This window comes from Actinomycetospora callitridis (assembly GCF_028737265.1).
Taxonomy (GTDB): domain Bacteria; phylum Actinomycetota; class Actinomycetes; order Mycobacteriales; family Pseudonocardiaceae; genus Actinomycetospora; species Actinomycetospora callitridis.
Window position 1 is genome coordinate 336,889 of the sequence record NZ_JAQZAK010000002.1, and the last position, 56,277, is coordinate 393,165.

The 56,277-nt window shown below is 75.2% G+C and carries 54 protein-coding genes (2 of these 54 cut by a window edge); 28 read left to right on the top strand and 26 right to left on the bottom strand.

The features are described 5' to 3' along the window. Positions 1 to 546, top strand: partial view of a DUF4185 domain-containing protein gene (locus PH191_RS07605; protein WP_274194013.1) — the 3' portion only. 480 nt of this gene lie to the left of the window's left edge; 546 of the gene's 1,026 nt are visible here — the last part of the coding sequence; the start codon falls outside the window, past its left edge; it ends in the stop codon at positions 544 to 546. A 15-nt stretch (positions 547 to 561) separates the two neighbouring features. Here PH191_RS07605 and PH191_RS07610 read toward each other — a convergent pair whose 3' ends face one another. Together PH191_RS07610 and PH191_RS07615 are read right to left on the bottom strand one after the other, a co-directional pair. Next, positions 562 to 1,284, bottom strand: a complete 723-nt coding sequence (locus PH191_RS07610; RefSeq protein ID WP_274194014.1) for a class F sortase — start codon at positions 1,282 to 1,284, stop codon at positions 562 to 564. Between the two features lie 195 nt (positions 1,285 to 1,479). Continuing rightward, the gene (locus PH191_RS07615; RefSeq protein WP_274194015.1) at positions 1,480 to 1,977 is read right to left on the bottom strand and encodes a hypothetical protein; all 498 of its coding nucleotides are present in this window, start codon (positions 1,975 to 1,977) and stop codon (positions 1,480 to 1,482) included. Positions 1,978 to 2,157: 180 nt separating this feature from the next. Here PH191_RS07615 and PH191_RS07620 point away from each other — a divergent pair, with 180 nt between their 5' ends. From PH191_RS07620 to PH191_RS07670, 11 genes are all read left to right on the top strand, one after another. Beyond that, positions 2,158 to 3,288, top strand: coding sequence for a DUF5685 family protein (locus PH191_RS07620; protein ID WP_274194016.1), 1,131 nt, complete (start codon positions 2,158 to 2,160; stop codon positions 3,286 to 3,288). A gap of 190 nt (positions 3,289 to 3,478) precedes the next feature. Beyond that, positions 3,479 to 5,389 (top strand): Stk1 family PASTA domain-containing Ser/Thr kinase, encoded by a 1,911-nt coding sequence (gene pknB / locus PH191_RS07625; protein WP_274194017.1) that lies wholly within the window; start codon positions 3,479 to 3,481, stop codon positions 5,387 to 5,389. A gap of 124 nt (positions 5,390 to 5,513) precedes the next feature. Further along, complete coding sequence (locus PH191_RS07630; RefSeq protein WP_274194018.1) at positions 5,514 to 5,816, top strand: hypothetical protein; 303 nt, start codon at positions 5,514 to 5,516, stop codon at positions 5,814 to 5,816. Between the two features lie 191 nt (positions 5,817 to 6,007). Next, on the top strand, positions 6,008 to 8,674 hold the full coding sequence (locus PH191_RS07635) for an ATP-binding cassette domain-containing protein (RefSeq protein WP_274194019.1): 2,667 nt from the start codon (positions 6,008 to 6,010) through the stop codon (positions 8,672 to 8,674). Further along, positions 8,671 to 10,335: a serine/threonine-protein kinase gene (locus PH191_RS07640; RefSeq protein ID WP_274194020.1), complete on the top strand. Its 1,665-nt coding sequence runs from the start codon at positions 8,671 to 8,673 to the stop codon at positions 10,333 to 10,335. Before PH191_RS07635 ends, PH191_RS07640 begins: the two co-directional genes overlap by 4 nt. Positions 10,336 to 10,512: 177 nt before the next feature. Continuing rightward, complete coding sequence (locus tag PH191_RS07645) at positions 10,513 to 12,441, top strand: serine/threonine-protein kinase (protein ID WP_274194021.1); 1,929 nt, start codon at positions 10,513 to 10,515, stop codon at positions 12,439 to 12,441. A 60-nt stretch (positions 12,442 to 12,501) separates the two neighbouring features. After that, positions 12,502 to 14,466: a hypothetical protein gene (locus PH191_RS07650; protein WP_274194022.1), complete on the top strand. Its 1,965-nt coding sequence runs from the start codon at positions 12,502 to 12,504 to the stop codon at positions 14,464 to 14,466. Between the two features lie 244 nt (positions 14,467 to 14,710). Continuing rightward, positions 14,711 to 15,238, top strand: coding sequence for a hypothetical protein (locus PH191_RS07655; RefSeq protein WP_274194023.1), 528 nt, complete (start codon positions 14,711 to 14,713; stop codon positions 15,236 to 15,238). Positions 15,239 to 15,291: 53 nt separating this feature from the next. Then, a complete protein-coding gene (locus PH191_RS07660) occupies positions 15,292 to 15,555 on the top strand; it encodes an FHA domain-containing protein (protein ID WP_274194024.1) in 264 nt (87 codons plus the stop codon). Between the two features lie 66 nt (positions 15,556 to 15,621). Beyond that, positions 15,622 to 15,921 (top strand): hypothetical protein, encoded by a 300-nt coding sequence (locus tag PH191_RS07665; protein WP_274194025.1) that lies wholly within the window; start codon positions 15,622 to 15,624, stop codon positions 15,919 to 15,921. Between the two features lie 191 nt (positions 15,922 to 16,112). After that, entirely contained in the window at positions 16,113 to 16,409 is a 297-nt protein-coding gene (locus PH191_RS07670) for a hypothetical protein (RefSeq protein ID WP_274194026.1), read from the top strand. Between the two features lie 160 nt (positions 16,410 to 16,569). On the opposite strand, the gene PH191_RS07675 is transcribed toward PH191_RS07670, so the two are convergent. Both PH191_RS07675 and PH191_RS07680 read right to left on the bottom strand, forming a co-directional pair. Continuing rightward, complete coding sequence (locus PH191_RS07675) at positions 16,570 to 16,704, bottom strand: hypothetical protein (RefSeq protein WP_274194027.1); 135 nt, start codon at positions 16,702 to 16,704, stop codon at positions 16,570 to 16,572. Between the two features lie 291 nt (positions 16,705 to 16,995). Next, a complete protein-coding gene (locus tag PH191_RS07680; RefSeq protein ID WP_274194028.1) occupies positions 16,996 to 18,429 on the bottom strand; it encodes an HNH endonuclease signature motif containing protein in 1,434 nt (477 codons plus the stop codon). 235 nt (positions 18,430 to 18,664) lie between these two features. Here PH191_RS07680 and PH191_RS07685 point away from each other — a divergent pair, with 235 nt between their 5' ends. Further along, on the top strand, positions 18,665 to 19,315 hold the full coding sequence (locus tag PH191_RS07685; RefSeq protein WP_274194029.1) for a DUF4190 domain-containing protein: 651 nt from the start codon (positions 18,665 to 18,667) through the stop codon (positions 19,313 to 19,315). A 12-nt stretch (positions 19,316 to 19,327) separates the two neighbouring features. Continuing rightward, positions 19,328 to 19,912 carry an ASCH domain-containing protein gene (locus PH191_RS07690; RefSeq protein WP_274194030.1) on the top strand — a complete coding sequence of 195 codons (585 nt, stop codon included), beginning with the start codon at positions 19,328 to 19,330 and terminating at the stop codon, positions 19,910 to 19,912. On the opposite strand, the gene PH191_RS07695 is transcribed toward PH191_RS07690, so the two are convergent. Next, on the bottom strand, positions 19,909 to 21,108 hold the full coding sequence (locus tag PH191_RS07695; protein ID WP_274194031.1) for an erythromycin esterase family protein: 1,200 nt from the start codon (positions 21,106 to 21,108) through the stop codon (positions 19,909 to 19,911). The two genes, PH191_RS07690 and PH191_RS07695, sit on opposite strands and share 4 nt — an antisense overlap. Before the next feature lie 236 nt (positions 21,109 to 21,344). Between PH191_RS07695 and PH191_RS07700 the strand changes: the two genes are divergently transcribed. Continuing rightward, entirely contained in the window at positions 21,345 to 22,544 is a 1,200-nt protein-coding gene (locus tag PH191_RS07700) for an acyl-CoA dehydrogenase family protein (RefSeq protein WP_274194032.1), read from the top strand. Then, positions 22,541 to 23,641 carry an acyl-CoA dehydrogenase family protein gene (locus tag PH191_RS07705; protein WP_274194033.1) on the top strand — a complete coding sequence of 367 codons (1,101 nt, stop codon included), beginning with the start codon at positions 22,541 to 22,543 and terminating at the stop codon, positions 23,639 to 23,641. The genes PH191_RS07700 and PH191_RS07705 overlap by 4 nt, the downstream gene beginning before the upstream one ends. Positions 23,642 to 23,648: 7 nt before the next feature. Here PH191_RS07705 and PH191_RS07710 read toward each other — a convergent pair whose 3' ends face one another. Further along, positions 23,649 to 23,999: a tautomerase family protein gene (locus PH191_RS07710; RefSeq protein WP_274194034.1), complete on the bottom strand. Its 351-nt coding sequence runs from the start codon at positions 23,997 to 23,999 to the stop codon at positions 23,649 to 23,651. A 164-nt stretch (positions 24,000 to 24,163) separates the two neighbouring features. Between PH191_RS07710 and PH191_RS07715 the strand changes: the two genes are divergently transcribed. From PH191_RS07715 to PH191_RS07725, 3 genes are all read left to right on the top strand, one after another. Beyond that, positions 24,164 to 26,392, top strand: a complete 2,229-nt coding sequence (locus PH191_RS07715; RefSeq protein ID WP_274194035.1) for an FUSC family protein — start codon at positions 24,164 to 24,166, stop codon at positions 26,390 to 26,392. 20 nt (positions 26,393 to 26,412) lie between these two features. Further along, the gene (locus PH191_RS07720; protein WP_274194036.1) at positions 26,413 to 27,465 is read left to right on the top strand and encodes an MBL fold metallo-hydrolase; all 1,053 of its coding nucleotides are present in this window, start codon (positions 26,413 to 26,415) and stop codon (positions 27,463 to 27,465) included. 68 nt (positions 27,466 to 27,533) lie between these two features. Further along, positions 27,534 to 27,749, top strand: a complete 216-nt coding sequence (locus PH191_RS07725) for a dodecin family protein (RefSeq protein ID WP_274194037.1) — start codon at positions 27,534 to 27,536, stop codon at positions 27,747 to 27,749. A gap of 166 nt (positions 27,750 to 27,915) precedes the next feature. Here the strand turns inward: PH191_RS07725 and PH191_RS07730 are convergent, their stop codons facing one another. Then, positions 27,916 to 29,115: an erythromycin esterase family protein gene (locus PH191_RS07730; protein WP_274194038.1), complete on the bottom strand. Its 1,200-nt coding sequence runs from the start codon at positions 29,113 to 29,115 to the stop codon at positions 27,916 to 27,918. A 184-nt stretch (positions 29,116 to 29,299) separates the two neighbouring features. Between PH191_RS07730 and PH191_RS07735 the strand changes: the two genes are divergently transcribed. Continuing rightward, positions 29,300 to 29,548 (top strand): hypothetical protein, encoded by a 249-nt coding sequence (locus PH191_RS07735; protein ID WP_274194039.1) that lies wholly within the window; start codon positions 29,300 to 29,302, stop codon positions 29,546 to 29,548. Between the two features lie 95 nt (positions 29,549 to 29,643). Continuing rightward, positions 29,644 to 30,909, top strand: coding sequence for a glycoside hydrolase family 88 protein (locus PH191_RS07740; protein WP_274194040.1), 1,266 nt, complete (start codon positions 29,644 to 29,646; stop codon positions 30,907 to 30,909). Here the strand turns inward: PH191_RS07740 and PH191_RS07745 are convergent. From PH191_RS07745 to PH191_RS07790, 10 genes are all read right to left on the bottom strand, one after another. Next, entirely contained in the window at positions 30,906 to 31,691 is a 786-nt protein-coding gene (locus PH191_RS07745; protein WP_274194041.1) for an SDR family NAD(P)-dependent oxidoreductase, read from the bottom strand. The genes PH191_RS07740 and PH191_RS07745 overlap by 4 nt on opposite strands. A 96-nt stretch (positions 31,692 to 31,787) precedes the next feature. Next, the gene (locus PH191_RS07750; RefSeq protein ID WP_274194042.1) at positions 31,788 to 33,638 is read right to left on the bottom strand and encodes a GAF domain-containing protein; all 1,851 of its coding nucleotides are present in this window, start codon (positions 33,636 to 33,638) and stop codon (positions 31,788 to 31,790) included. A gap of 93 nt (positions 33,639 to 33,731) precedes the next feature. Then, the gene (locus PH191_RS07755) at positions 33,732 to 34,817 is read right to left on the bottom strand and encodes an LLM class flavin-dependent oxidoreductase (protein ID WP_274194043.1); all 1,086 of its coding nucleotides are present in this window, start codon (positions 34,815 to 34,817) and stop codon (positions 33,732 to 33,734) included. Between the two features lie 32 nt (positions 34,818 to 34,849). Continuing rightward, positions 34,850 to 35,272, bottom strand: a complete 423-nt coding sequence (locus PH191_RS07760; RefSeq protein WP_274194044.1) for a nuclear transport factor 2 family protein — start codon at positions 35,270 to 35,272, stop codon at positions 34,850 to 34,852. Between the two features lie 77 nt (positions 35,273 to 35,349). After that, the gene (locus tag PH191_RS07765; RefSeq protein WP_274194045.1) at positions 35,350 to 36,072 is read right to left on the bottom strand and encodes an SDR family NAD(P)-dependent oxidoreductase; all 723 of its coding nucleotides are present in this window, start codon (positions 36,070 to 36,072) and stop codon (positions 35,350 to 35,352) included. Continuing rightward, positions 36,069 to 36,890, bottom strand: coding sequence for an alpha/beta fold hydrolase (locus PH191_RS07770; RefSeq protein WP_274194046.1), 822 nt, complete (start codon positions 36,888 to 36,890; stop codon positions 36,069 to 36,071). The genes PH191_RS07765 and PH191_RS07770 overlap by 4 nt, the downstream gene beginning before the upstream one ends. Before the next feature lie 36 nt (positions 36,891 to 36,926). Then, on the bottom strand, positions 36,927 to 38,540 hold the full coding sequence (locus PH191_RS07775; protein ID WP_274194047.1) for a long-chain-fatty-acid--CoA ligase: 1,614 nt from the start codon (positions 38,538 to 38,540) through the stop codon (positions 36,927 to 36,929). Continuing rightward, a complete protein-coding gene (locus PH191_RS07780; RefSeq protein WP_274194048.1) occupies positions 38,537 to 39,565 on the bottom strand; it encodes an LLM class flavin-dependent oxidoreductase in 1,029 nt (342 codons plus the stop codon). The genes PH191_RS07775 and PH191_RS07780 overlap by 4 nt, the downstream gene beginning before the upstream one ends. A gap of 67 nt (positions 39,566 to 39,632) precedes the next feature. Further along, the gene (locus tag PH191_RS07785) at positions 39,633 to 40,655 is read right to left on the bottom strand and encodes a phosphotransferase family protein (protein WP_274194049.1); all 1,023 of its coding nucleotides are present in this window, start codon (positions 40,653 to 40,655) and stop codon (positions 39,633 to 39,635) included. Beyond that, positions 40,652 to 41,935 (bottom strand): acyl-CoA dehydrogenase family protein, encoded by a 1,284-nt coding sequence (locus PH191_RS07790; protein ID WP_274194050.1) that lies wholly within the window; start codon positions 41,933 to 41,935, stop codon positions 40,652 to 40,654. Before PH191_RS07790 ends, PH191_RS07785 begins: the two co-directional genes overlap by 4 nt. Positions 41,936 to 42,131: 196 nt before the next feature. On the opposite strand from PH191_RS07790, the gene PH191_RS07795 reads away from it, so the two are divergent. The 3 genes from PH191_RS07795 to PH191_RS07805 are packed head-to-tail and all read left to right on the top strand — an operon-like array spanning position 42,132 to position 45,018. Next, a complete protein-coding gene (locus PH191_RS07795; protein ID WP_274194051.1) occupies positions 42,132 to 43,139 on the top strand; it encodes an alpha/beta fold hydrolase in 1,008 nt (335 codons plus the stop codon). Positions 43,140 to 43,171: 32 nt separating this feature from the next. Further along, entirely contained in the window at positions 43,172 to 43,621 is a 450-nt protein-coding gene (locus tag PH191_RS07800) for a MarR family winged helix-turn-helix transcriptional regulator (RefSeq protein WP_274194052.1), read from the top strand. Next, positions 43,621 to 45,018, top strand: a complete 1,398-nt coding sequence (locus tag PH191_RS07805; protein ID WP_274194053.1) for an MFS transporter — start codon at positions 43,621 to 43,623, stop codon at positions 45,016 to 45,018. The genes PH191_RS07800 and PH191_RS07805 overlap by 1 nt, the downstream gene beginning before the upstream one ends. Positions 45,019 to 45,034: 16 nt before the next feature. Here the strand turns inward: PH191_RS07805 and PH191_RS07810 are convergent, their stop codons facing one another. Then, complete coding sequence (locus tag PH191_RS07810) at positions 45,035 to 46,297, bottom strand: hypothetical protein (RefSeq protein ID WP_274194054.1); 1,263 nt, start codon at positions 46,295 to 46,297, stop codon at positions 45,035 to 45,037. Positions 46,298 to 46,473: 176 nt separating this feature from the next. Beyond that, positions 46,474 to 47,031, bottom strand: a complete 558-nt coding sequence (locus PH191_RS07815) for a bifunctional nuclease family protein (RefSeq protein WP_274194055.1) — start codon at positions 47,029 to 47,031, stop codon at positions 46,474 to 46,476. Between the two features lie 83 nt (positions 47,032 to 47,114). Here PH191_RS07815 and PH191_RS07820 point away from each other — a divergent pair, with 83 nt between their 5' ends. From PH191_RS07820 to PH191_RS07830, 3 genes are read left to right on the top strand one after another with little or no spacing between them, the layout of a single operon-like run. Continuing rightward, entirely contained in the window at positions 47,115 to 47,645 is a 531-nt protein-coding gene (locus PH191_RS07820; RefSeq protein WP_274194056.1) for a 2Fe-2S iron-sulfur cluster-binding protein, read from the top strand. Next, positions 47,642 to 48,664, top strand: coding sequence for an FAD binding domain-containing protein (locus PH191_RS07825; protein WP_274194057.1), 1,023 nt, complete (start codon positions 47,642 to 47,644; stop codon positions 48,662 to 48,664). Before PH191_RS07820 ends, PH191_RS07825 begins: the two co-directional genes overlap by 4 nt. Positions 48,665 to 48,681: 17 nt before the next feature. Further along, on the top strand, positions 48,682 to 50,763 hold the full coding sequence (locus tag PH191_RS07830) for a xanthine dehydrogenase family protein molybdopterin-binding subunit (RefSeq protein ID WP_274194688.1): 2,082 nt from the start codon (positions 48,682 to 48,684) through the stop codon (positions 50,761 to 50,763). 160 nt (positions 50,764 to 50,923) lie between these two features. Here PH191_RS07830 and PH191_RS07835 read toward each other — a convergent pair whose 3' ends face one another. Then, positions 50,924 to 51,382: a hypothetical protein gene (locus PH191_RS07835; RefSeq protein ID WP_274194058.1), complete on the bottom strand. Its 459-nt coding sequence runs from the start codon at positions 51,380 to 51,382 to the stop codon at positions 50,924 to 50,926. 95 nt (positions 51,383 to 51,477) lie between these two features. On the opposite strand from PH191_RS07835, the gene PH191_RS07840 reads away from it, so the two are divergent. Beyond that, positions 51,478 to 52,278, top strand: coding sequence for a class I SAM-dependent methyltransferase (locus tag PH191_RS07840; RefSeq protein WP_274194059.1), 801 nt, complete (start codon positions 51,478 to 51,480; stop codon positions 52,276 to 52,278). On the opposite strand, the gene PH191_RS07845 is transcribed toward PH191_RS07840, so the two are convergent. The 6 genes from PH191_RS07845 to PH191_RS07870 all read right to left on the bottom strand — a co-directional run. Continuing rightward, a complete protein-coding gene (locus tag PH191_RS07845; RefSeq protein WP_274194060.1) occupies positions 52,245 to 53,093 on the bottom strand; it encodes an oxidoreductase in 849 nt (282 codons plus the stop codon). The two genes, PH191_RS07840 and PH191_RS07845, sit on opposite strands and share 34 nt — an antisense overlap. Before the next feature lie 55 nt (positions 53,094 to 53,148). Beyond that, positions 53,149 to 53,496: a hypothetical protein gene (locus tag PH191_RS07850; RefSeq protein ID WP_274194061.1), complete on the bottom strand. Its 348-nt coding sequence runs from the start codon at positions 53,494 to 53,496 to the stop codon at positions 53,149 to 53,151. A 34-nt stretch (positions 53,497 to 53,530) separates the two neighbouring features. Next, a complete protein-coding gene (locus tag PH191_RS07855) occupies positions 53,531 to 54,052 on the bottom strand; it encodes a hypothetical protein (protein ID WP_274194062.1) in 522 nt (173 codons plus the stop codon). 63 nt (positions 54,053 to 54,115) lie between these two features. After that, a complete protein-coding gene (locus tag PH191_RS07860) occupies positions 54,116 to 54,286 on the bottom strand; it encodes a hypothetical protein (protein WP_274194063.1) in 171 nt (56 codons plus the stop codon). A gap of 47 nt (positions 54,287 to 54,333) precedes the next feature. Beyond that, positions 54,334 to 55,584 carry a formamidase gene (gene fmdA / locus PH191_RS07865; protein ID WP_274194064.1) on the bottom strand — a complete coding sequence of 417 codons (1,251 nt, stop codon included), beginning with the start codon at positions 55,582 to 55,584 and terminating at the stop codon, positions 54,334 to 54,336. 61 nt (positions 55,585 to 55,645) lie between these two features. Beyond that, positions 55,646 to 56,277: the 3' portion of a substrate-binding domain-containing protein gene (locus PH191_RS07870; protein ID WP_274194065.1), read on the bottom strand. 436 nt of this gene lie beyond the right edge of the window; the window shows 632 of its 1,068 coding nt (coding positions 437-1,068); the start codon falls outside the window, past its right edge; its stop codon occupies positions 55,646 to 55,648.

The window sequence follows — 56,277 nt, forward strand, 5'->3', positions numbered from 1 at the left end:
TCCTGGCCGGGCGGACACCTCGGCGGGCACTTCCAGATGCTCACCTGGGAGCTCGGCCCCGACGGCTACGTCTACGCGCTGACGACGGGGTTCCAGCGGGACAAGGGCCTGCTGCTGCACCGCGTCCCCGCCGACCACCTGCTCGACGCCGCCGCGTGGGAGGGCTGGGGGTTCGCGGACGGCGCGTGGGCCTGGGGGAACGCGCCGACGCCCGTGCTCCCCGGGGCGTTCGGTGAGCTCTCGCTGCGCCGCGTCGGGGACACGTGGTGGCTGAGCGCGTTCGACGCCGGGAACTACCGCATCGACCTCATCCCGATGCCCGGTGGACCGACGACCGACCTCACCACCGCCGAGCGCCTCACGGTCGTCTCGGGCTGCGGCTGGGGCGAGGAGGACCACGGCTGCGGTCGCGTGGCCCAGCTCTACGGCGGCTACATCCTGCCCGGGTCGACGCCCGACGAGATGCACCTCGTGGTCAGCCAGTGGCACACGAACGAGAACTGGCCGTACCGGGCGATGCACTTCCGCGCCCGTCTCGCCGTCTGATCAGGACACTCCCGTTCAGGACACTCCGCGCGCGAAGACCACGGTGTTGTCGCGGTACGAGCCCGCGCCGGAGTCGAAGCTGCCGCCGCAGGTGATCAGCCGCAGCTCCGGGCCGGCGGTCGGGCCGTAGACGCGGTCGGTGGGGAACGCGTCCTTCGGGTAGACGGCCACCTCGGTGACCTCGAACGTCACCGTCACACCGTCGGCGCGCACCACCTCGGCGCGCTCGCCCGGTCGCAGGCGCCCGAGCTCGAAGAACACCGAGGGACCGGCCTCCGCCGAGTCCACGTGCCCGATGATCACCGACGGTCCCTGCCGGCCCGGGGTGACCGAGTAGCGGAACCAGGCGGCGTGGTCGTAGCCGGGCGTGCCCTCGGCGGGCACCTCCATCGTGCGGTCCGGGTTCAGCCCGACCTGGTCGACCGGCGCGTCCACCCGGATCGCCGGGATCCGCAACGTGGCCGGGGGCGACGACGTCGCGATCGGCCCCGCCTCGGCGGCGCGGTCGGGAGGGGGCGGCGGACCGGCGGCCGCGGTCGAGGGCGCCGGCGACGGGGCGGGCGGCGCGCCGGTCTGGTCCACGAGCGCGTACCCCAGCAGCGCCACGCCCAGCACCGCGAGCACCACCGCGCCGGCAAGGAGTGCACGACGGACGGGGTCGGGGCGGACGGGGGTGGGGGGCCCGCCGGCGTCCGCGGTCTCGGGGTCGGGGTCGGCGTCGTCCTGCTCGGTGCTCACCGCCCGCCCCCCTGCCGCTCGACCACTGCTCGAACCCTGCCCGCGACCGCCGCGAGGGGCACGTTGCGCATGATCGACAGGTCTGCGCGCCGGCCGAACGTGCCCCTCGCGAGGACACGGTGCCCCGGCGGACGACGACCCCGCACACGCGCGGCGTGCGGGGTCGTCGACTCCTGCCTCGGTCCCGGTCTCGTCTCAGTCCTCGCGGCGGCGCCGGGCGGCGGTCGCGCCCAGCGCGCCGGCACCTGCCAGCGCGAGCGCGCCGACGCCGATCAGGCCGGCGTGCTCGACGTCCGAGGTCGAGCCGCCCCCGGTGGCGACACCACCGGACGGGGTCTGGCTGGCACCCCCACCCGAGCCCGAGCCGCCCGAGCTCGCGCCACCCGCGCCACCGGCACCGCCCTCGCTCCCGGAGCCGTCCGAGGCCGACCCGCCGGGCGCGCCGGTGCCCCCGGCACCGCCACCCCCGGGCTGGGTGCCCGCCTCGCCGCCGGCCCCGGGCTGGCCCGGCGCGGCGGCACCGGGCTGCCCCGGAGCCGGCTGACCCGCGGCGTTGCTCGGCTGTCCCTGGCCGGGCGCCGGCGGCGGTCCCTGCGGCTCGGGCGCCTGCGAGCAGCCCGTCAGGACGCCGAGTCCGACGGCGGCCGCCAGCGCCGGCCCCGCGAGCCGACGTGCCCTGTTGCTCGAGATCACGCGTTCTCCCCGATCGTCGTCTGCACACCCGCCCATCAGGACGTGGCGCGGTCTCCGCCACCGTTCCCTGGCGTCCCAGCGGTGACACGCGATCGGCGGAGGACATTGCGGCGAACGGCCCCCTCTCGGGCGGCGGACGGCCGTCGTGATCGACATCGTCGATCGCACTACCGTTCCCGCGTGCTCGGCATCGTGCGGCCCTGCCGTCACCACCTCTCCCCCGCGCTGCACCGTCGCTGGGCGGCGCACCTGTGCGGCACCTGCCTCGCCCTGCGCGACGGTCACGGCCAGCTCGCGCGGGCCGCGACCAACGTCGACGCCCTGCTCGTCTCGGTGCTCACCTCGGCGCAGGGCCCGGCCACCGGCTCCACCGGCGACCGCCTCGCCGGCCCCTGCCCCGCCCGCGGGATGCGCACCGCCACCGTGGCCGCCGGCGACGGCGCCCGGCTGGCGGCGAACGCCGCGCTGCTGCTGGCGGCCGGCCACGTCGCCGACCACGCCGACGACCGCCAGGGCGCCTTCCGGCACGCGCCGGTCGCAGCGGTGGGCCGCCGGCTGGCCGACCGCTGGAGCGAGCGGGCGCGCGCCACCGCACCGGCGGGCTTCGACCCGGCGGCGCTGCTCGCGGTCCCGGCGCGCCAGCACGCGATCGAGCACGGCGGGACGGCGACGCTCGAGGAGGCCACGGCCCCGACGGCCGACGCCGTGTCGGCGGCGTTCGCGCACACCGCGGTCCTGGCCGGGCGGCCGGGCAACGCGGCGCCGCTGGCCGTCACGGGCGCCGCCTTCGGTCGCCTCGCCCACCTCCTCGACGCGCTGGACGACCTCGACGACGACCGCCGCGCCGGCCGCTGGAACCCCGTCGACGCCACCGGGGCCGGCGTCGAGGCGACCCGCGGACTCGCCCGCGCCGAGGTCGCGACCCTCGCCGCGACCCTGCCCACCGTCGAGCTCGCGGGGCCCGAGCTCGATGCGCGCCTCGCCCACCGCCTCCTGGTCCACGAGACCGAGCGGGCGTGGCAGCGCACGCACGCCCGAACGGAGCAGCCGCCCACCGACCAGCCCCCGCACCCTGGCGACGGGGCGCGGGGACGCCCGCCCCGTGGCGTCCTCGCGGGCTGCGTGGCGGCCGCCGGGCTCTGCTGCACCGGCCAGCTCTGCTGCGCCGACGAGTTCCAGGGTCCGTGGAGCGGCCGGCCGCGCAGCAACCCCTGCGCGAACTGCTGCGACTGCACCGAGTGCAGCTGCGACTGCTGTGACTGCTGCGGCTCCGACGGCTGCTGTTGCGACGGTTGCGGCTGCGGCCACTGAGGGCACAGGACCCGACGAACGGGCGAACTCGCGCGCCGAAGGGGCGACCCGCCGTTCCCCACCCGGTCCCGACACGTTGGACCCGACCGGGTGATGCTGGCGCGGATCGCGGCGGCCCGCCGTCGCGACCCCGTCGTCGCGGCGGGGCCACGAGGCCAGCAGCGGGTGACGGAGCGGAGGCACGGAGCGCATGTCGCAGGCGACGGTGGTGGCCGGCCGCTACCAGCTCGGCCCGACCCTGGGCCGCGGTGGCATGGCCGACGTGCACTCGGGCCTCGACGTGCGCCTGGGGCGCGAGGTCGCGATCAAGGTGCTGCGCTCCGACCTCGCGCGCGATCCGTCGTTCCGGCTGCGGTTCGAGCGCGAGGCGCAGAACGTGGCCGGGCTCAACCACCCCGGGATCGTCGCGGTCTACGACACCGGCGAGGTGCCCGGCGAGCAGGTCGGGCTGCCGTACATCGTCATGGAGTACGTCAGCGGGTCGACGCTGCGTGACCTGCTGCGCGCCCACGGCCCGATGCCGCCCGAGCACGCCTGCGCCGTGATGGCGGACGTGTGCGCGGCGCTGGGCTACAGCCACGAGCACGGCGTCGTCCACCGCGACGTCAAGCCGGCGAACATCATGATCACGCCGGGCGACGTCGTGAAGGTGATGGACTTCGGGATCGCCCGGGCCCTCACCGAGACCGGGCCAGGCCTCACCGGCGACATGGTCATCGGCACCGCCCAGTACCTCTCGCCCGAGCAGGGGCTCGGGCAGGACGTGGACGCCCGCGCCGACGTGTACGCCGCGGGATGCGTGCTCTTCGAGCTGCTCACCGGAGAGCCGCCCTTCAGCGCCGACAGCCCGGTCGCGATCGTCTACCAGCACGTCCGCGAGGACCCGCCGATGCTGGCGACGCTCGCACCGCCCGGCGTGGTGATCGACCCCTCGCTCGAGGCGGTCGTCCGGCAGGCGATGGCCAAGAACCCGGACAACCGCTACGCCACCGCCGCCGAGATGCGGACCGACCTGCTGCGCGTGCTGGCCGGCGAGCGCCCGGACGCGCCCGCCGTCCTCGCCGAGTACGACCGCGTCACCGGCCCCGAGGACCCCACCGACCCCGGGCGTCGCGGTGCGGCCGCCGAGACCACCGGCGAGATGAGCCTGACGCAGGAGGTCACGCGCGGGAGCCGGCGGCGCGGCGCCGTCGAGCTCGACCACGGACCCCGCACCGGAGCCCACGCGGCGGCGCGGCCCAGCGGCTCGCGACGGCGGCTCGGGGCGGCGGTGATCGGCCTCGTGGCGCTGCTCGTGCTCGGCGTCGTCTGGGTCGCGAGCCCGTCGGACAGCGAGGTGCCGCGCCTGGTGGGCCTCTCGCGCGACGAGGCCGTGCGCGCGCTCGCCGACGCCGGGCTCTCCCCGATCGTCGTGCCCACGGCGTCGCCGCCCGAGCAGGTCGACCGGGTGATCGGCGCGTCCCCGGACGTCGGGGTGCGCGTCGAGGAGGAGTCGGCCGTGACCCTGCGCATCGGGCGCGGGCCGGGGCTGGTCCAGGTCCCGCTGCTCGTGGGCCGCAGCCCCGAGGCCGCCCGCGTCGCCGCCGAGGCCGCGGGCCTCGTGCTCACCCCGGTGCCGCGCCAGCGCGAGACCTCCGACCCCACGGAGATCGGCCAGGTCGTCGGCCAGGACCCGGTGCCCGGCTCGCTGCGCCCCGCCGGCGGCGCGATCGAGCTGATCGTGGGTCAACGCCGGGCCACCCTGCAGGTGCCCGACCTCGCGGGCCGCTCCCGCCAGTCGGCGGAGTCGACGCTCGAGGGCATCGGCCTCGAGGTCTCGTTCCGCGAGGTCGACGGCGGCGCGGCGGGCACGGTGGCGGGCACCGTCGTCGGGATGCGCCCGAGCGCCGGCACGGCGGTGCCACGGGGCAGCACGGTCACCGTCGACGTCGCGCGGGGCTCGGGCTCGGCGCCGACCTCCGAGGCGCCGTCCGGGGACACGGGCAGCGGATCGGACGGTTCGGAGACCGGTGACTCGGGCGGGGCCACGGACGGCGGCGACGGCGCCGGGGACGGCACGAGCGGCTCCGAGGGCGACGACGGGTTCTTCGACCTGTTCTGAGCGGTGACCCGCCGGCGGTGTACTCCGTCCGTGATCCACCGGACGGCGCATCAAGAACGGCCGTGTGGCGCTCGATGACCAGGGTGACAGTACGTCGGCCGTTCACCCAGGGACGTGATCCACGATGTTCCGCCGCTCCTCGAGCACCGCCACCACCAGCTCCTCCGTCGCCGGGTCCCACCGTCGCCGCGCCGTCCGGCGGGCCCGTCAGCGCGAGGTCATCGACGACGCCGCGCTGCGCGCGCGCCTGGACCGGATGAACCGGCGGCTCGCCGAGGTCAGCTCCGTGCAGGTCACTGCGCGTGCCCAGGGGATCGACAACGACGCCGCCCGCCGCGACCCGCTGACGCGCCCGTTCTCCGCCCCCGTGGACGGTCCCGTGCCCCCGCGCCGGGTCGACACCGCGGAGATGGCACGCCCCGCCTGAGGGGCGCCCGGCCCGACTCACCCCGCATTCATCACACCGAGTGATACTGCGGCGCGATTATCGCGAACCCCCTGGCAGACCCTCTGCTCGCGAACACACACTGTCACCGTCTCGGCCACACCACTGCGCCGGGAAGGTGACAGTGGCGTGTGAGGGGCCGGGTCTCGGGCCGGCCCGCGAGGAGGTCGGCCGTGCACCCCGTGGAACCCGTGCCCCGGCCCGCGGGGGGACGGCGACCCGCCCGCGGCCGGCCGCTCACGGCTCCGCAGCTCGAGCTCACACACGGTGACCGCCGGCTGGTGGTCCCGCCGGGCCGGCCGGTCACGATCGGCCGCGACGAGGCGGCCGGGTTCCAGGTGGTGCACCCCCTCGTCTCCCGCATCCACGTCGAGCTGCGGCCGCTGCCGACGGGGTGGGAGCTGATCGACCGCAGCCGCAACGGGGTGTTCGTCGCCGGCGAGCGTCTGCAGCAGTTGCGGCTCTCGCCCGGGGCGACGCCGAGGCTCACGCTCGCGCTCGGGCACGGCGGGCCCGAGGTGCAGGTCGCGCTCCGGGCGGTCGGCGCCGACCCCGGCGCCCCGCCGGTGCCGATGGCCGCGCCCCTCGTCCCGCCCGCGGCCCGCCCCGCCGGGCCCGACTCCCGTCCGGTCCCCGCCCCGCCCGGCTCCCCGCACCGCCCCCGGCACGACCCGCTCGCCGGCCCGTCCCCCGACGACGTCGGTGCCGACGGGCCGAGCCGTCAGGGGCGCCTCTCCGCGGTGCACCGGCTGCCGCCGGCCGCTCCCTTCGCTGCTCCGTCCGCCGCTCCGTCCCCCTCCCCCGAGCCGGCGCCCACCGCGCGCATCTCCACCGCGGCACCAGGAACCCCCGCCACCCGCATCCGGATCGGCCGCGAGACCGACAACGACGTCGTCGTCAGCGACCTCCTGGTCTCGCGCCACCACGCCGAGCTCCGCGCCGACGGCGCGGGCGGCTGGGAGCTGATCGACCTCGACAGCCCCAACGGCACCTACGTCGACGGCCGGCGCATCCACCGCGTGCCGCTGCGCCCCGGGATGCTCGTGGGCATCGGGCACGCGCTGTTCCACCTCGACGACGCCGAGGGCGGGGTGCTCGTCGAGCGCGAGGACGCCGGCGCGATCGCGTTCCGCGCCGAGGACCTCGTGGTCCGCACCCCGAAGGGCCGGACGCTGCTCGACCGGGTCGGGTTCGCGCTCGAGGAGAAGAGCCTGCTCGCCGTCGTCGGCCCGTCCGGGGCCGGGAAGTCGACGCTGCTGCGCGCGCTCACCGGGTTCCGGCCCGCCGACGAGGGCACCGTCACCTACGCCGACCGCGACCTCTACGCCGACTACGACGAGCTGCGCCAGCGCATCGGGCTCGTACCGCAGGACGACATCCTGCACCCGCAGCTCACGGTGCGACGCGCGCTGGCCTACGCCGCGCGGCTGCGCTTCCCGTCGGACACCACGGAGGCCGAGCGCGACCACCGCATCGACGAGGTGATCGGCGAGCTCGGGCTCACCGGCCAGGCCGAGCAACGCATCGACTCCCTCTCCGGCGGCCAGCGCAAGCGCACCTCGGTCGCCCTCGAGCTGCTCACCCGACCGTCGCTGCTCTTCCTCGACGAACCCACCTCCGGCCTCGACCCGGGGCTGGACAAGTCCGTCATGCGCACCCTGCGCGGCCTCGCCGACGACGGCCGCACCGTCGTCGTCGTCACCCACAACGTCGCCCACCTCGACGTCTGCGACCGCCTGCTGCTCCTCGCCCCCGGCGGGACCGTCGCCTACTTCGGACCGCCCCAGGAGGCCCTCGCCTACTTCGGCGTGCACGACTTCGCCGACCTCTTCCTGCTCCTCGAGCGGGAGTCCGGCGCCGACTGGGGCGAGCGGTTCCGCCACTCGGCCGTGGCCGAGCGCTACATCGGCACGCCCCCGCCGACGCGGGCGCCCGGCCCGTACGGCGTCCCGACCCCGGCCCCCACCACGGCCCCGGCCGCACCGCCGCGACAGCAGTCGGCGCTCGCGCAGTTCGGCGTCCTCGCCCGGCGCTACCTGGCCGTGATCGGCGCCGACCGCCAGTACACGATCTTCATGGTGGCCCTGCCGCTGCTGCTGGCGGCGCTGTCGCACGCCCTGCCCGTCGACACCGGCCTATCGCTGGCCGAGCAGCTGCGCGGCGTCCCGGGTGCGCCGCAGAGCCTGCTCATGGTGTTCGTCGTCGGCGCCGCCCTGATGGGGTCGGCGGCGTCGATCCGCGAGCTGGTCAAGGAACGCGAGATCTACCGCCGCGAGCGCGCGATCGGGCTCTCGCGCGGCGCGTACCTGCTCTCCAAGGTCGTCGTGCTCGGCGTGATCACCGGCCTGCAGGGCCTGGTGCTCGGGGTGCTCGGCACGCTGGGCCGGCCGGGTCCCGACGAGGCCGTCCTCCTCGGCGACCCGCGCGTGGAGATCCTCGTCGCGATCGCCGCCACCACGATCGCCAGCATGGCCGTCGGGCTCGCCGTGTCTGCCTGGATCGACAACGCCGACCGCGGCATGCCGCTGCTGGTGCTGCTCGCGATGCTGCAGTTCATCCTGTCCAGCGCGCTGCTGCAGATCCAGGACAGCCCGGTGCTCGCCCAGCTGTCGTGGCTCGTGCCCGCCCGCTGGGGCTTCGCGCTCGGCGCCTCGACCATCGGCGTACGCAGCGGCCCCGGCGTCCCGCCGCCCTACACCGAGGCCGAGCCCCTGTGGGACCACGACGCCGCCACATGGCTGTTCGACCTGGGCGCCCTGGCCGGCGTCACCGTGCTGTTCGTCGTCGTCACCGCACTGCTGCTGCGCCGCCTCGACCCGCGCGCCCGGAGGGTCGGATGAGCATCACCCTGCCGCCGCGGCAGCACGCCACCGACGTCGAGTGCTTCGGCCCGTACCGGCTCGAGGAGCGCCTCGGCGGCGGGGGCACGGGTGAGGTGTTCCGCGCCCACGACACGGTCCGCGAGCGCACCGTCGCCCTCAAGCGCCTGCGCCCCGACCTCTCCGAGGACGAGGGGTACGCCGAGCACGTTCGCCGGGCCACCCGCGTGGCCGCCCGGCTCGCGTCGCCGCACGTGATCCCGATCCACGACGTCGGGACGATCGACGGCGTGCTGTTCGTCGACATGGCGCTGGTGGCGGGGGCCGACCTCGCCCATGAGATCGCCGAGCACGGCCCGCTCGGGACGGCACGCGCCGCCGCAGTGGTGCGCCGGGTGGCGGACGCGCTGGACGACGCGCACGCCGACGGCCTCGTGCACGGCGCCGTCACGGCGTCGAACGTCCTGCTCTCGCACCACTGCGGGCGCGAGGTCGTCCACCTCACCGACTTCGGCGTCGCCGGCCCCGGCGGCACCCGCGCCGACGACGTCCACGCGCTCGGCTGCCTGCTCGTCGAGGCCCTCACCGGGCGCCCGGCCTTCCCCGACGACGACCCGTGGACCACGGCGGGGCGCCGGTACGACGAGCCGCCGCGGGTCACCGACCGGCGTCGGGGGCTCCCGGCCCCGGTGGACGCGGTGGTCGCCCGCGCGCTGGCCCCGTCGCCCGCGGACCGCTACGCCTCGGCCGGTGAGCTGGCCGACGCTGCGCACACCGCGCTCACCGGCTCCCGGACCGCGGGCGGCCGCCTCGACCCCGGCCGCGGGACCACCGGCCCCACCACCGGACCCCCGACCGGTGGGCCGACGGGCGGTGGGCCGACGGGCGGTGGGCCGACGGGCGGTGGGCCGACGGGCGGTGGGCCGACGGGCGGTGGGCCGACGGGCGGCACGCCGGCCGTGCGCTACGTCCCGGCACCGGCGGGAGCGCCGGCCTGGCCCCTCACCACGGTGCCCGCCCCGCGCGGGGCCACCGCGCCGGCGCGGGCCCCCGAGCTCGCCGGGCCCCCGACGGGCCCCGCCGCTCCCGCGCCGCGACCTCCGGCCCCGCGACGCTCCCGCCGGCCGTGGTGGATCGCGCTCGGCGCCGTGCTGCTCGTGCTCGTCGCGCTGCTCGCGTCGTGGGCCCTGCTCGCCGGCAGCAGCACGGCACCGGCGCCCGCGCCGCCCGTCGAGGCCCCCGTGACGAGCCGGCTCGCCGCCGCGTTCCCGGACGTCGCAGCCCCCGGCGGTCACTGCGCGTCCTACCCGGCCGGCGAGGGCGAGTACGTGACGTCCACCGGCGCGCGGGCCCTGTCGGTGATCCGCTGTGACTACGGCGCGGCCGTGCCGGGCGGGTACGTCTACTACACGGAGTGGCCGACCACGACCGACGCCCGGCGGTGGCAGGCGGACCAGGCGAGCCGGGGTCCGGCGCTCGACGGCGTCTCGCAGTGGCACGACGGCGCCGGTGCGCCGCAGGGGCCGGTGCACACCCACGCCTCGCCCGACGGCACCGTCTACGCCACCGCGGCGTACGCCGAACGGCCCTACAGCTTCGACGTCGTCACCCGATCGCTGGAGGGAGCGCACCGCATGCTCCCCGCGATGCGCCTCCTGCCCGCCGCGCAGGTCCCGGCCTGAGGAGCCCCTCGTCCGGGGCAATGCCCTCGCCGACGGGCTGCCGTTCTCACGTCGAGTAAGGAAACTCTGCGAAAAGTGTGAGCCCACTGGCCCAGTCCGAGGCGATCGCACATACTCTCGGTGACTTTCATCCGGGGGGAAGGTCTTCCCGGATTCCCCGACGCAGGAGAGCGCCCCATGAGCACCGAGGCCCCGGGCCACTCGCCCTCGCCGTCCGCCGGCGACCCGGTGGAGATGTTCGGGCCCTACCGTCTCGAGGAGCGCATCGGGCGCGGCGGGATGGGCGAGGTGTACCGCGCGTTCGACACGTCCCGCCAGCGCACCGTCGCCGTCAAGCGGCTGCACGGCGGGCTCGCCGACGACGGCGACTACCAGGAGCGCTTCCGGCGCGAGTCGCGCACCGCCGCGCGCCTCTCGTCGCCGCACGTCATCCCGATCCACGACTTCGGCACCATCGACGGCCGCCTCTACATCGACATGCGGCTCGTCTCCGGCCTCGACCTGGCCGACGAGATCGAGCGCCACGGCCGGCTCGACCCGCGTCGTGCGGCGGAGATCGTCCGCCAGACCGCCGATGCCCTCGACGCCGCGCACGACGACGGCCTCATCCACCGCGACGTCAAGCCGTCCAACGTGCTGATCACCCAGCACCGCGGCCGCGACTTCGTCTACCTCGTCGACTTCGGCATCGTCCGCGCGATGGGCGGCGACACCAAGAGCTCGCTCACCGGCACCGGCTCGGCGATCGGCACACTCGCCTACATGGCCCCGGAGCTGTTCCTCGGCCGCGAGATGGACCGCCGCGTCGACGTCTACGCGCTCGGGTGCCTGCTGTTCGAGGCTGTCGCGGGGCGCCCGCCGTTCCTCTCCGAGGGCCCCGGGCTCATGTACGACCACCTCAACGAGACCCCGCCGCGGCTCTCCGAGGTCGCGCCCGGGTCGCCGCCCGCGCTCGACGCGGTGCTCGCGACGGCGATGGCCAAGGACCCGGCCCAGCGCTACGCGACCGCCGGCGACTTCGCCGACGCCGCCCTGCAGGCCGTCGGTGGCGAGGCGCCCGCGGGCGAGACCAGCGCACCGGACGACGGCACCGCCCGCCACGGTGCCGGCGGCGCGTTCGCCGCCGGGGCGGCCGGGGCCGGCCTGGGTGCCGCGGCCGGCCCGCGGTCGTCCGGCCCGCAGGGCGTCACCCCCACGTACGTGCCCGGGCCCCGTCCGAGCTCCGGCCCGCAGGCCCAGCCGTGGACGCCGGGCGGCCCGACGCAGGGACCGTCGCCGTTCGGCACGCCGCAGGGTTCGGGACCCCAGCCGGGTGTCGGGTCCGGCCCGCAGCCCGGCTACGCCACGCAGGGCTACACCGGCGGTCAGCCCGGGTTCCCTGGCGGCGCACAGGGATACGGACAGCCGGGCTACGGCACCGGCCCGTACCCGCCGCCCCCGGGCGGCCCGCAGACCGGGTGGTACGGCCCGCCCCCGCAGCCGCCCAAGAGCGGCAAGGGCAAGATCATCGCGATCGTCGCCGGCATCGCCGCGGTGCTGCTGCTCGTCGCGGTGGGCGCGGTCGTGCTGCTCAACCAGGACCCGGCGCCCCCGGTCGCCCAGCCGACCCCGGGGACGACCGCGGGACCGTCGTCGCAGGCCGGACCGACCTCGCCGACGACGCCCACGCCGCCGGCCGGTCAGCCCGCGCTCTCGCAGGTCTTCCCGGACGTGACGAGCTCCAACTGCCAGCTGATGGACCCCGCCACGGCTCCCCTGCGGGCCCAGAACGGCGCGACGTCCATCGAGTCCTACTCGTGCGACTACTCGAGCGTCGTCCCGGGCGCCACCGTGTACTTCGCCCGGTGGTCGGACGCGGCGGGCGCCCGGGCCTGGTACGACGACACCGCCGCGCTCGGCCCGCGCATCGAGAACTTCGACGTCTGGCAGGCCGGCGGGGTCGAGCAGGGCCCGCTGTACACGGCGCAGTCCAGCACCGGCGTGATCTCCACCGGCATCTACGAGGGCCTGAACTACAGCTGGGAGATCCGCACCAGCAACCTCGACCAGTCGAACCAGGTGTTCCAGGCGCTGCGCTTCCGCGCCAAGTCGACCTTCGGCGGCTGACGCCCTTCCCGACGCGACGGGCCCGGCCACGAACTGGATCGTCGAGGACTGGACGGACGAGTGACCGACGGCGAGACGCTCTCGGGTGGGCACTACCGGCTCGGGGCGTCGCTGACGGGCGCCGGAGCGGGTCGGGTGACGGTCCGGGCGGCCCGTGACGAGTGGGGCGACCGTGACGTGGTGGCGGTGGCGCTCGCACCGGACGGTCGGGACGCGCCACCCGCTCCCGACGCGCTGACCCGCGTCGCCCGCGACATCCGCCGTCTCGTGGCGGCGTCGCACCCCGGCCTCGCGCCGGCGGACGACGTCGCGGCCGGCGCGGACCGCGAGCTGTGGCTGGTGCACGACCTGCCCGCGGGCGTGCGCGGTCTCGCCGACGACGGCCCCGTGACGCCAGTGGTGGCGCTGCGGCGCGCCGTGGTGCTGGCCGGGGCGCTGGGGGCGGCCCACGCGGCGCGGGTGGTGCACGGTCGGGTCGGCGCCGACGTCCTTCGGGTCGGCGGGGACGACGCCGTGTGGCTCCTCGGCGCGCCGTCCGGGGTGCGCCCGTCGGACCGGCCGGGCGCCGAGGACGACGACACCCGCGCCCTCGCCGCAACGCTCCTGGACGCCGGCACGGACGACAGCGAGCCGGAGCTCGCGGCGCGCCTGGCGGCGGTCCTCGAGCGCGCGGCGCACACGACGCCCGACGGGCCCGGGGACCTCGGTGCGACCCTGCGCCGCGAGCTCGGCGAGCTCGGCGGGCTCGGCGGGCCGGAGGAGGCCCCGCCGGTCCGGCTCACCGAGGTGATCCCGACGGCGACGGCCACCGGCGCCTGGTCGCCGACCCGCCCGGTGCCCGCCGAGCCCGCGGCGGACCCGGCGCCTGCGCACGAGCGCACCACGACCCCCGTCCTGGTGTCGCCGCACGGGCGGGGTCCGGCGGCGCCGGTCCTCCCCCACCCCGCGCGAGGCATCCCCGCGCGGCGCCCCGTCGGGATGGCCCCACCCCGTCCCTCGGCCCCGATGCCGGCTCGTCCCGGGGCGCCGCCTCGGCGACCGGGGCCGGGCGCCGCTCCCTCGGGGCCCGGGCGCCCCCCGACCCGCACGGGCGTGGTCGTCGTGGCCGTCGCGGTCGTCGTGCTCCTGCTCGCCGGCGCCGTCGCGGCGGTGCTCGTCCTGGGGTCCGACGCGGCACCGGCCGGGCCGAGCGACCGCGTCGTCCCCGCGGCGATCGGCGACCCGCGCACCGTCGACCCCTGCGGCCTCGTCGACCCCGCCGCCCTCGCGGCGCGCGCCGGCGGCGAGGCCCGGGTCGTCCCCGACCTCGGCGGCCCCGCCGCCTGCGTCGTCGACGTCGCGGCGCCGGGCGGGGACGTCGCGGTGATCGCGACCCTCGAGCCCGTCGCCACCACCGTGGGCGCCGCGCAGGTGGAGCGGGTCGGGTCGCTGCTGGTCCGCCGGGTGGCGCCGCAGCCCGGCTCCTGCACCCGCACCGTCGTGACCACCGAGGGCGTCCAGGTCTCGCTCGACGCGATCGCCCCCGCCGGCTCGGGTGCCGACCTGTGCGCCGCGGCCGACACCGCGACCGACGCGACGCTGCGCGTGCTCCAGCAGGGCACGACGTTGCCGCGCCGCGCCACCGAGGACCCGCCGACGGCCCTGACCTCCGTCGACACCTGCCGCCTGCTCACGCGGGCCGACCTCGGCGCGGTGCCGGGCCTCGACCCGGCCTCGGTCGCCCCCGGTGTGGGCGGCTGGTCGTGCCGGTGGGGCACCGACGCGGACGGCGTGGTCGACGTGGGTGTCGAACGCCGCCGGGCCTTCGCGTCGACCGCGGACGTCGCCGGCCGGCAGGCCGCCGTCACCCCGCAGCAGTCCTCGTGCGACGTCGCCCTCGCCCAGCGCGCCTACACCGCCGCGGACGGGAGACCGCGGGTCGAGGTCCTCGAGGTGACGGTGTTCGGCGCACGACCCGCTGACGCCCTCTGCGCCGACGCGACCCGCCTCGCCGCCGCCATCGTGCCCCGTGTGCCCCCGCCGTGAGCGGTCCCGGGATCCGTGCTGTGGTCCGAGCTGTGTCACGTGCTGGGAGGGCCGGGCAAGGGGATGCGCGTCCGCGTGGGATGTCCGACACTGCCCCGGCCGGCGGTAACGCCCGCCACCGATCATCCCGATACTGCGGCGTCACGATCTGGGGCATCGCCATCCGGGGCAACACGCTCCCGAGGCCGATCGAGGAGGCCGACATGACCAGCGCCCACCCGACCCTCGCGCGGAGCGCGGCGTCATGGCGGTGACCGCTCCTGCTGTCGGCGCCGGGCGCGGACCCTGGATCGCCAGCGCCGCCCTCGCCGTCGCGATCGTCGTGGCCGCCGGGCTGGCGGTCCTGACCCTGGTGTCCGCGCCCTCGTCGACCGCGTCGCAGCCCGAGGCCGTGGCCCCCGCCCCGGCGGCGCCCGCCGCTCCGGCGTCGCCGGCCGCCGTCCCGCCGCCCGCCGGTGCCCCGGCCACTGCCGACACCGCCGGACGCGCCCTGCCCGCCGCCGTCGCGACGGGCACCGGGGAGCTCTACACCGCCCTCGGCGCCGGCGACCTCCCGGCCGTCCAGGCCCGGTACCGCCCGTCGGCTGCGTTCGACGCCGCCCCGTGGTCGCAGGTGGCGCCGCTGCTGGCCGAGCCGGCCAACCGCGAGGCGCTCCTCGCCGCCCTGCGGGAGCCCCCGCAGCGCCGTACCGGCATCTACCGGTTCGCGGCCGGCGGCGCCGTCGTGGGTGTGGACACCCAGGGCCGGATGGGCTTCCTGCTGCTGCCCTGATCACCGGCCGACGTCGTCCCTCCCTTCCGGCTGAACGGAGAAGGTCCGAGTCCATGGCGTACGACCCCGGGCGCGGGGGTGCCCGTCCTGGCATGTCCGGGCCGGCGCCGCTCGAGGTCCGCGCGGCCGGTCACCGTCGCACGCTGCGGCCCGGCGAGACGCTGGTCGTCGGCCGTGACGAGGCGTCGGACCTGCAGCTCGTCGGCGCCCGGGTCTCGCCCGAGCACCTGCTGATCCGCTCCACGGCGGACGGGTGGCAGCTCGTCGACCGCAGCCGCAACGGGTCGTTCGCCGGGGCCGCCCGTTCCGGGAGCTGACGGTCGCCGCGCCGGTCACCGTGCGGCTCGGGGACGCCCGGGCGGCCGCTGCTCGTGCTGCTGGCGATGTTGCAGTTCATCCTGTCCAGCGCGCTGCTCCACATCGGCGGGAGCCCCGTGCTCGCCCAGCTGTCGTGGCTCGTGCCCGCCCGTTCGGGCTTCGCGCTCGGCGCCTCGACCATCGGCATCCCCAGCGGGCCCGGCCTCCCGACGCCGTGCCGCGAGACTGATCCGCTGTGGGCCCACGACGCCCTGAGCTGGGTGCTCGACCTCGGTGCGCTCGTCGGGCTCACGGTGCTGTTCGCGATCGCCACCGCGGTGCTCCTGCGGCGCGTCGAGCCGATCCGCGGGGGCCGCCGGCGCTGAGGGGCCTGCCAGCGTTCCCTCAGGAACATCGCCCACCGCTCCCGGCGTCAGAGGGTCGACAGTGATCGCGACCTCGGCGAGGAGAGCACCATGAGCGAGCCCGGCACGGCCGACAGCGCCTACACCGCCGACAACGCACCACCTGCGGCCCGGACGGCGGCCTGATCTCCTTCCCGGCCGGCACGCCGACCATGACCTCGTTCGACGGCGACCACGACGGCTACTACGAGACATCGGCCACCGACGCCGACGGTGACGGCTACGCCGAGACGGCGTCGGCCGACGAGGACCGCGACGGCTACGACGAGTTCGCGCTCTCCGACCACGACCGCAACGGCGCCGTCGACGAGGTCGTCGTCGACACCGACGCCGACGGCTGGGGCGACGCCGCCATCACTGACGGCGCGCCGTACGGCGCGGCCGGGACGGTGGCCGTGGCCGACATGGACAACGACGGCTACGCGGACCTCGTCGTCCCGGGCCCCTGACACCGGCACCGCCGGCAGCACCGGCACGGCCGGCACGGCCGGCACTCCTCATGATCCGGGGGACTATCGTGTACGACGTCAGGCACCGGTCGCACCCAGCCGACTGGGCCCACGGGCTCATGGGTGGCTCCGCCGCCCAGCCGCCGTTCGGGTCGCCGCCCTACGGCGTTCCACCGTCGAGCGCCTCGGCGCCGTCCGGCCGCTCGCCGTACCCGTGCGGGCCGGCTCCCGTCGTGCCCCCGCAGCGCACGGCGCGGTTCGGGAGCTCGTACCCGCGCACGGCGCCGTACCCCACCCGTCCTCCCGGCGCGCCTCCACGATGGGGTCGCAGGGTGCCCATCGGCGTGATCGCGGGCTCACGGCCCTCGTGCTCGCCGTCGTGGTGACGCTGGTCGTGCTGATCGCCCGTGCGGCGCCTGGTGCGGCACAAGGCAAGCCGGGGCCGACGGCGGGCGAGCGCCAGGTGATGACTACACACGACGCGTACACGTTCGGCATCGACACGAACACCCATGTGCCGAGCGACGTGGTGTCGCCGCGACCCGTTCCGGCCGGGCACCCGGAGCGCACTCTGACGCGACGCGGGTCAGACGACGGCGGCGGATCGTCCGCCGGGTCTGGGTTGTCGGTCGGGGTCGATCCAGGGTGGCGGGGTGAACCACGGGAGGCCGTCGATCATGTCGATTCGCCAGTGCCCGTGGTGGATCACTTGGTGGTGGTGTCGGCAGAGCAGGGTGAGGTTGTCGAGGGAGGTCGGTCCGCCGTTGCCCCAGTGGTCGATGTGGTGGGCGTGGCAGCGGCGGGGTCGGCGGGTGCAGCCGGGGAAGGCGCAGCCGCCGTCGCGGAAGTTCAGCGCCCGGCGCATCGCGTCGGGGATCAGCCGGGAGCGGCGCCCGATGTCCAGCGGCTCGGACTTGGAGCCCAGGACGAGGGGGACGATGTCGGCGTCGCAGGCCCAGCGGCGGACGGTGGCCGGGTCGGCCAGGGCGCCGGAGTCCAGCGTGCCGTGCCCGGTCGCGAGCTGGAGCCAGCGGTGGTCCATCGTGATCGTCAGCAGCGCCCGCCCGGGCCCGCGGGCGGTCTCTGCTGCGGGCGCGGCGGGTTCGGGGCGGCGGGGTTCGGGGATCAACGCGTCCTCGAGCGGCGCGCCGTCGCCGGCGTCAACGGCATCGGTCTCGTCGGCACCAGCCGTGTCGTTGGCTCCCGAGTCATCGGCCTCCGGGTCGGTGCCGTGCTCGTGGCCGGGCCCAGGCCCCGGCTCGTCGGCCTCGGCCTCGTTCTGGCGGGTGTCGGTGACCAGCCCGTTCGGTCCGAGGGCGTCGGCGAACACTTCCTTGAACGCGCAGGCCTGCCGGTTGCCCAACGACCGGTGGTCGTCCGAGCCGGTGGGGGTGGCGAGCACCTGGATGCCTTCGCGGATCGACTCGGCGTCGACGGCGTCGTGGATCCGGATCCGCATCTCCAGGGTGCCGTCCCGGTCCGAGGTCATCTTCAGGTCGTCGAACAGGTCGGCGTCCTCGTCCGGCGCCGCCCCGTCGGGGTCCAGCTTGGCCAGCAGCGCCTCGGCGAGCCGGCGCAGCGTCGCCGGCGGGAACAGGGTCGCCTTCTCCGCCAGGTAGGCATCCGCGGCCGGGACCTCGGCGGGGTCGACGTGCTCCATCCTGTCGATCTTGGTCATGGTGCGGCGGATGATCGCCACGTGCTCCGGGGAGATTTCCCCCGAGGCCAGCACCGTCGCGGTGCACGGCAACCGCGGCGGCAGCGGCTGGCCCTGCAGCGTCATCCGCGGAGCGAGGTCCTCGGCCTCGGCGACCAGCCGCCCGGCCTTCGACGGGTCCAACCGCCAGTTCTCCTGCAGCAACCGCTCGGTGCTGCGGTCCCCCGTCACCGCCGCGAGCCCGAGCCGATCCATCTCCGCGATCCGCTCCAGGCGCCGGTAGTAGGCCTGGTTGCCCGCGATCTCCTCGGCGCGGGCAGCCGCGAGCGCCTCGCGCTCCACGACACCCACGCCTTCGCTCATGTGTTCGATTCTAGAACCGACCCCCGACAGCCACGGCCGGTTCGAGGAATCCCGCCGCCACCTCGTCGACTCCTCGAGGTCGGCGGCTCGACCTGCCGCCCGCGCAGCAACCACGGCCGCGGAGGCCCCACCGATGGCGGCGCTCGCCCTGTCGCTCCTCGACATCAGCGCCGTCGACCGCACCGGTCGGGTCGGAACGATCAGGTCATCCGCCGGCGCCTCTAGGATGCCGAGCGTGAGCTCGCCGTGGGAATCGCACCGCGACCGGTCGTCCGAGCCCGGCAACGGGCCGTCCTCCGGGTCGGGGTCGCAGGACGGCCCGATGCCGTACTCCCCACCGACGCCGTACCCGGAGCCCTCGGCGCCCGACTCGCTCGGGCTGGCGCCCTACAGCGACCCGTATCAGTCGGACCCGTACTCCTCCGGCTCCGAGCCGTACTCCTCGAGCGCCTACGGCCCCAGCCCGTACGGGCCGCCCACGCCGTACCCCTCCGGCAACCAGGGCCAGGCGCCCTACGGCCAGGCTCCCTACGGTCAGGGCCAGTTCGGACAGGGCCAGTACAACCAGTACGGCCAGAGCCAGTACGGCCAGAACCAGTACGCCCAGCCCTACGGCGCCGGCCCCTACGCCCAGGCCTATCCCCCGACCCGGCCGGTGTCGGGGCTCGCGATCGCGGCGCTGGTCTGCGGCATCGTCGGCTTCTTCACCGCCGGCCTCGCCTCCATCCCGGCCGTCATCTGCGGGCACATGGCCTGGCGCGAGACGAGCAGCGGCACCCACTCCGGCCACGGGATGGCGATCGCGGGGCTCGCCCTGGGCTACCTGCAGATCCTCGGCTGGGCCCTGTTCTGGCTGATCCTCATCGGCAGCGTCGCCACCGTCTGAACCGGCCGACCCGTGCTCTTCGCCCTGCGCTTCGCCGAGCCGATCGCGCGCGGCGAGGTGGACCTGACGTTCCGGCGCTGGAAGCGCGCGCAGGTCCGGCCCGGACGGCCGTACCGCACGCCGGTCGGCCGGCTCCAGGTCGACGAGGTCGACGTCGTGTCGCCCGGCGACCTGGTCGACGCCGACGCCCGGCGCGCCGGGTTCGACTCGGTCGAGGCGATGCTGGCCGAGGCCGACAAGCACGCCGCGCCGGACGCCGAGCTCTACCGCGTCCGCTTCCACAAGCTCGACGAGCCCGACCCGCGCTCGGAACTCGCGGCGAGCGTGCCCGACGCCGACGACCTCGCCGCGGTCCGCCGCCGCCTCGACGCCATGGACGCCCGCAGCAGTCACGGGCCGTGGGCCTGGGCGACGCTCGCGGCGATCGCCGAGCGCCCCGCCGTGCGCGCCCCCGACCTCGCGGCGTCCTTCGGTCGCGAGACCGCGCCGTTCAAGGCCGACGTCCGGCGGCTCAAGGCGCTCGGTCTGACGCACTCGCTCCCGGTCGGCTACGAGCTGTCCCCGCGCGGGCGGGCCGTGCTCGATTACCGCAGCTAACGCGCCCACGCCGGGTGCACCGTGCGCACGACGGCGATGCCGTCGAGGTCGGTGCCCGGCCGGCACGGCACCACGGCACCGGCGGGTGACGACGACGAGATCTCGTCGCCCACCGACCGCCGGGTGACCCCGTCCGAGGCCCACGTCGCCACGGCCGGCGGGGCAGCGTCGAGAGAGCGCAGATCGACCACCGGGTCCCGCGGGCTGGCGGCGAGCACCGCGGCCTCGAGCGACCCGCCCGGCGCGGCGGGCAGGCGCTGGACCTTGGACGTGCGCGACACACCGAACAGCCGCCGGCGCAACGCGCGCGTCCTCCCCTCGCCCGCCGAGAGCACCAGCGGGCGGTAGGCGTCGCCGAGGCGTGCGCGCAGGTGGGAGCCCGCGCTCGGTGGGTCCTCGCGGGCGACGACGTGGTCGGCCTGCGCCCAGAGGACCACCCGCCCGTCCGGGCCCGCCGCGTCGAGGGCCTCGAGCACGCCCTCGGCCATGAGCCGCTCGGCCACGGCGTCCGCGCCCTCGGGAGGCGCGGCGGCGAGCTCCGCGGCGCGGGCGAGGAACCCGGCGTGCCGCACTGCCTCGGCGTTCTGCTCGGGCGAGGTGGCGGCGACGAGCGCCGGCACATCCTGGTCGAGCCGCGCCCGCACCCGGTCCACCGCGGCGCGCGCGGTGTCGTCGGCGTGCCCGAGAGCGAGGTCGGCGAGGGCGTCGGCGACGGTCGCGAGCAGGTCCGGGTCCACGGTCCGCAGGAAGGTGCCGACGACGCGGACGGCTTTCGCCGGCCGGCGGGGGTCGACGCCGACGACCCGGACGTGCGCCCCCGACAGTCCGCGCACGAGCTCGAGCACCTCGCGGGTGTTCCAGCTCCAGGAGCCGAGCGACTCGAGCGCCTCGCCGGCCGACCCCGTCCCTTCCCGGAGGTGGTCGTCGAGCACCGTGGTGCCTGCGTCGCTCGCCTGCAGCGCGAGGGTGCGGACGCCGGCGTCGCGCACGAGCCCCTCGATCAGCCGGTGGGCGAGCTGTGCCAGCTCACGGGTGCCGACCACCGCGGGGCCGAGCGCGAGGACCCGCGCGTCGGCGGCGGCGGCGATCCAGGCCGCGACGCCGTCCTCGACGGCCGCGCCGTCCTCCAGGTCGTCCGGCACCGCGATCGGTCGCGCGTGCGCGGCGAGCCACTGCGTCACCTCGGTGTCGGTCACGGCGTGCACCCTGGCAGGCACCCCGTCGCGCCGACAGCGGGAGGGCCGCAGCCACCTCGCCGAACTCTCGGTGAGCCACACCGCGGCACGACCCACCTCGCAATCTCTCGGCAGTCTCATCAGCGCACCCCCGCACTGGTGACACTCCCGAGAGATCGAACTGGAGAGGTCCGTGGACCCGTCGGCGTTCCGGGGAAGGGGTCGACACGGCCCGGCCGGCGACGCAGGGTGCAGGGGTGACGACCACGGACAGCCCGCCCGACGCCGCAGCGTTGGCCACGCGGGTCGAGGAGTTCCTCGCCGCCCACGACCCGTCGACCACCGAGCCCGGCGAGTTCCTGCGCGCACGCTTCGCCGCCGGCCTCGCGTGGGTGCACTACCCGGCGGGGCTGGGCGGTCTCGGCGCCGAGAACGGCATGCAGGCCGCCGTCGACGCCGCGTTCGCCGCGTCCGGGTCACCCGAGAACCGGCCGCGCCTCAACGTCATCGGCCTGGGCATGGCCGCGCCGACGATCCTGCGCTTCGGCGACGACGCCCAGAAGCAGCGCTGGCTCCCGTCGCTCTGGACGGGCGAGGACATCTGGTGCCAGCTCTTCAGCGAGCCCGGCGCGGGCTCGGACCTCGCGGGCGTCGGCACCAGCGCGGTGTGGGACGGCGACGCCTGGGTGCTCAACGGGCAGAAGGTGTGGACCTCGATGGCCCACCACGCCCGCTGGGGCATCCTGCTCGCCCGCACCGACCCCAAAGCGGTCAAGCACCGGGGCCTGTCCTACTTCGTGGTCGACATGGCCGCGCCCGGGGTGGAGGTCCGCGGGCTGCGGCAGATCACCGGCGAGGCCGAGTTCAACGAGGTCTTCCTGACCGACGTCCGCATCCCCGACGACCAGCGCCTCGGCGAGGTCGGGCAGGGCTGGGCCGTCGCGCAGTACACGCTGATGAACGAGCGCGTCGCGATCGGCGGCGGCACGCTGCCGCGCGAGAGCGGCGCGGTCGGGTCCCTGGCCGCGCGGTGGCGCGAGCACCCCGAGGCGCACACCCCCGGCCTGCACGACCGGATGCTGCGGCTGTGGGTCGAGACCGAGGCCGCCCGCCTCACCGCGGAGCGCCTCGGCCAGCAGCAGGCCGCGGGTCAGCCGGGTCCCGAGGGCTCCGGTGTCAAGATCACCTACGCCCGTCTGAACCAGGAGTGCTCGAGCCTGGAGCTCGAGCTGCGCGGCGAGGACGCCCTGCGCTACGCCGACTACACCGAGCGCCGCCCCGAGGTCGAGGACTACGCCTCCCGCGACGCCGGCTGGCGCTACCTGCGCTTCCGCGCCAACTCCATCGAGGGCGGCACGTCGGAGATCCTGCGCAACGTCATCGCCGAGCGAGTGCTCGGCCTGCCCGCCGAGGCCCGTGCCGACAAGGACGTCCCGTGGAAGGACCTGCCGCGATGAGCGCTCCCCGTACGCCCGTCACCGGAGATCTCCTCTACTCCGACATCGAGGACGACCTGCGCGCGAGCGTCCGCGCGCTGGTCGACAAGCAGGCGCCGTGGGACGCCGTGCTCGCCCGGACGGACACCGACGAGCCGGTCGACACCGACCTCTGGAAGCGACTCACGCAGGAGATCGGCGTGGCGGGCCTGCCCGTGCCCGAGGAGCGCGGCGGCGCGGGCGCCTCGTGGCGCGAGGTCGCCGTCGTCGCCGAGGAGCTGGGCCGCGCCGTGGCGCCCGTCCCGTTCCTCGGCACCGCGGTCGCGACGGCCCTGCTGCTCGGGACCGCGGAGGACGAGCTCCTCGCCGCCGTCGCCGCCGGCGAGCGCACCGCCGCCCTGGCCGTCGGGGCCACGCGCGGGGCGGGACGTCCGGTGCCGGTGACCGTCGAGCGCCAGGGAGCCGGCGACCTCCTGCAGGGCACGATCACCGCCGTCATCGACGCGGTGACCGCGGACGTGCTGCTCGTGCCGGTCTCGGAGGGCCTCGCGATCATGGAGGCCGACGGGGACGGGGTGACGCGCACGACCGCCGAGTCGCTCGACATGACCCGCCGCCTCACCGACGTGACGTTCGACGGGGCGCCGGCGCGGATCGTCGCGGGTGCCGACGTCGATCGCGCGCTCCGGATCGGGGCCGCGGTCCTCGCCTCCGAGCAGCTCGGGCTCGCGGAGCGCTGCCTCGCCGACACCGTCGCCCACCTGCGCGATCGGCACCAGTTCGGCCGGCAGCTGGCGTCGTACCAGGCCCTCAAGCACCGTCTCGCCGACCTCTGGGTGGCGATCACCCAGGCGCGCGCCACGGCCCGCTACGCCGCCCGGTGTGCCGCCGACGACTCCCCCGACCTCCCGATCGCGGCCGCCGTCGCCGCGGCGCACTGCTCCGAGGTGGCCCTGCTCGCCGCCGAGGAGGGCCTGCAGCTCCACGGCGGCATCGGGTTCACCTGGGAGCACCCGGCGCACCTGTTCCTCAAGCGCGCCCGCGCCGACGCCCTGCTCCTGGGCTCGGCGGACCACCACCGGTCGGTGCTGGCCGACCTGTGCGCGCTGCCCGCGTGAGCTCAGGTCACGGCTCGACCATCCCCTCGGCGGCGAGCTCCGAGAGGTAGACCCACACCACGTCCGCGGAGACGTCCGTCGCCGCGACCACCGCCTCGCGGACCGCGGTCGCGAGGGCCTTCGTCGTGGCCTCCTCGCCGCCGGCGGGCAGGTGCCCGCGCACGAACACCGACCCCACCGGTGCCGTGCGGCCCCCGACGAAGTGGTCGCGACCCTGCAGGTCCTCGATGATCACCTGGACCGAGGACGAGGATCCGCCCGTCAGCCGGGTGTGCGTGTCGGTCAGCTGCTCGGCGAGCCGCGCTCGCCGTCCCGGTCCCAGCGTCTCGGTGCGCGCACGCACGAGGTAGGTCGGCACGTCGGGCTCCCTCTGATCGTCGGTGACGCGACGAAGCCTTGCCCGAGACCGGCCCCTCGTCCAGTCCCGGCTTCATCCGGATTTCACCTGCGGGCGCCCGGGCCTCGGTCGCGACCGGCGCGCTGTCCCTCGTGCTCGCGCCCGGCGGACGGCAGACTCGCCCCATGGCCGGACGGCGGGGCTTGCGATGGCTCCTGCGCCACGACCCGGGGCTCGCCGCCAGCCGGCGCGCGGCCCGCGTCGCCGTCGTCGCGACGGTCGCCTTCATGGTGACCCGCTACGGCCTCGGGAGCCCGACGATCGCGGTCTACGCGGTGTTCGGCGCGATCGGGTTCGGCGTGCTCTCCCAGGTGGTCGGCACCCCGCGGGAGCGCACGCACACGCTCGTGGCCTGCTTCGTCGCCGGGACGGTGCTGGTGACGATCGGGACGCTGCTCGCCGGGAGCACGGCGGCCGCGACGATCGGGATGCTGGTGATCGGCGTCGTCATCGCGTTCCTGCCCACCGGCGGGCCGCGCGCCGCCGGCGTGGCCAGCGGCCTGCAGCTGCTCTACATCCTGCCGTCGTTCCCGCCCTACGCCCCGGAGACGCTGCCCGGGCGCCTGCTCGGGCTGGCCATCGGGATGGGGCTCCTCGCGATCGCCGACCGCGTCCTCTGGCCGCCCCGGCCGCTCGAGAGCTACGCCTGCCGCGCGGCCGCCGCGGCCCGGGCGATCGCGGACCTCGTGGACGCCGCGACCACCGGCGTCGGCGACCTCCCCACCCGCCGCGCCGTCGCGGAGCACGCCGACGGGCGTCTCAAGCTGCTCGCCACACCGTGGGAGGAGCGCCCGACCGGCCCGGGCGCCGAGGACCGCGGGCTCGCCCACCTCGGGGCCGCGCTGCGGGCGGTGCGCGGCCGTGTCGAGGCGCTCATCGCCGGCGACACCGAGAGCGCGGGCGACGCGTCCGCCGAGTGCGTCAACCCCGACGTCCGGGCGCCGCTGGCCGCGACCGCGGCGTCCCTGCGCCGCACGTCCGACGCCCTGCTCGGCCACGGTCCGCCGCCGGAGGTCGCGGACGTCGACGCCGCCCGCGCGGCGTACACCGCCCACCGCCTGGCCGCGCTCGCCACGATCGCCGACGGCGAGGAGGCCATCTCCCGCGCCCGGGCGGCCGTGGCCGTCGGACAGATCCTGTCGTCGGCCCGGGTCGCCGTGCAGGCCGCGCGCATCGTCGTCGACCCGCGGGGACGCCCCCGGACGCCGGCCCCGGGCGACCTCGCGTGGTGGACGACCGCGTCCACCCCGCTCCTGTGGTGGCGGCGGATCCGCGCCCACCTCTCGCCGCGGTCGGTGTACCTGCAGAACGCGGTGCGCCTCGGTCTCGGGCTCGCGCTGGCCCGGTTCGTGGCGGGCGAGCTCGACCTCTCGCACGGGCTGTGGGTCCTGCTGGCGACGCTGACACTGATGCGGACGTCGGTGATGACGACGCGCGCGACCCTGCTCCCCGCCATCGTCGGGACGACGGCGGGCGCGGTGCTCGCGGCCGGCCTGCTCGCGCTCGTCGGGCAGCAGACCGTGGTCTACGCGGTGCTCTTCCCCGTCCTGTGCGTCGCCGCCGTGGGCGCGGGCCAGGTGCTCGGGGTGATCGCGGGGCAGGCGTCGTTCACGCTGCTCGTCGCGGTCCTGTTCGCCCAGCTCGCGCCGGCGGGCCCGTCGCTGGCGGGCGCCCGCCTGCTCGACGTCGTCGTCGGGGCGGTGATCGGGATCGGGGTGGGCGCGGCGGTGTGGCCTGCGGGCGGCCACGGCGAGATGCGCCGGGACGCCGCCCGGTGCCTGCTCGCGAGCGCGGACCTCATCACCGCGATGGCGGCCTGGCTCTCCGGGGTGGGCGCACGCGACGAGGTCGCGCGGCGCCTCACGTCCGCCGACCACCGGATGCTGCTCTTCGAGGCGACGTTCCTGCAGTACCGGGCCGAGCGCCGCGGGCGGAACGAGGACGACGTCGACTGGTTCACGGTGCTCGGCGTGGTGCACCGGGCCGTCCGGGCGGCGCGCTCCGCGCTCGACGACCCCGCCGAGCCCGACACCGTGTCCCCCTGGCCCGACCTCGTCGAGCAGCTCCACCGCGACGCGGGTGTGCTGGCCGACGGGTACCGGGGGGTGGCGCGGGCGCTGCAGGCGGACCGCGACCCGGCCACCGATCCGGCCGCCCTCCTCGGGCTGCCGTCGGACTTCCTCGACCGCGCCCTGGGGGCGATCGCCGAGGCCCCGGGACGGCGCGAGCACCCGCGCGAGGCGCTCTGGCTCGTGTACGCCTGGGGCCGGCTGGGCTGGCTCGCCGACGACCTCGCCGTCCTCGGCGCGGTCCTCGCGCCCGCGCCGAGCAGGAGACGCGCGCTCGCGGCGTGACCGCGCCTACGCTCCCCCATGTGTGCCGTGAGCCCGCCAGTGCCGAGGACGTGCGCCTCGCGGCGCCGCGTCCCGCGCCGGGCCTCGCCGTCGACCCGATCGCACTCGCCCCGGTGGATGACGTCACCGTCACGGTGCTGACCGACAACGTCTTCGACGCGCTGCTCGCCGACGACGCCGTGGGCACCCGCGCACGGCTCGGCACCGGCAGTCGCGTACCCGGCGAGCAGTACGTCGACGGAGAAGCCGCGCCGGGTCTCGTCGCCGAGCACGGCTTCGCCGCCGTCGTCACCGTGCGCCGCGGCGACCACGAGCACACCCTGCTCTTCGACACCGGTGTCTCCCCGGAGGGCATGGCGTCGAACGGACGCCGCCTCGACGTCGACCCCTCGGCGTTCGCGGCGGTCGTCCTGAGCCACGGTCACGGCGACCACACCGGCGGCTTCCCGGGCCTCGTGCGCTGGCTCGGGCGCCACGACCTCCCGCTCGTGCTGCACCCCGACGCCTTCACCCCGCGCCGCCTCGCCCCGCCCGCCGCGCCGCCGTTCGTCATGCCGACCCTGTCGCGGCACGCCCTCGAGGGCGAAGGCTTCTCCCTCGTGGAGCGCCGGGTGCCGTCGGTCCTGCTCGACGGGTGCGTGCTGGTCACGGGCGAGGTCGACCGCGTCACCGACTTCGAGACGGGCATGCCGCACCACGAAGCCTGGGCCGACGGCGACTGGCGGCCGGATCCGTGGATCGTCGACGACCAGGCCCTCGTCGTGAACGTCCGCGACCGCGGCCTGGTCGTCATCACCGGCTGCGGGCACGCGGGCGCCGTCAACATCGCCCGCCACGCCCTGCGCCTCACCGGGGTCGAGCATCTGCACGCCCTCCTCGGCGGGCTGCACCTCAGCGGCCCGGGCTTCGAGCGCGTCGTCGAGCCCACCGTCGCCGCCCTCGCCGAGCTCGGCCCCGACGCCGTCGTCCCGGCCCATTGCACGGGCTGGCGCGCGCAGATGCGCCTCGCCACCGAGCTCCCGAACGCCTTCGTGCCCGGCTCCGTCGGCAGTCGGTACCGCTTCGCCGCGTGAGGTGTGGCCTGCGTCACAGCGGGCACTCCATCGGTGTCCGAGAGAACCGACCGAGGAGGCCCCAGCCCATGTCCGACAGCGTCTACCGCGTCACCCAGCTCATCGGGACCAGCACCGAGTCGTGGGAGAAGGCCGCGCAGACCGCGATCCAGACCGCGGCGAGTTCCGTGCGCGACCTTCGGATCGCGGAGCTCGACAAGTCCGACCTCGTGATCGAGAACGGGCAGATCACGCACTACCGCGTGCGGCTGTCCGTGTCCTTCAAGTACGAGAGCGAGACCTGACCGGCGGGACGGCACCATCCTCGTGGCGATCCTTCGGTTTTCGAAGCATTGTCACGAGGGTCGACCGGCGGGAACGGCGAGCGGACCAGGTCGGCGGGCGGCAAACTCCCGGCGCACGTCGTCCTGGGTCTGGCTCGTCGCGCCGACCTCTGGGTCACTCTGCGCGTCAGGTGATGTGCGCCGCGGGCTCCTGGTGCGGCAGGCAGTACAGCGCGTCGTAGCCCGCGAGCACGTCGACCGGGATGTGGGTCGTCGCGTGGCGGATGCTCGTCGGGCCCGGCGTGGCCCGGGCCGCGCGCAGGTCGAGCAGCACCGGCTCCGCACCCAGCCCGGCGTCGAGGACGGCCTGCTCCACGCTCCCGGGCTCCGGGTCCGGCAGCGGGTCGCTGTGCAGCGCGATCCCGTGGCGCTCGGCGTCGTCGAGCGCGAGGCCCGGCGTGGCGCCGGCGAGCGCGGTCAGCCCGACGACGACGTAGCCGTCGCCGTACGCCTCCGCGAGGGCCGTCCCCGCCGACGGGGCGCTGACCCCGGGCACGAAGGTGAACGGGACGCGCTGGACGTGTCCGTTGTGCGCGAGCACCACGACGCGCTCGCCGGTCTCCTCGCGCAGGAGGCGGACCGTCTCGGCCATGTGGACGTCCCGCGACGAGACCACCCGCGCCGGCGGGTCGGGCGCGAACAGCACCGCGAACTCGCGCAGCTGCTCGTCGAGACGCAGTGCGCCGAGCGCGAGGTGCCGGGCGACGCGGTGCTCCGGCCCGAGCGCCTCGACGCGCAGGAGCAGCCGCGCCAGGGCCGCGGTCGCGGCGTCGCGGGCCGGGGCGTCGAGCGCGGCGTACCGCGCCGGCGCCGCCCCGTTGTTCCCCGCGGCGTAGGGCCGGGTGGCCTCCAGGGCGCCGTCGACGAGGGGCACGGCGTCCGGGGCGAGGGCGGCGAGGTGCTCCCGGACGAGGCGCAGCGCGGGCTCCGGCGAGCCGCCCGACCCCGGGATGTCCAGGCCCGCGAACCGGACCCGTCCGCCCGCCTCCCGGTGCTCCCGCAGGCCCGTGACCAGCGCCTGCATCTCCGGGGCGTCGCCCGCGCGGAACGTGAAGCCGTCCCGCGCGAGGTCCTCCACCGCGCCGGGGCCGCCCCGGAGCCAGGCGTCGACCAGGAAGCCCTCCGCGTACCCCGACTCCAGCGCGACGACCCCGAAGCCGAGCTCGCGCACGAGGTGGCGCACCAGGCGCTCGCGCAGGGCGCCGAACTCGCCGACGCCGTGGTTGTTCTCGCCGATCGCGACCACCGGCGCGTCGCCGACGAGGTCGGCGAGCGCCGCCGGGTCGTCGGCGGGCAGGAGGCGCACCGACGCGGGGAGTCCGACCACGGGCGTCATGGTCCGACAGCGCGCCCCGCTCCGGCGAACGAGGTGACCGACCGACCGCCCGGAAGTTCGATCGTCAACCGAACGGGTGGTGTGGCGCCCGCCCGTTAACGACGGAGGCCTGCGCTACGAGAACCAGGCAACACGTTCCATCGGGGGAGCGTCGGGGGATTCATCGGGGGATGTCGTGGGCGTTCTGGCCATCGTGGGTGTCGTCGGTGCCGCGGGTGCGGGGGCGGGTGCGTGGATGGTCACGCCGCTCGCGTCGATGGCGCGCAAGGGCACGAAGGACGAGCAGACCGTCGCCGCCTGGCGCGCCGAGGCCGACCGCGCGGCCGCCGTGGTCCGCGCCCGTCGCCGTGCCGCGGTCGTCGCGAGCATCCCGGCACAGCGGACCGGCACGCACGACCAGCTCCGCTCGCCGCTCGCCGGCTGATCCGCCCGTCGGGCCAGGTGGGGGCGGCTGTTAGCCTCCTGCGCCCGAACGGCCGCCGTGACGTCCACGGCGGCCGGCGACCCGGGGGGTTCGCGATGGGAGCAGGCACGAAGACCGTGTGGCAGGGGTTGGTGGCCGCCGCGCTCGCGGCGGTCGCCCTCACGGGGTGCAGCTCGCCCCCGGCGCCCACCGCCCCGTCCGCACCGAGCGAGACACCGGTCGCCACGGCACGCGGCGCCTCCGTGGCCGCCGATCCGGCCGGTCCCGTCCTCACCTTCGCGGACGCGCGCCTGGCCGCGACGGCCGACGGGCTCGCACCGCCCGCCTACCCGGTGCGCACCAACCCGGACGGCACCTGGCTGACCAAGGACGCCGAGGACTGGACCGCCGGGTTCCTGCCGGCGGCGCTGTGGCGGGTCTTCGAGCGCACGCAGGACCCGGTGTGGCGCGACCGCGCCGAGCGCTGGCAGGCGCCGCTGACGTCGGAGACGACGCACGACGACACCGACCTCGGCTTCAAGATGTTCATGACCTTCGCGGTCGACCACCAGCTCACCGGCGACGAGTCCGCCAAGCAGACGGCCCTGGCCGCGGCGGACACCCTCGCCGCGCGCTTCAACCCGACCGTCGGGCTGATCCGCGTCTGGGACGATCGCGACGACGCGGAGAAGTACCAGGTCAACATCGACGCGATGATGAACCTGGAGCTCCTGTACTGGGCCGGGCAGAACGGGCGTCCGCAGTACACCGACATCGCGAACCGCCACGCGCAGCGCACCATCACCGACCTCGTGCGCCCCGACGGCAGCACGTCGATGTTCGGCGGCTACGACCAGCGCACCGGCGCGCTCCAGCGCACCTACACGATGCAGGGCTTCAAGGACGACTCCACGTGGGCCCGCGGGCAGGCGTGGGCGATCTACGGCTTCGCGACGGCGTACCGCTACACCCAGGACCCGCGCTACCTCGAGACCGCGCACCGCACCGCCGACTGGTTCACCGGGCACCTGCCCCCCGATCGCGTGCCCTACTGGGACTTCGACGTCCTCCAGGCGCCGCCGCAACCGCGGGACACCTCGGCGGCCGCCATCGCCTCGAGCGCACTGCTCGAGCTCAGCCAGGTCGACCCCGTGCGCGCCGCCGGTGACGTCGACGCGGCGCGCGGGATGCTCCGCTCGCTGTCGTCGCCGGAGTACCTGTCACGGAACACCCCGTTCCGCTCGATCCTGATCCACGGCACCCAGAACCTGCCCGAGGGCCAGCAGGACTCGGGGATCATGTTCGGCGACTACTACTTCGTCGAGGCGCTGAACCGCTGGGAACGCCAGGTCGGGCCGTCCACACAGCTGACGCAGGGCTAGAAGTTGCCTTTCACCGACCATCCGCCGTCCACCGGGTAGGTCAGGCCGGTGAGGAAGGCGCCCTCACGGAAGAAGTACGCCACCATCGACGCGATCTCCTCAGGGCGCCCGAGCCGGCGGATGAGGTGCGCGTCGGCGTTGGCCTGCTTCATCTCGGGCGTGATGTCGGCGAGGATCGGGGTGTCGATCGTGCCGGGCGCAATCGCGTTGATCAGCACGTTCCGGCTCGCGTACTCGAACGCCGCCTGCCGGGTCAGCGCCGCGACCCCACCCTTCGCCGCCGAATAGGACGCCAGGTTCGGCAGGCCCCGCAGCGCGGCGAGCGACGAGATGTTGACGATCCGCCCGCCGCCGCGCTCGATCATGCCCGGGATCACCGCGCGCATCCCGAGCCACGGTCCCTTGAGGTCGGTCGCGATCACCTCGTCCCAGGCCTCCTCGGTGAGCCCGGTGACGGTGTCCTCGCTCTGCAGGTTGACGACGCCCGCCACGTTGGCGAGCAGGTCGACACGGCCGAACGCGCCCTCGACGTCGGCGACGGCGTCGCGCCACGCGTCCCCGCGACGCACGTCCACCCGGACGGCGCGGGCGGTACCCCCGTCGGCGTCGATCTGCTTGACGGTGTCGGCGGTGTCCTGGATGTCGGCGCACGCGACGTGGGCGCCCTCGGCGCCCAGGCGCAGGGCGGTGGCGCGGCCGATGCCCTGCGCGGCGCCGGTCACGAGGGCGACGGAGCCGGCGAGGGACGCGGTACGCGGGTCGGGAACGGAGCTCGAGGTCACGGATACCTCCAGATGTGGGGCGACCACTCCAGTCGATCCGCGCCCCCGCCCCGTCGACAGGGCCGCGCCGCCCCACGGTTGTCGACCGCCACAACCTCAGGCGGCGTCGCGGAACCACCCGGCGAGCTCGAGGATCTGGAAGGCCACGCGAGCGATGAGCAGCGTGTCCAGGGCCGCCGGGTCCTTGCCGGTGATCTCCCTGATACGTCCGAGGCGGTAGCGCACGGTGTTCTCGTGGACGCCGAGGTCCGACGCCGCGCGCTGAACGCGCGCCTCGGCGGCCAGGAACGCCCGCCACGTCAGGAACAACGCCCCGTCGGCGCCGTCGTGGTCGCGCACCGGGCGCACCAGCTCGTCGGCGAAGCGCACGGCCTCCTTGACCCGCCCGCTGGACACCACCACGCGGAACAGGCCCAGCTCGTCGACCGTCACGACGCGGCGCGACCAGCCGAACGACCGCGCCAGATCCTCGATCTCGCGCAGCTCGCGGTGGGCGCGCGGGAACTCCTCGGGCTCGCGGCACACCGCCGAGACCACCCCGCCGAGGATGCGCACCCGCGGCACCAGGGCGTCGGCGACCGCCGCGATGTGCGCGCGGACCTCATCCGGGGTCGATACCCCGGTCCCGCTCCCGATGGGCACGAGCAGCACGACCGCTCCGGGCAGCGTGGTCGCCGGGGGCTCGTCGGTGCCCAGGCGCCGGGCGAGGTCGTCGACGACCAGGCGGCGGGCGACCGACGCGTGCGGGTGGCCCTCCCCGCTCTCCACCGTGAGGCGTACGAGGACGTGCGGCTCGGTGAGGTCGACCCCGAACGGCAGGCCCCGACGCGCGAGCTGAGTGACGTCGCGGTGGTTGTTGAGCAGGTCGGAGAGGAAGTCGTCGCGGGCCTGACCCTCGGCCTCGATCTGCCGCCGCTCGGAGAGCACCTGCAGCGCGAGGACGGTGGCCCCGCGTTCGGCGAGCTTGGTATCGAGGTCACCGAGCGCGCGCCCGGCCTCGACCACGGCGAGGTAACCGCTGGGGCGGCCCTCCACGATCAGCCGGCAGATGACGTGACGGCGGCCCAGCCCGGTCAGCGACGAGGGCTCGAGCACCGTGCTGGGCCGCGCCGCGGAGAGCTCGGCGAGCGCCGTGCGCAGCGCCGGGCGGTCGCGGGCGCGCTCGCCGACGACCGGCGGGCTCGCGCGCAACGCGCTCGGCGCGGTCCAGGTCAGCACGGCGAAGTCCTCGTCGAGCAACGCGACCGGGGCGCGTGCGAGGTCGCTCAGCAGCTCGACGACGGCGCGGATGTCGGCCCCCTCGAGGACCGCGCCGGTGAGCTTGGCGTGCACGTCGGCGAGGAACTCGAGCATGCGCTTCTGCCGGTCGAGCTCCTCGGCCTGCGCCGCGAGCCGGGACGCCTGCAGTGCCTGGCGGATGACGAGCGCCGCGAGGCCCCCGAAGAGTTCGCCGAGGGAGATCTCGTCGTCGGTGTAGGTGTGGTCGCGGGCGACGTTGTCGACGAAGATCAGCCCGATGACGTCGCCGTCGAACACCAGCGGCACGCCGAGCATCGCCCGCACGCCCCAGTGCTCCATCGTGCGCCGGTGCGGCCGGGGGTCGTTGGCGACGTCGGTGATCAGGACCGGGGCGGCGCTGCGGATGACCTCGCGACTGAAAGCGTCGCCCGGGATGCCGGCTTCCTGGGCCTGCACCGCCGCGCTGATGTTGCCGTCGTCGCCGCACCAGCCGGCGGCGCCGCGGAAGCGGCCGTCGGCCTGGCGCAGGTAGACCGAGCAGCGTCGGACACCGAGCAGGAGGCACAGCTTCTGCCCGACCAGGGCGAGCAGGTCCTCGAGCCGGGTGGCCGTGATGGCCTCGGTGGTGATGTCGGCGAAGGCGGCGATGACCTCGCGTTCGCGCGGGCCGGACTCCTCGTCCGGGCGCGCGACGGCGAGACCACCCATCCCGGTACCGCCTCCCCGTCGACGCGTCCGCAGGCCGAGTGTGCCCTGCGGGACGCGTCGAACGGGAGGGGTCACGCCCACGTCAGATGGCGGTCAGACCGCCGCCGGGGTTTTCGTGCGCATCTTGTGCAGTTCGGGCACCACCTTCTCGCCGAACAGCTTCATGCTCGCGTGCACCTTGTCGTAGGGCAGACCCGCGTAGGAGAAGGCGAGGTTGGCCATGAAGTCGCCGACGGCGTCGCGGCGCTCCTCGTACCGGCCGATGATCTGCTCGGGCGTGCCGTAGACGTTGGCGTCGACGTACGCGGTCGCCGCGGTCTCCATGCCGGCCTCGCGGATCATGTCCGCGCCGACCTGGTACGCCTCGTAACCCGGGGTCTCCCGCCAGTGCGAGCCGGCGAAGTCGTAGTGCTTGATCACCGACAGGAAGTAACGCGAGATGTACTCGTGGGCGACCGCCTTCGCCTCGTCGGGGTCCTCGTGGCAGTACGTGAAGTCCTGCAGCAGCGGCGGGCCGGGCTCCGTGCCGTGGTGCTCGCGGTGCAGGCCCCGCCAGCGGTCGATCGCCTGCGCGTGGGTACCGATGTCGTACTGCATGAACGTCATCATCTGCACGGGCAGCGTCGCGATCGCCGGGATCGAGTCGGGCGACATCGCCACGCCGAACAGGCGCCCGTCCAGCGAGCGGCTCGGTCCGGGCCTGACGGCAGTCCGCGGCTGGTGGTAGTGGGTCCCGTCGTGCTCGACGATGCCGTCCTCCAGCCCCTTGATGATCATCGGGGCGGCCTCGTCGAAGCGTCCGCGGGCCTCGCCCATGTCGACCCGGAAGGCCTCGTACTCCATCTTGGCCAGTCCGCGGCCCATCCCGAACAGCACGCGGCCGTTCGACAGGTGATCGAGCATGATCACCTTCTCGATCACCCGCAGCGGGTCGTTCCACGGCAGGATCACCGCGCCGGTGCCGAGCTTGATCCGCTCGGTGCGCCCGGCCAGGTACGACATGATCTGCAGGTTGTCCGGGCACATCGAGTAGTCGTCGAAGTGGTGCTCGGCCGACCACACCGAGTCGAACCCGTACTGCTCGGCGAGCACCCCGAGCTCGGCGTCGCCGCGGAACACCTCTTCGTCGGTCTTGTCGGAGAACCAGTTCTGGAAGACGAGCAGGACGCCGACGTCCATGGAAGTACCTCCTGATGGGGAAGAAGGGCTGGTCAGCCCAGGAAGACTGCGCGGGTGTGCTCGGTGTCGAGGTACTCCTTGACGCGGCGGATCCGCCCGTCGGAGAGCTCGAAGACGAAGTGGTAGAGGTTGTTGTAGACGCGGCCGTTGGTCATCTCGGCGTACGACTCGGTCTCCGCCGCGACCCGGTCGCCCTCGGCGATCAGGGCCTTCGGCGTCAGGGCGATCGCGCCCGCGGTCGTCAGGGTCGAGAGGCCGCCGAGCATCTCGCCGAAGGCCGCCTTGTCCTTCTCCCCCGAGATCCCCTCGATCGCGCCCGCCACCCACCAGGTGGCGTCGTCAGTGAGGAAGCCGAGGATCGCGTCGACGTCGCCGCGGGAGAACACCTCCATGAACTCGGTGACGACGGCCTTGTTGGCCTCTTCCTCGGTGCGGGCGGCAGCCTCGGTGCTCATGGGGCGGACGTTAGGAACGACGGTCGGGCGACGGAACGTCACGGCCTCGTCATCGTTGGAGGTCCGCACAAGTCCGCTCATCCGGTCCCGCCGAACGTCGCCATCAACCCGCCGTCGACGGGCACGACGGCGCCGGTCATGTAGCCCGCGCCGGCCACCGCCACGACGACATCCGCGATCTCCTCGGCGGTGCCGGTCCGGCCGGCGGGGATCGCGGCCACGATCCGGCTGCGGGCCGACGGCGAGAGCCCCGCGGTCATCGCGGTGTCGACGAATCCCGGGACGACGAGATTGACCCGCACCCCCGCCGGCGCCAGCTCGACGGCCAGTGACCGGGTCAGGCCCGCGAGGCCCGCCTTCGCCGCGGCGTAGGCGCTGTCGCCGGGGAAGCCGCGGAAGCCGACGACCGCCCCCACGTTGACGATCGCGGCGCCCTCGGCGAGGTGGGGCACGGCGGCGTGGCACACCTCGTAGGCGCCGGTGAGGTTCGTTGCCAGGACCTCGTCCCACCGTTGCCGCGCCAGCTCGGTGATGCGCCCGCCGCGATGCACCCCGGCGCAGTTGACGACGACATGGACGCCGCCGAGGTGCTCGCGCGCTCGGGTCAGCGCGGCGTCGACCGCCGCTCCGTCCGTGACATCGGTCGGGATCTCCAGGACGTCGTCCGACGCGTAGGGCTCATCGGCCGGGGAGCGGGCGAGGACGGCGACGGCTCCGCCCGCCTTCGCGACGTGGTCGACGACCGCGCGACCGATGCCCCTGGTGCCCCCCGTGACCAGCCACCCCGAGCGCACGATCACTGGCCCGTCTGGTCGCCCGTGGAAGTCAGGAAGGTCCGTAGCTCGGCGAGGTAGGCGTCGCGCTCCTCGAGGTGTGGGGCGTGGCCGCTGGCGTCGAACGGGACCAGCCGCGCGTCGGGGTAGAGACCGACCGCGGCCTCGGCCCCGGAGAACGCGACGAAGCCGTCGTTGCGGCCGTGCAGGATCAGGACCGGCACCTCGAGCGTGCCGATCGTCTTGCGCTGGTCGAGGGACGCGAGGTCGCGGATGGAGTCATCGCCGCGCGGGCCCATCTCGAGGAACATCCCCCACATCCAGTCGACGAGGTCGCTGCTCACCGGCACCGCGCACACCGCCTGGGCCACGCCCTTGAACGTCGTCGCGCGGTCGGAGGCGGCGGCCGCGAGCACCGCCTCGACGTCGTCGGGGGTGCCGCCGTGCGGCCAGTCCGACGCCGAGGTGTAGCGCGGGGTCGCGCCGCCGGTGAGGACGAGCCCGCCCGCGGTCGAGCCCAGCCGGGCGACGGCGTCGACCGCCACCGCACCGCCGAGCGACCATCCGTTGACCACGGGGCGCTGCAGCCCGAGGTGCTCGCACAGGCGCGCCACGTCGGCGCCCATCGCGGCGATCGAGACGTCGGCGAAGTCCTTGTCGGAGCGCCCGCACGCGCGCAGGTCGAGCAGGACGACCTCGTGCCCATCCGCGCGCAGGACCGGCGCCACCGTGTCCCACGAGCGCGCCGTCACCCCCCACCCGTGCACCAGCACCACCGGCTGGCGCGCGCCGGCGTGGTGCTCGAAGTAGATCCGCCGACCGTCCTCGACCTCGAGGTGTCCCACGTGTCCTCCTGCTGCTGGTCGTGTACTCGGTGGAACCTAGGAAGGGGTCGCGGGCACCCGGGAGCCGTCGGCGTCCGCGACGTTGTGGGTTCCTCCAAGCCGTTCGCGCAGCCCGCGCTTGTCGACCTTCCCGACACTGGTGCGGGGCAGGGCGTCGACGACCTCGACGCGGTCGGGGCGCCACCACCGCGGCACCCGCCCCTCGAGCGCCGCGAGCACCGCGTCCGGGTCGACGCCGCCCGGGGTGTCGGGGTCGGGCACCACGACGGCGACCGGCCGCTCCTGCCACCGCTCGTGCGGCACGGCGACCACGGCTACGTCGGCGACGCCCGGTGCCTCGAGCAGGGCCGCCTCGAGTGCCAGCGAGCTGATCCACTCCCCGCCGCTCTTGATGAGGTCCTTGGTGCGGTCGACCACGCGCAGGCGCCCCTCGGGGTCGATCGTCGCGACGTCGCCCGTGCGCAGCCAGCCGTCGACGAACGCCTCGGGGCGCTCGCCGCGGTAGTAGCCGGTCGCGACCCACGGTCCGCGCAGCAGCAGCTCCCCGCGCGCGACGCCGTCGTGCGGGACCACCGCGCCGTCCTCGTCGACCAGACGCCATTCCAGGCCGGGCAGCAGGCGCCCCTGGGTCCGGATCGCGTCGTAGCGCTCGTCCGGGGTCATGCCGGGCTCGGGGCGCGAGAACGTCGCCATCGGTGAGGTCTCGGTCATCCCCCAGCCCTGGAAGGCAGGGACGCCGAGGTCCTCCTCGATCGCCCGGATCAGCTCGCGGCTCGGGGTGGAGCCGCCGAGCACCAGCGCGCGCAGGCTGCGCAGGTCGGCGCCGGTGCGCCGCGCGTGCGCGACGAGGTCGAGCGCGAGTGTCGGGACCATGCCGAGGTAGGTCGCGCGCTCCCGTTCGATGATCGTCACCACGTCGGCGACCCGTGGCTGCGGACCCGGCAGGATCTGGTCGGCGCCCGCCATGAGCGCGGCGAACGGGACGCCCCAGGCGTTGGCGTGGAACATCGCGACGAGGTGCACGACCCGGTCGTGGCGGCTGATCGCGTGTCCGTCGGCGAGCCCCGCGGCCGCCGTGTGCAGGTAGAGCGCCTTGTGCGAGTAGCCGACGCCCTTGGGCGCGCCGGTGGTGCCGGTCGTGTAGCAGAGGGCGGCGAGGTCGTCCTCCTCGCGCGGCGGCGGGCCGTCGAGGGGGTCACCGCCGGCGACGAGGTCCTCGTACCGCATCTCCCCCGGCTCCGGGTCGCCGTCGAGGACCACGACGCCCATGCCCGGGCGCGCCGTGCGGGCGGGCGCGGCGGCGGGGCGGAGTGCGGCGTCGAGGAACAGCAGGGAGTCCTCGGCGTGCCCGACGACGTAGGCGATCTCGTCGGGGCCCAGGCGCAGGTTCACCGTGTGCAGCACCGCTCCGGCCAGGGGCACGGCGAGGTAGAGCTCGAGGTGGCGGTGGTGGTTGCCCGCGAGCGTCGCGACCCTGTCGCCGGGGCGGACGCCGAGCGCTCGGAGCGAGCCCGCGAGGCGACGCACCCGCGCGTCGTACTCGCGGTAGGTGCTGCGGCGCACGCAGGTGCCGTCGACGTAGTCGACGATCTCCCGGCCCGGCGCGTGGTCGCGGACGCGGTCGAGGAACGCGGTGACGAGCAGGCTCACGCCTGGGCCACCGGTGTCGCCAGCCGCTGCCGCACCGCCGGCGCCACCCGGGTCGCCAGCAGCTCGACGCGCCGCGACCCGTGGGCGACCGACTCGCCGGGCAGCTGCGCCCAGAAGTGCACGTCGCGAATCTGCGGGCGGGCGGTGAGCAGCGCGGTGAGCTCGTCGACGGCCGTCGCGGGGTCCCAGAGCGTGAAAGCGCCGGCGGCCACGATCTGGTCCGGGTCGGCGAAGCGCGGCGTCGCGTCCGGCGGTCCGAAGGCACCCCAAGCGATGTAGGTGTTGAGCTGGTCGAGTACCAGCGGTCCGATCTCGGCCCACTCGCGCTCCGGGTCCTCGGCGATCAGGGCCCACTGGCCCGCGTAGATGCGACCCTGTTCGCGGGGCGTGCCCTGGCGCTCCAGCGCGTCGAGGTACGAGTCGTGGTGGTGGTTCTGCGTCGAGAGGAAGCCGTCACCGATGCGCGCGACGCGCTCGATCGCCGGCTCGGCCATGGCCCCGACCAGCAGCTGCGGGGTGTGCTCGGGCACCGGCGTCACCGGCAGGCCCGGGAAGCGGTAGCGCTTGCCCTCGTAGGGCTCCGTCGAGCCCGACCAGGCCCGGCGGATGATCTCGACGCCCTCGGTGAGCAGGCTGGGACGGTTCTTGATGTTCTTGCCGAACGCGGCGAACTCGCGCTCCCAGTAGCCCTGGCCGACCCCGAGGTCGAAACGGCCGCCGGTGAGCAGCGAGACGGTCGCGGCGTCCTCGGCGAGCCGGATCGGGTCGTGCAGCGGCGAGACGATGAGGTTCGTCCCCACCCGCATGCGCCGGGTCCGCTCCCCGATCGCGGCCGCCAGGGTGAACGGCGAGGGCGTGTACCCGTCGTCGCAGAAGTGGTGCTCGGTGAGCCAGACCGAGTCCAGCCCGAGCTCCTCGGCCCAGGCGATCTGATCGAGCACCTCGCGATAGAACGTGCTGAACGCCCGGTCTCCGACCGGGTTGCGGAAGTCGTACCAGAGCCCGAACGCCACCTCGTGGTCCATGCCCCGATGCTGACCGGGCGCGCCGTCCCGGCGGCACCATCGCGGCCGCGACGCGTTGTGGACCTCTCTAAGAGCCCGTGATGGCCCATGCCTCCTCGAGCAGGGTGGGGACGTCGTGCCCGAGGGCCGCGGCGTACGGGGTGTCGAGGTCGCCGGCGAGGTGCTGGGACCAGGCGGCCTCGACGATCGCGGCGAGCTTGAAGAGCGCGAGCACGCGGTAGTACGCGACGTCGCCGACCGGGCGGCCGACCCGCGCCTCGTAGCGCGTCACCAGGTGCTCGACCGGAGGCGCACCGGGAGTGCGGGAGACCGCTTGCAGGGCTGGCATCGCGGGGCTCTCCACCGGACGCGGGCCCCAGAACGCGAGGAGGAGCCCGAGGTCGAGCAGCGGATCGCCGATGGTGGCCATCTCCCAGTCGATCACCGCGAGCAGGCGGGGCGAGGCGCGGGCGAACAGGCAGTTGTCGACGTGGAAGTCGCCGTGCACGAGGCCGGGTTGGAAGCTCGCCGGACGCCGGCGCTCCAGCCAGGCGGCGAGGTCGTCCATCCGCGGCAGCGGGCGGCGCGCGATCCGCTCCCACTGCCCGTACCACCGCCGCACCTGGCGCTCGAGGAACCCGTCGGGGCGTCCGAACCCGTCGAGGCCCACCTCGTCCCACGCCACCCGGTGCACGGCGGCGAGGGCGTCGACGACCTCATCGGCGAGGGCCACGACACCGTCCGACGGCCAGGTCTGGGGCAGCGTGTCGGTGATCGACACGGCGTCGGCGAGGTGCTCCATGACGAGGAACGGGCCACCGGGGACGTCCGGGTCCTCACAGCACGCGGCGGGTCGCGGGGCGGGTGCGCCTGCGACGGCGAGCGCGGTGAGCACCCGGTGCTCGCGGCCGACGTCGTGCGCGGACGCCGACAGGGCGTGCGGCGGCGGACGGCGCAGCACCCACGAGGCGCCCGCCGCGTCGCTCAACAGGCAGGTCTCGTTGGAGTTCCCGCCGGTGAGGCGCTCGAGACGCCAGGGCCCGGCGCCGTCGAGATGCTCGTCGAGCCACGCCGCGAGACCGGCGGGCACGGCGAGGGTCGCGGTGGTCACGAGACCGTCTCCAGCGGGTGCTCCAGGATCTCGGTGAAGCGGGCCAGGGCAGCCGCGCGTCGGGTGGGGACGTGCTCGGACGGGACCGGGGTCGGGGTGTAGTCGCGTAGGAGACGCCGAGCGACGCTCACCCGGTGCACCTCGTCCGGGCCGTCGTAGATCCGCGCGGCCCGCGCCCAGCGGTACATCTGCTCGAGCGGCATGTCGGTGGTGAACCCCAGCGAGCCGTGGACTTGCACCGCGCGGTCGAGCACGTCGTGCAGCACCGTCGCCCCGTGGTACTTGATCATGGCGATCTCGGTGCGGGCGGCCGGCGCGCCGACCTGGTCGATGCGCCACGCGGTCTGCAGGGTGAGCAGGCGGGCGGCCTCGATCGCCGCCGCGCTGTCGGCCACCCAGTTCTGCACCGTCTGCTTGTCGGCCAGCGGGCCGCCGTGCACAGCGATCGACACCGCCCGCTCGGCGAGCATGTCGAACGCCCGCCGGCACACCCCGATCCACCGCATGCAGTGATGGATCCGACCGGGCCCGAGTCGGCGCTGGGCGAGGGTGAACGCCTCCCCACGACCGCCGAGGAGGTTCTCCGCGGGGACCCGCACGCCGTCGTAGTCGACCTCGCCGTGCGCCCACACGGGGTTCTCGCCGCCGGGGTCGTTCATCAGGCCCAGGTCGCGCACGCGGATGCCCGGTGCGTCGCCCGGGACGAGCAGCATCGACATGCGGTGGTGCGGGTCGGCGTCGGGCTCGGTGACGGCGAGGACGATGTGCAGGTCGCCCCGCGAGGCGTTGCCCACCATCCACTTCCGGCCCGTGAGCACCCACTCGTCCCCGTCGCGCTCCGCGCGGGTGGTGAACTGACGTGGATCGGAGCCTGTTCCCTGCTCGGTCATCGCGAATGCCGAGAGGATCCGCCCGTCGAGCAGCGGGTCGAGCCAGCGCCGCTTCTGCTCCTCGGTGCCGGCGAGCGCGATGAGCTCGGCGTTGCCGGAGTCGGGGGCCTGGCAGCCGAAGACGAACGGCGCGAGCTCACTGCGACCGAGGACCTCGTGGAGCAGGCCGAGCTTGAGCTGGCCGAAGCCCCGTCCCCCGAGCTCCGGGTCGAGATGCGCCGCCCACAGGCCGCGTTCCTTCACACGCTCCTGCAGGGGCGCGGCGAGCCGGCGGAAGGTCCCGTGGTCGAGGTCGAGCACCTCGAGCGGGTAGATCTCCTCCTCCAGGAAGCGGCGCGCCCAGTCGAGCTCGGCCGCGAACTCCGGCTCGGTCGAGAAGTCCCAGGCCATCCCTCTCCCCTCGTCATGTCGCCCGCCGGACGGTAGGGAGCCCCGCGCGCCCTCGCGAGACGGTCTCGGCCGGCCTTTGGAGTTCCGTCCAAACGCCGGTCGGAGAGGGCCCGGGCTTGACGCGGCTCACGCGCCGATCGCGGGTCCGTCGACCCCGCCCCGGGCATCCCGGAGAAAGCCTCGAGGGGAGGTCCGAGTGACCGACGACTCGACAGCAGTCCACCGCCGCACGCTGCGGCGATACGCCACCCTGCACGGCGACCACGTCTCCTTCTGGGATTCCGGACCCACACACGACGTCGACGAGCGCGACGGCGAGCTCGTCCTGCTGATCCACGGCATCGCCGGCTCGGCGCACACCTGGAGCCCGCTGCTGGCGCAGATGGCGCGGCGCCGCGACCGCCGTCGCTACATCGCGCCGGACCTGCTGGGACACGGGTCGTCGTCGGCGCCCTGGGCGGACTACTCGCTCGGCGGCTACGCGACCGGCCTGCGCGACCTGCTGGTCTCGCTCGGCTACGAGCGCGCCACGGTCGTCGGCCACTCCCTCGGCGGCGGGGTGGCCCAGCAGTTCGCGTTCCAGTTCCCCCAGCACACGAGCCGTCTGGTGCTCATCGACTCCGGCGGGCTGGGCCGCGAGGTCAGCCCGGCCCTGCGCGCGGCGACGCTGCCGGCGGCCGAGTGGGTGCTGCCCGTCATCGCGGGCACCGGCGTCGTCTCGGCCGCCCGCACGATCGCCGGGGTGGCCGGACGGCTCCCCCGTCAGCTCGCCCGTATCTCTCCGTCGTCGTGGGAGGCCGGCCGCGCGTACGCGTCGCTCGCCGACCCCGTCCACCGCCGCGCCTTCGTGCACACCGCGCGCAGCGTCATCGACGGCGGCGGCCAGCGGGTACGCGCCACGTCGCGTCTCGACCTGGCCGCGGACCTGCCGCTGCTCATCGCCTGGGGCACGGCCGACACGTTGATCCCGGTCGACCACGGCCGCCGGGCGCACGAGCTGGTGCCGGACAGCGAGCTCGCCCTCTTCGAGGGGGCGGGCCACTTCCCGCACGCCGACCAGTCCGAGGCCTTCGCCGAGCGCCTGCTGCGCTTCCTCGCCGAGCACCCGCCCGTCGCGCTCGACAGCGCCGCGTTCGCCGACCGCATCGCCGGACATGCGTACCTCGACAGCGATCGACAGGACGAACTGAACAGTTCACATTGAACAGTTGAGACTGTCGACCTAGACTGGAGCCCGTGGCGGCGACCGGGGAACTGAGCACGTCGGCGGTGCGGGCGGCGCACGAGGTGCGCGTTGCGGTGGGACGTCTCCGTCGGCGGCTGCGCGAGTCGCGCGACCCCGACGAGCTGACGCCGACGCAGACGTCGCTGCTGAGCCGCCTGGACCGCGAGGGCCCGCGTACGGCGAGCGAGCTCGCGGCCGCCGAGGGGGTGCGCCCGCAGTCGGTGGCGGTGTCGGTGGGCGCGCTCGCCGAGCGCGGCCTCGTGGAGCGCCGGCCCGACCCCGACGACGGGCGCCGGCAGACGATCTCGGTCGCCCCTGCCGGCCGGGCGTTGCTCGGCAGCACCCGCGCCGCGGGCGAGGAGTGGCTGGCCCGCACGCTCCACGAGCAGCTCACCGAGGACGAGCGCGCCACGGTCATCGCCGCCATGGGCCTGCTCGACCGGGTGGTGACCGCCCGCTGATGACGACGAGCCTCCACCAGCTGCGTCCCGGTGCGGACCCGGCCCCCGACCACTTCGACCGCCGGCTCGTCGCGCCGATGGTGCTCGGCGCGATCCTCAACCCGATCAACTCGTCGATGATCGCGGTCGCGCTCGTCCCCATCGGTGCGGCACTCGGGGCGGCGCCGGCGCAGACCGCCTGGCTGGTCTCAGGGCTCTACCTCGCCACGGCGATCGGCCAGCCCGTGGTCGGGCGCCTCGTCGACCTCTACGGCGCACGCCGGCTCTTCCTCGCCGGCGCGGTGCTCATCGGTGTCGGCGGCCTCGTCGGCGCCCTGGCCCCGTCGATCGGGGTGCTCGTGCTCTCCCGGGTCCTGCTCGGGCTGGGGACCTGCGCGGGCTACCCGGCCGCGATGACGCTGATCCGCGGCGAGGCCGACCGCACCGGGCAGGACAGCCCGGCGACCATCCTGACCGTGCTCGCGGTGTCGACCCAGACCGTCGCGGTGATCGGGCCGACGCTCGGCGGGTTCCTCATCGGCGTCGGCGGCTGGCGGGCGACCTTCACGGTCAACGTCCCGCTCGCCCTGGCCTGCCTGGTCCTGGGCGCGCTCTACCTCCCTCGGGGTGCCTCCTCGGGCCGTACACGCCTCGGCGACGCCCTCCGCGCGATCGACCCGCTCGGCATCGTCCTGTTCGTCGCCACCCTCGTCACGCTGTTGCTGTTCCTGACGCACCTGCGCGCCGACCTGTGGCTGCCCGTGCTCAGCGTTGCCGCGGGAGCCGGGCTGACGTGGTGGGAGCTGCGCGCGCCGGCCCCGTTCCTCGACCTGCGCCTGCTCGGCGGCAACCTCCCGCTGCTCGCCACCTACGCCCGGTCGCTGCTCGCGGCGATCACGTCGTACGCCCTGCTCTACGGCTTCACGCAGTGGCTCGAGGAGGGTCGCGGGCTCTCCCCGCAGATCGCGGGGCTCGTGCTGCTGCCGGTGTTCGCCGCCGGGATCGTGGTCTCGTCGATCACCGGGCGGTCGCCGCGGATCCGCGGCAAGCTGCTGGTCGGGGGGCTCGCGCAGGTGGCGCTGGCCGTCGTCCTGCTGTTCGTCGACGCGCAGAGCGCGCTGTGGTTCCTGCTCGCCGTCGCCGTGCTCGCCGGCATCCCGCAGGGCCTCAACAACCTCGCCAACCAGAACGCCGTCTACCACCAGGCCGACCCGGCGCGCCTCGGCTCGTCGGCCGGCCTCATGCGGACGTTCTTCTACCTGGGCGCCATCACGGCGTCGGCGACCAACGGCATCGTCTTCCGCGACGGCGCCGGCACCGCGGGGATGCACGAGCTCGCGCTCGTCATGCTCGCCGCGTCCGTGCTGTTCGCCGTCCTGACGGTCGCCGACCGTTCCCTGCGTCGCGTGGCTGCCTGAGCCGGCTGAGCCGCCCTCAGGCCCGCGCGACCTCGCGCATCCGGATCAGCCGGACGCGCGGCGGCGGGGTCTGCTCCTCCGAGGAGCTGTCCACCGACGTGCGGGCGACGGGGACGTCGACGACACCGTCGCGCCGGGACTCGATCGCCAGGATCATCCGGTGGGCGCGGCCCACGAGGTCGCCCTCGGCGCGGTCGAGCGCCGCGGTGAGCCAGTTGATCGCTCCGCGGTCCCAGCGGCCGGGCTCGGGGGTGTGCGCGGCCGAGCGCTGCGCGAGCGTGACGCCGAGCCGGTAGAGGGCCTCGGGCTCGAGGTCGTCGGGCGCGACCTGGGTGGCCAGCCACAGCGCGACCTGGTCGTCGCCCCGGGCCAGCGCGACGCGCGCGGTGCGGGCGCGCTCCTCCGGGCCGAGGCGGGCCCACAGGTCGCGGGCCAGCTCCTCGGACACGGCCCAGCCCGCCGCGTCGCGGTCGGCGAGGTGGGAGAAGAGACGGTCGGCGGCGAGGTGCACGCGCCCGTCGCGGCGGGTCGCGCGCAGCAGCCGCATCCCGCCGTGGTCGGTCCGGACGAGGTCGCGGGCCACCCGTCGCAGCTCCTCGGGCTCCGGCGCGGGCACACCCAGCGCGGCGAGGTGCACCGGCGCGATCTCGGCGAGCAGCTGCGGCGTCAGCGGGGCCGGGACGTGGAGGCGCTCCCAGTCCACCGCGATGCGCAGCAGGGCGAGCGGCAGGAGCGACGACCACCCGACGGGATCGAGGATCGCGCGCGCCCGCAGCACCGGACGCACCTGCTCCCCCGCCGGCGTCCCGTCCACGGGCATGGTCACCAGCGCCGCGTCGAGCAGCGCGCGGGTGGGGCCGGCGACGAAGGCGTCGAGGGACGTCCGCCGGGCGGTGAGCACCAGCCGGACGTCGGTGGACAGCCGTCCCACGATGCCGGGGACGACCTGGTCGAGCAGTGCGGGCGGCGCGTCGTCGGCGAGCACGACCACCGGCCCGGAGCGCGCGGCCGTCTCCGCGGCCGACGTCAGCGCCCGCGCGAGGTCGACGGTGTGCGGGTCGGCGATCGCCAGGAGCCGGGTGTCCCCGAGCATCCGGCGCAGCCCGCGGTGCACGGCCCGGGACGTCCCGGCGAGCCGGTCGCCGGTGACCACCACGAGCGGGTGGTCCGCGCCGAGGACGTTCTCGAGCCGGTCGTCCGCTGCGCGGGCCACGTACGGCGCCGTCGCCTCGGCGTCGTGCACCCCGACCAGCTCCGGGCGCACGTCCGCCATCCGCACCGCGCCGTCCCCGAACGGTGATCCCGATCGATGCGTACGCCCCCATGTCACACACGGAGTGTCACGTGGATCGTCGCGACACGCCAGAAGGATGTACGTGCCTCACCCGGGGGTGGGTGCTAATGCACCTCCGTTCGGCGCCGACCGAGAGATGTCGGCGACCTCGCGGTAGGGCCCTACTCCTCGTCGGCCTTGAAGTCGTCGGGTGTGGCCTCGGCGAGCGCGCGACGCAGGCGTTCCACCTCGTCCTCGACGTCGGCGGACGTCGCCCCCGCTGCCGGGTCCGCCTCGTCGGGCTCGTCCTCGGTACCCCCGACCGTGGCGACGGCGCTCGCGGGCAGGGCGGCCTCGTCGAGGACCGCCTCGGACACCTCGATCGGGCAGCCCTGGTGCACGGCGAGCGTCACCGCGTCGCTGGCGCGGGCCGACACCGCGCGGGTGCCGCCGTCGGACGTGGTGAGGTCCAGCTCGGCGTGGAACTGCCCCTCGACCAGCTCGGTGAGCCGCACGCGCACGAGCCGGGCGCCGAAGGCCTCGACCGCGTCGAGCAGCAGCCGGTGGGTCAGCGGTCGCGGCAGGGTGGCCGCCACCTCGGCGGCCGCGAGGGCCGTGGCCTCGGGCGCGCCGATCCAGATCGCGAGGTAGCGGCGCGCACCGCCCTGCTCGCGCAGCAGGAGCACGGGGTCCTCGCTGCCCTGTTCCTGGCCCACCCCGGCGATCTCGACCTCTGCCATGTCTCCATCGTGCGCCGAGGAGGCGGTCCCGTCGACCGGTGCCCCGTGCGGGTGGCCCTGCCGACACGGGGTACCTGCCTGGAGTGCACGCCGATCTCTCCCTGACCGTCGACGGGCGGCGCCACGAGCTCACCGTCGACACCCGCACCACCGTGCTCGACGCCCTGCGCGAGCACCTCGACATCACCAGCGCGAAGAAGGGCTGCGACCACGGTCAGTGCGGTGCCTGCACCGTGCTCCTCGACGGCCGCCGGACCCTGTCCTGCCTGTCGCTCGCGGTCGCCCACGACGGCTCCGAGGTCACCACCGCGGACGGGCTCGGCGCCGACGGCGAGCTGCACCCGCTGCAGGAGGCCTTCCTCGCCCACGACGCCTACCAGTGCGGGTACTGCACGCCGGGCCAGATCTGCTCCGCCGTGGGCATGCTCGAGGAGGCCGCCGCCGGCCACCCGAGCGTGGTCACCCCCGATCTCTCCGCCGACCTCACGGCCGGGGTCGACCTCGACCGCACCGAGATCGCCGAGCGCATGAGCGGCAACCTCTGCCGCTGCGGCGCCTACGCGCACATCGTCGACGCGGTCGACGAGGTCGCCCACCGGGAGGTGGCCCGTTGAAGCCCTTCGCCTACGAGCGGCCCGACGACGCCCAGGGCGCCGTGGCCACCGTCTCCGCCGACCCCGGCGCCGCGTTCCTCGCCGGCGGCACCAACCTCGTCGACCACCTGCGCCTCGGCCTCGCCACCCCGAGCACGCTGGTCGACGTCACCGGTCTGACCTCGACGGAGATCACCGACGCTCCCGACGGCGGCCTGTCCATCGGCGCCGGGGTGCGCAACGCCGACCTCGCCGCCGACGAGCGCGTCCGCGCCCGCTACCCGGTGCTCGCGCAGGCCCTGCTGGCCGGCGCGTCCGGTCAGCTGCGCAACATGGCCACCACGGGCGGCAACCTGCTGCAGCGCACCCGGTGCGCCTACTTCCAGGACCTCACGACGCCGTGCAACAAGCGCGAGCCCGGGTCAGGGTGCTCGGCGCTGGAGGGCTGGGCGCGCCACCACGCGGTGCTCGGCGCGACCCACGAACCCGCCGACGTCGCCTGCGTCGCCACCCACCCGTCGGACATGGCCGTCGCCCTGGCCGTGCTCGACGCGCAGGTCCGCGTGCTCGGCGCCGAGGGCGAGCGCACGATCCCGCTCTCCGCGCTGCACCGGCTCCCGGGCGGCGAGCCGTCGCGCGACACCGTCCTCGCCCACGGCGAGCTCATCACCGCCGTCGACCTGCCGCCCTCGCCGATCGCGGCGCGCTCGACGTACGACAAGGTGCGCGACCGTGCGTCGTTCGCGTTCGCCCTGGTGTCGGTGGCGGCGGCGATCGAGGTCGTCGGCGACACGATCACCGACGCCCGCGTCGCCCTCGGCGGCGTCGCCCACAAGCCCTGGCGGGCGACCGCTGCCGAGGAGGCCCTCGTCGGCGCCCCCGCCACCGACGACACCTTCCGCGCCGCAGCCCGCGCCGAGCTCGTCGACGCCCGTCCCGTCGAGAGCCCGCGCGGCGGCACCGCGTTCAAGCTGCCGCTCGTGACCGCCGCCGTCACCGCCGCGCTGCGCGGGCTGACCGGCAGGGAGGAGCACGCGTGACCCTCACCCCGCACGCCATGGGCACGGCCGTGCCGCGTCCCGAGGGCCCGGAGAAGGTCCGCGGGCGCGCCCCGTACGCCTTCGAGCACCCGGCGGCCGAGCCGTTGTACCTCTTCCCGGTGCAGGCGGCGATCGCCCGCGGACGGGTCACGGCGATCGACACGTCCGCCGCGGACGCGCTCGACGGCGTCGTCCTCGTGCTGACCCCGGAGACCGCGCCGCGCCTGTCCGACGCGATCGACCCCGACCACGGCGTCCTGCAGTCGGCGCAGGTGCACCAGCACGGCCAGTACGTCGCCGCCGTGGTGGCCACGACGTCGGAGACGGCGCGCGAGGCCGCCGAGCTGGTGCGCGTGACGTACGCGCAGGAGCCGCACGTCGCCGCGCTCGACGAGGACTCCCCCGAGCTCTACGGCCCCGACACCCTCGTCACCGGCGCGCCCTCCGACGACACCCGCGGCGACCCCGACGCGGCGCTCGCGCAGGCCGCGGTGACGGTGCGCGCGACCTACCGGACGTCGATGGAGCACCACCAGCCGATGGAGCCGCACACGACGGTCGCCGTCTGGGAGGGCGGCCGCCTCGTCGTGCACGAGGCGACCCAGGCCGTGAGCTGGACCCGGCAGACGCTCGCGGGCGCGTTCGGGCTCGCCGAGGACGACGTGGACGTCGTCGCCCCGCACGTCGGCGGCGGGTTCGGGTCCAAGGGCGGCACGCACCCGAACACCGTGCTCACGGCGCTCGTCGCGCGGGCGGTCCCGGGCCGGACGGTGAAGTACGCGCTGACGCGCCAGCAGATGTTCGACCTCGTCGGGTACCGGCCCGCGACGATCCAGCACGTCGCGCTCGGCGCCGACGCCGACGGCCGGCTCACCGCGATCACCCACGACGTCGTCGAGCAGAGCTCCCGCATCCAGGAGTTCGTCGAGCCCACGGCGGCGTTCAGCCGCGGGATGTACGAGGCCGACACGCGGCGCACGAGCCACCGCGTCGCGCCCCTCGACATCGGCGTCCCGACCTACATGCGCGCGCCCGGCGAGGCCCCGGGCAGCTTCGGCGCCGAGTGCGCGATGGACGAGCTCGCCGTCGCCCTGGGCGTCGACCCGATCGAGCTGCGGGTGCGCAACGAGCCCGAGGTCGACCCCGAGGAGGGCCTGCCCTACTCCAGCCGCAACCTCGTGGCCTGCCTGCGCCGGGGCGCCGAGCTGTTCGACTGGTCGCGCCGCGACCCGACGCCGCGGTCACGTCTGGTCGACGGCTGGTGGCACGGCAGCGGGGTGGCCGCGGCGACGTTCCCCGTCGTGCGGTTCCCCGGCTCCGAGGCACGGGTCCGGGCAGCCAGGAACGGGGTAGCTGGGAACGGGTCCGGAGCACCGCGCTACGTCGTCGAGATCGCGGCCTCCGACATCGGGCAGGGCGCGTGGGCGGCACTCACCGCGATCGCCGCCGACGCCCTCGACGTGCCCGTCGAGCGGATCGACCTCGCCATCGGCGACACCGCGTTCGGCTCCGCGTCGCCCGCGGGCGGCTCCAGCGGCACCACGTCCTGGGGCGCCGCGATCACCGAGGCGGCGGAGCGCTTCCGGGACAAGTACGGCGACGACCCGGACGACGGCGACGCGGCCGATGCCACGACCCCGGACAACCCGTGGGCGGGCGAGTACGCGATGCACGCGTACGGCGCGCACTTCGCCGAGGTCGCCGTCCACGCCGACACCGGCGAGATCCGCGTGCCGCGGATGCTCGGCGTCTTCGCCGCGGGACGGATCGTCAACCCGCTCACGGCGCGGTCGCAGTTCCTCGGCGGCATGACGATGGGGCTCTCCGCGGCCCTGCACGAGGAGAGCGTGCTCGACGACCGGTTCGGCCACGTCGTCAACCGCGACCTCGCCGGCTACCACATCGCGACCTGCGCGGACGTCGGCCGGATGGACGTCGAGTGGCTCGACGAGGACGACCCCTACGTCAACCCGATGGGGTCCAAGGGCATCGGGGAGATCGGCATCGTGGGCGCCGCCGCCGCGATCGCGAACGCCGCGCACCACGCCACCGGCGTGCGCGTGCGCTCGCTGCCGATCACCCTCGACGCGTTCCTCTGACCGGCCCACGTGAGCGAAGTTCGCGGCTATAGCCGTGAACTTCGCTCACGGCACCCGGGCGACCGCGGCGTACACCCCGACCGGCTCGCGCTCGTAGGCACGCCGCGTTCGCCCGTTCCTCCTCCGCCACGCCGTGCACCCTGCCCTACCGGGCTGATGATCAGCGGGCAGCGGCGATGCCCGTGGCGAGGCGTGTCACGGCGACGCGGGTCTCGCCGACGGCGGCCACGCACGTCGCGGGGTCGGCCGGGGCGACGCCGGCGGGGCACCCCGCGCGGAGGAAGTGCTCGTGGCCGGTCTCCACCGCGGCGGACGGGTCGGTGATCTCGCGGTCGTCGGGCCGGGCGCCCGCCGCCGCGCTCGCGACGTTGCGGACCTCCTCCTCCCAGCGACCGCAGACCGGCCACTGCCGCAGGAGGTCGCGCGAGGTGTAGCAGGGGTCCTGCTGGACGAGGCCGAGCTTGGTGCGCGCGGCCTCGAGCGAGGTGTTCGGCCGCGCGGCCGGTGACGAGGTGCCCTGCGTGTACTCGCTCGAGCAGCCACCGAGGACCCCGCCGAGGACCAGCAACGCCAGCGCCGTCGTCACCGCGACCCGTGCTGCCCGCCCCGTCGCCGTCACCGCCTCACGGTGTCACGCGCGGCCCGTCCCGGCGCGCCAGGTCGTCACCACCCCGGCCTCCCGTTCCGGACGCGGCAGGAGGCAGGCTCGACGACGTGGGTGCCGGGGTCGTCGTCACGACGAGCAAGTCGCCGTCGGACGCGGTGTGCGCCGAGGCCCGGCGCCTCGCCGACGCCTGGGGCCTGCCCGTCGTCGACCGCCACCGGCGCTCGGTCGCGACCGCGCGCGGGGACGCCGCGACCGCGCTGGTGTGCACCGCGGAGGGCTGGGTCGCCGAGTCCGCGCGCGGACGCCTGACGTTCCACCAGGGCACGGCGGCCAAGCGTCTGCGGGCCCTGCGTCACGGCGACACCGACCCGCTGATCCGCGCCGGCGAGCTCCGCCCCGGCGACCGGGTGCTCGACGCGACGCTCGGCCTCGGCCGCGACGCGCTCGTCGCCGCCTGGGCCGTCGGACCCGACGGCGCGGTACTCGGCGTGGAGGCCGACCTCGTCCTCGCCGTCCTCGCCACCGAGGGGTTCGCCGGCGCCATCCCCCGGCCCGGCTCGGCCCCGGTGCAGGTCCGCCACGGCGACTCCCGGCAGGTGCTCGCGGACCTCGCCGCGCGCGGCGAGCACGTCGACGTCGTCCTGCTCGACCCGATGTTCACCGACCCGCGCGCCTCCGACCACGGCTTCGCCCTCGCCCGCGACCACACCGTCGGCACCCCGCTGACCCCGGAGTGGGTCGCGCTGGCGCGCGCCGTCGCGCGGCGGTGGGTGGTCGTCACCGCGGAGCGGAAGCGGCCGTGGTTCCCCGACGCCGGCCTCGTCCGCCTCGAGGGGACGCGGTCGGGCCGCTGGTTCCGGGCGGAACCGTGTCCTCAGGACACGGTCTCCGTCGGGAAGTCCGTGTGACGCCCCAGCTCCTCGACGGCGTCGAGCTCGGCGAGGCGGGCGTTCAGGGTGGCGCGGATGGAGTCGAACGCCGACGGGCCGAGCGGCAGGCGCAGGGGCGGGTCGTCGAGCTCGGTGACGTCGAGGACGGCCCGGGCGGCGCGCTCGGGGTCGCCGGGCTGGGTGCCGTGGAGCGCGGCGAACCGGGCGCGCGACTCGTCGAGGATCGCGGCGTACGCCTCCATCGGCTCCGCGCGTGCCGGTGATCGGCCCGCGAAGTCGGTGCGGAACGGGCCCGGCTCGATCATCGTGACCTTGATGCCCAGCGGCGCGACCTCCACCGCGAGCCCCTCGGACGCCCCCTCGAGCGCGAACTTCGAGCCCGAGTACGCCGACCCCCCGAGCGCCGAGCGCACCCCCGCGAGCGACGACATCTGGATCACGTGACCCGACCCCTGCGCGCGCATGACCGGCAGCACCGCGCGCGTGACGGCGAGCGCGCCGAACACGTTGACCTCGAACTGGTCACGGATCTGCTGCTCGGTGAACTCCTCGAATGCCCCGCGGCTGCCGTAGCCCGCGTTGTTGACGACGACGTCGATGCGCCCGAACGCGGCCACCGCCAGGTCGACCGCCGCCCGCACGGCCGCGGGGTCGGTGACGTCGAGGGGGGCGGTGCGCACCCGCTCCGGGTCGAGCGCGGCGAGGTCGTCGACGTCCTCGACCCGCCGGGCGGTGGCGACCACGCGGTGACCCCGCGCCAGCGCCTCCCGGGCGATCGCGCGCCCGAACCCGCTGCTCGTGCCGGTGATCAGCCAGACCTGCGCCGACGACATCGCCGTTCCCTCCCGATGCTCGGTGACGCCACGAATCCAGGCCGCATCCGGCCGCTCAGCTCCGGCGCGTGGGCGCGGCCGGGGACGTCCAGGGCGGCGCACCCCGGTACGGGGCCGGCGCGCCCTGGGGGTCGGTCGACGGCCGCGGCGCCCGCGGTGCGGCGAACGGCGCGGGACGCTCGCGACGCCGCGAGGGCCACGCGATCACGACCGCCATCGCGAGCATGACGACGGACAGCAGGTCGGCCGTGGTGACGCCGTGCCGCCGGCTCAGCTCGAGCAGCACCTCGCCCTCGACGGGCTTGTTGATCAGCACCCAGATCACCGCGGCGACCACGAGCAGGGCCGCCAGCATGAGACGCCGCGCCGAGAACACCATGCACAGAAGACGTCCGCGGGTCATACATCGTTCCCCCGGCGGTCACCGATGTGACCCATCAGTGCTCCAGCACCACCCGGAGGACGAGGACGAAGAACCCCAGCAGGCCCGCGGCGAACGCCCCGACGAGGGCCCCGGGCAGGCCCCGCCGCGCCCGCCACCCGCCCACGCCGCCGAGCACGACGAGGTACGCCAGCCCCAGCCAGCAGACGAGGTCGACGGCGTCCTCGGGGTCGTAGAGCCCGCTCGCCGCCCCGACCACGACGACGAGCAGCGGGACGACGGCGAGCACCAGGTACTGCGCCGCGTGCCCCGTGAGGTGCCGCAGCTCCGCGCGCGTCGGCGGCGCCGACTGCCGGGCGACACGGGCGAGCACCGACGCGAACAGGTGCGCGGCGAACGTCGCCAGCAGCGGGCCCAGGATCACCTGCGCGGCCTCGGCGAAGTCCTCGATGCCGTCGTCGAGCGCGACGACCAGCACGGTCATCAGCACGACCGTCCCGTAGACGCCGGGCTCGACGTCCAGGCGCAACGGGCCCCAGCGCACGAGGTGGGTGTCGACGGCCTCGGTCCCGGTCACGCGCGGCAGTCTCCCCGCTGGCGCCCGGCCGGGCGCCGGGGTGCGCCCGACCGGGTGAGCGGATCAGTCGTCCTCCTCCTGCTCGGGCTGGCCGGGCACCTGCTGGCCCGGCACCTGCTGGCTGGGCGCGTCGTCCTCGGGCTCCTCGGTCTCGGTGCAGGCGGACGCACCGCCGACGACCGCGAACGCGAGCAGGACGGCGGCGGCGCCGCGACGGACGGACATTCCAGGCATACCGCGCACCCTAGGCGCGGCGCACCGGGCGCGGCGTGAAGCCCGGGCTAGCTCGCCGTCGCGCACTGGCCCCGGTCGACGAGCGTCGGGCCGTCGCCGGTGGGGCGGATGTCGACGTCGAAGATGCCGGTGGGCAGGTACAGCGAGCAGCAGGCGTTGGGGATGTCGACGATGCCGCTGATGCGCCCCTCGATCGGTGCCGCGCACAGGATCAGGTAGGCCTGCTCGCCGGTGTAGCCGAACTGCTTGAGGTACTCGACGGCGTTCAGGCAGGCGCGCTTGTAGGCGACCGTCGCGTTCATGTAGTGCTGGTCGCCGGCCTCGTCCACCGAGATGCCGATGAACGAGACGAACTCGGTGTAGCGCGGCTCGTGGCGTCCGGGCTGGAAGATCGGCGTGTCGGTCTTGTACTTGTTCACCCCGTCCTTGATGAGGTCGACGTGCACGTCGACGTAGCCGCCCATCTCCATGGCCCCGCAGAAGCTGATCTCGCCGTCGCCCTGGGCGAAGTGCAGGTCCCCGATGGAGAACTTCGCGCCCGGCACGTACACGGGGTAGAAGACGCGGGAGCCGATCGACAGGTTCTTGATGTCGACGTTGCCGCCGTGCTCGCGCGGGGGCACGGTGCGCGCGGCCTCGCGGGCCGCGCTCTCCGCGTCCGACGAGCCCATGGTCCCGAGCAGCGCGTGGTTCGGCAGCGGCGGCAGCGCCAGCGGCGGCACCCGGTCCGGGTTCGTGTCGATGAGCGCCTGCTCGCGGCGGTTCCACCGGGCGAGCAGGTCGGCGTCCGGCGCGCACCCCGCGAGCCCGGCGTGGACGTTGGACGCGATCCGGACCCCGGGCAGGTGACGCGAGGTGGCGTACATGCCCTGGAAGTCCCAGATGACCTTGCCGGCCCGCGGGAAGTGGTCGGTGAGGAAGCCGCCGCCGTTGTTGATGTCGAAGATCCCGGTGTAGCCCCAGCCCTCGCCGGGCTCGTCGCCCACGGACGCCGCGCCGGCGCGCGCGGGCCCGAGGTCGAGGTAGTCGACGACGAGCAGGTCGCCCGGCTCGGCGCCCTCCACGTGGATCGGGCCGGAGAGCATGTGGTTGTGGTCGAGGACCATGTCGCGGATGTCGTTGGCCGAGTCGTCGTTGCGGACCTGACCGTCGGTCCAGTCCTTGCACTCGATCCGGAACACGTCCCCGGGCCGCACCGAGGAGGCGGCGGGGATGTCCGGGTGCCACCGGTTGTGCCCCGGGACCTCCTGGTCGCGCATCGACTTGGACTGGTCCACACGGAACACGGTCTCGGGCATGAGCACTCCGATCATCACCAAGCGAGAAGTTCCCACATGAGAGTACTTCCGCCCGGCGACGTCAAGGGGCGACGGCGGGGAGGGCCGTGAGCACGTCGAAGTCGACGCCGTTCGCGACGGCGAGGTGCACGGGCTGGCGGGCCTGCCGCCCGCGGAACTCGACGGTGCCGCGCGGCCCCTCGTAGGCCGTCCCGTCGACGGCGGCGTCCCAGGCCTCGAGGCGGTCGGTGGCCGCGCGGTGCGCGATCGCCGCGAGGGTGTGCAGCCCCTCGTAGCAGCTCTCGGCGGCGCTCGACAGCGCCGGCGCCTCGGGACCGTGCTTGCGCAGGTAGCCGCCGAGCAGGTCGAGCGCGCCGGCCGTCGCCATGGAGCGGAAGTAGGACGAGGCGACGAAGAGGTTCCCCGTCGCGTCCGCGCCGCTCGCCAGGAGCATGTTCTCCTCCATCAGCGGGCTGAAGCGCACGAGGCGGTCGTCGAGCCCGCGGCGCGCGAACTCGCGGTTGACGTCCACGGCGTCCTGCCCGACGAGCAGCATCAGGACACCGTCGCACGGTGCGCGCTCCACGCGGTCCACGAGCCGCTCGACGTCCATGGCGCCCAGCGCGACGAAGGCCTCGCCGACGATGTCGAGGTCCAGCTCGTGGGCGAAGCCGCGGACGGCGCGGGCCGAGAGGTGCGGCCAGACGTAGTCGT

What these genes read in the sequence shown, in the direction of transcription:
- pknB (WP_274194017.1), top strand. Translation starts at nt 3,479, where the DNA reads ATGTCGCAGGCGACGGTGGTGGCCGGCCGCTACCAGCTCGGCCCGACC.
- PH191_RS07630 (WP_274194018.1), top strand. Translation starts at nt 5,514, where the DNA reads ATGTTCCGCCGCTCCTCGAGCACCGCCACCACCAGCTCCTCCGTCGCC.
- PH191_RS07640 (WP_274194020.1), top strand. Translation starts at nt 8,671, where the DNA reads ATGAGCATCACCCTGCCGCCGCGGCAGCACGCCACCGACGTCGAGTGC.
- PH191_RS07645 (WP_274194021.1), top strand. Translation starts at nt 10,513, where the DNA reads ATGAGCACCGAGGCCCCGGGCCACTCGCCCTCGCCGTCCGCCGGCGAC.
- PH191_RS07655 (WP_274194023.1), top strand. Translation starts at nt 14,711, where the DNA reads ATGGCGGTGACCGCTCCTGCTGTCGGCGCCGGGCGCGGACCCTGGATC.
- PH191_RS07660 (WP_274194024.1), top strand. Translation starts at nt 15,292, where the DNA reads ATGGCGTACGACCCCGGGCGCGGGGGTGCCCGTCCTGGCATGTCCGGG.
- PH191_RS07665 (WP_274194025.1), top strand. Translation starts at nt 15,622, where the DNA reads ATGTTGCAGTTCATCCTGTCCAGCGCGCTGCTCCACATCGGCGGGAGC.
- PH191_RS07670 (WP_274194026.1), top strand. Translation starts at nt 16,113, where the DNA reads ATGACCTCGTTCGACGGCGACCACGACGGCTACTACGAGACATCGGCC.
- PH191_RS07680 (WP_274194028.1), bottom strand. Translation starts at nt 18,429, where the DNA reads ATGAGCGAAGGCGTGGGTGTCGTGGAGCGCGAGGCGCTCGCGGCTGCC.
- PH191_RS07705 (WP_274194033.1), top strand. Translation starts at nt 22,541, where the DNA reads ATGAGCGCTCCCCGTACGCCCGTCACCGGAGATCTCCTCTACTCCGAC.
- PH191_RS07715 (WP_274194035.1), top strand. Translation starts at nt 24,164, where the DNA reads ATGGCCGGACGGCGGGGCTTGCGATGGCTCCTGCGCCACGACCCGGGG.
- PH191_RS07725 (WP_274194037.1), top strand. Translation starts at nt 27,534, where the DNA reads ATGTCCGACAGCGTCTACCGCGTCACCCAGCTCATCGGGACCAGCACC.
- PH191_RS07740 (WP_274194040.1), top strand. Translation starts at nt 29,644, where the DNA reads ATGGGAGCAGGCACGAAGACCGTGTGGCAGGGGTTGGTGGCCGCCGCG.
- PH191_RS07750 (WP_274194042.1), bottom strand. Translation starts at nt 33,638, where the DNA reads ATGGGTGGTCTCGCCGTCGCGCGCCCGGACGAGGAGTCCGGCCCGCGC.
- PH191_RS07755 (WP_274194043.1), bottom strand. Translation starts at nt 34,817, where the DNA reads ATGGACGTCGGCGTCCTGCTCGTCTTCCAGAACTGGTTCTCCGACAAG.
- PH191_RS07760 (WP_274194044.1), bottom strand. Translation starts at nt 35,272, where the DNA reads ATGAGCACCGAGGCTGCCGCCCGCACCGAGGAAGAGGCCAACAAGGCC.
- PH191_RS07780 (WP_274194048.1), bottom strand. Translation starts at nt 39,565, where the DNA reads ATGGACCACGAGGTGGCGTTCGGGCTCTGGTACGACTTCCGCAACCCG.
- PH191_RS07790 (WP_274194050.1), bottom strand. Translation starts at nt 41,935, where the DNA reads ATGGCCTGGGACTTCTCGACCGAGCCGGAGTTCGCGGCCGAGCTCGAC.
- PH191_RS07805 (WP_274194053.1), top strand. Translation starts at nt 43,621, where the DNA reads ATGACGACGAGCCTCCACCAGCTGCGTCCCGGTGCGGACCCGGCCCCC.
- PH191_RS07815 (WP_274194055.1), bottom strand. Translation starts at nt 47,031, where the DNA reads ATGGCAGAGGTCGAGATCGCCGGGGTGGGCCAGGAACAGGGCAGCGAG.
- PH191_RS07830 (WP_274194688.1), top strand. Translation starts at nt 48,682, where the DNA reads ATGGGCACGGCCGTGCCGCGTCCCGAGGGCCCGGAGAAGGTCCGCGGG.
- PH191_RS07845 (WP_274194060.1), bottom strand. Translation starts at nt 53,093, where the DNA reads ATGTCGTCGGCGCAGGTCTGGCTGATCACCGGCACGAGCAGCGGGTTC.
- PH191_RS07850 (WP_274194061.1), bottom strand. Translation starts at nt 53,496, where the DNA reads ATGACCCGCGGACGTCTTCTGTGCATGGTGTTCTCGGCGCGGCGTCTC.
- PH191_RS07860 (WP_274194063.1), bottom strand. Translation starts at nt 54,286, where the DNA reads ATGCCTGGAATGTCCGTCCGTCGCGGCGCCGCCGCCGTCCTGCTCGCG.
- fmdA (WP_274194064.1), bottom strand. Translation starts at nt 55,584, where the DNA reads ATGCCCGAGACCGTGTTCCGTGTGGACCAGTCCAAGTCGATGCGCGAC.